Here is a 55539-nt window from a genome sequence, read left to right on the forward strand (position 1 = left end):
GAACACGTCACCTGAGGGATCAGCGATCTGCCCGGAATCACGACGGGTCCGGCATTCGGCCATGGAGCCGATACCGAGCGCGGTGAACCGCGCCTCACGGGCGCTGACCAGGGCCTGCATCTCGGCGACGGTGCGCCGGACGAGGTCAGCGTCGGCGCGTCCGGCGACGGCGCCGACGTGCGGCAGGGCTTGCAGTGCACTCAGCGTTCCGCCACCGAAGTCCAGGCAGTAGATCGTCACGTCGCGGGGATGGTGGGTCGCGGCCAGCGCCACCGCGAGAGTCTTGGCCGCCGTGGATTTTCCGGATTGCGGACCGCCGACGATCGCCACGTTGCCCCGGCCGCCGCCCAGCGACAGCATCAGTCGGTCCCGGCGCTGTTCGAACGGTCGGTCGACCAACCCGATCGCGACGTCGAGCGGATCGGGATCCGACAGCAGGACGTCGCTGAGCGGCACGGCACCCGGCAGCGGAGGCAACCAAACCTGGTGGGCCGGTGCGCCGTACCCGGCCAACCGATCGACGACCTGCTGCAGCACAGTCGTCGTCGCGGTAGCGGAGGCCCCGCGGCCGGCCGACATCCACGATGCGGTGAACCGCCTGGGACCCGGAGCCTCGAGGGGCCGTTGCTCGGGCACCGAACCGGCAGCGGAGACGAATGCGGTTTGAAATCTTACGATCTCGCCGGCCGGTGTCTTCAGGTAAGCCGCTCCGGGCGTGTTCGGCAGCTCGTACGCATCGGCGATGCCGAGCACCGATCGGGACTCGTTGGGCGAGAATGTCTTCAGGCATATCCGGTACGACAGGTGGCTCTCCAGCCCACGCAGCCGGCCCTCGTCGAGACGCTGACTCGCCAACAGCAGATGCATGCCGAGCGAGCGCCCGACTCGGCCGATCGCCACGAACAACTCGGCGAAATCGGGGTGTTGCTGCAGCAGCTCGGAGAACTCGTCGACCACGATCAGCAGCGCCGGTAGGGCAGGCAGTTCGGGGTGGCGCCGGTACTCCGCGATGTTGGCCAGGTTCCCGGCCGCCCGCAGCAGTTCCTGACGCCGGGTCATCTCCCCGGCCAGCGCATCGGCCATCCGGGCCACGAGCTGCGCCTCCTCAGCCAGGTTGGTGATGAACGCGCTGACATGGCGCGCCCGGTGCAGGCCGAGAAATGTTGCTCCGCCCTTGAAATCGATGAGGACGAGGTTGAGTGCCTCGGGGGAATGTGTGGTGATCAACCCCAGCACCAACGTGCGCAGGAACTCCGATTTCCCCGAGCCGGTCGCACCGACACACAGTCCGTGCGGGCCCATGCCGTCGTGCGCGGCCTCCTTGAGGTCGAGGTGAACCGGGGTGCCGTCGGCACGCCGCCCGACGGGAACCCGGAGGAACCGCCGCAGATCCGAATTCGTCCACACGCTCGGCGGATCGATGGCGGCCGGGTCGTCGATCCCGATCAGCTCCGGCCAGCCGGCGGCCACGGGCATCGGAGCGCAACGCCACCGCGCCAGCCACCGGGCACAGGTCACGGCCTGTTCGCGGGTCATCCGGTCCGGGCGCGCCGAGACCGCACCGAATCGCACCAGATCGGCCTCGAGGTCCAGATGCAGGTCCGCCGTGGTGATTCCGGCATGAGCCGCGACAGTGAGCACGGTGGCGCCCGCACGGGGCACCGAAACCACAGGTCCGGCTGCCGTGGAATCGACGATGACGACGGTGTGTGCCGGCGGATCTGTGGCGGGCAGGTCGGTGAGTGTGCGCAGCCGCAGCGCGACCGGCCCACGCTCACCATCGGGGTACCAGTGGTGGCCAAGCCATTTCAACCATTCCCATTCACCTGCCGTCGCCACGTCGACGACCGCGGCGATGCACACATACCGCGGGCTGTGTGCCATGGCCAGTTGGCAGATCACCGCGCGCAGCAGGGCCCGTGCCGCGTCGATCGGCCCCTCCACCGCCACGTGCCCGAAGCCGCGCAGGTTCACCGTCACCGGGACGCCTGCCACCGTCGACCGGCGCCGGATCAGTCGGGCCAGAGCCGACGTCGTCACCGGGTCGGCTTCACGGCCGAGGTCGGCGCCACCGGCGATCAGCCTGGTGGACGACGGCCTCTCCCCCACGCCCACGCGCACCTCACAGAACCCAGGGTCATCGGGGACGCTTCGCCACATCTGCTCGCCACCGGCCAGCGTCCACAAACACCTCGGCGCGGGATGCGCGGTATGCAGGCCCAGCCACTGCGTGCGGGCGGATTCACCGGCCACGGTGTCGATCCCGTCCAGGTAGCGCAGGTACTCACCGCGGTCTCGGTGGAGCTGCGCAGCGCGACCGCCGTTCTTCATGCTGTAGGCGGCCGTACCGATCGCCGACATGGCCATCATGATCGGGAACATCATCGCGGCCGGGCCACGTGCCGCGGCCGCACCAGAGGTGACGTACACCGCGACCATGCCGCCCATCGCGACCACGACAAGCAGCGGCAACAACCTGGTCAGCGGGCTGATCGGGTTGTGTTGCGGCAGCGCGGGCGGTGCCTCGATCACGACCTCCGTCGCCGGCGACTCCGGTACGGGGAGCTCACGGGCGGCGTGCGGTGCGCGGATCGGTTCCATCGACATTTGGACGCACGCGGGGCCCGTCGGGTTCCCAGTGGGCACCGGAGAAATTGGTGTACGAGGGGGCTGGTCGAGTCGGTTAGCGTGGCAGATATCGGCGTCAACCGGGGGGTGATGCGATGCCGGATTCCTTGTGTCACGTATCGATTCACTGTGGCGCGGCTGACGCGGCCGGGCACGACACGACGGTCGACCTGTCCTTGCCGGCCGCGATGACCGTAGGCGAACTGCTGCCGTGGATCGTCGACGCGCTCGGCGCCGGCGACGGTACCCCGCTGTCCTGGCGGTTGGCACACCTGGGCGGAACCAATCTGAATGAGTCGGCAACCCTGTCGCAGAACGATGTTCACGACGGTGATCTGCTGGTGCTTGCCGGTGCCCGCGAAATGCCCACGCCGGATTGGTCGCTGACTGCCGCATTGACCGTCAACTCAACCGAGGACGCCCTGTCCGACGGACTGCGCGTGGCCGCCTGCCTGTGGGCCTGCGCGCTGGGCGTCGCGGCGCTGGCGTGGACCGGCCTCGCCGGCAGAGGGTTGGACCGCATTGCCGTGGCCGCGGCGCTGGCAGCTGCCGTCACCGCCCTGGCGCTGGCAGCGCCACGTTTCGGCCTGAGTTCGGCCAAGGTCGCGACGCTCGACGTCGCAGCGCTCGCGCACGTGGCCGTCCTTGGTTTCCTCGTCGTCCCGGCCGGGCCGGCTCCGGCGAACTTCTTTCTGGCCGCGATCGCCGCGGGTTCACTGGGCGTGGTACTGATGCGCGTATCCGGTTGTGGCACAGAGATTCTTCTCGCGGTCGTCACGGTCTGCGGGGTGGTCGCCGCAGCGACCGGCTTCGCCGCGTTGTGGCCCTCGGCCACACCGGTACTGGGTTCGTTGGTGAGCGCACTCGGGGTGGGCCTGCTGCCGCTGACACCGCGGTTGTCCATTGCGCTGGCCGGCCTGACGCCGTCGGTACCCGGGTATCCCGACGACGAGACGGCAGAGCCGGACGGATTCGACGTCGATGCACGGGCTCTCGTCGGGCACCGGTACCTGGCGGGCCTGGTATCCGGTTGTTCGGCCGCGGCCGCGCTGGGAACCGCAATCCTCGCCTTCGCCGGTCCGCAGCCGGTCACAGCCGTCGAGGTCGCGCTCGCCGCGGCAGTCGGTCTGGCGTTACTGCTGCGCTCACGCAGCTACGGGTCGGGCCGTTGCCGCACTGTTGCAGGAATCTGCGGATTCCTTTCACTCACTGCAGCATTCGTCCTCATAGTGGCCTGGAATCCAGTGCACGGAAGCTGGACCGGAGTTCTCGCCGTCGGCACCGGGATCGCCGTGGTCTGGCCGGTCACGATCCACAGCCCGGCCGTAGCTCGCATCGCAGATGCCCTCGAGTACGCCGCGCTGGCCGCAGTGGTGCCGCTGGCGTGCTGGCTGGCCGGTGCTTTCGACATCGTTGGCGACCTGGCGCTGAGGTGAACAGGTCAGGCCGGTTGGCCGCGGCGCTGATCGTCGGGGTTCCACTGCTGCCCATTGCGCCGGCAGCAGCCGTAGTACCACCGGCAGTCGACGCGACCCTGCTCCCTCGGCCGGCACCAGCGGGACCCGTCGAGCGCACCGAACAACGCCAGCCCTGCTATCAGTCTCCGGCCGACGACACCGCCGCCTCGGCGGGGACCCCGCTCAGCCTGGAGTCGGTGTGGCCGCTCACCCGTGGTGCGGGGCAGAAGATCGCAGTGATCGACACCGGGGTCGCCCGGCACCGTCTGTTGCCGCACCTGGTCGGCGGCGGTGACTATGTGTCACGCGGCGACGGTACCGCCGATTGCGACGGTCACGGCACGATCGTTGCCGGAATCGCCGGTGCGGCACCAAGTCCCGGATTCAGTGGAGTCGCGCCAGACTCCGTCATCCTGGCCATCAGGCAGTCGAGCAACAAGTTTGCCTCGGACGGTGGACCGACCGGAGTCGGCGACGTCAACACCCTCGCCATGGCGGTGCGTACCGCAGCCGACCTCGGCGCCACCGTCATCAACATCTCCTCGCCCGCCTGCGTAGCAGCTTCCGCCGCACCCGACGACCGAGCTCTCGGCGCCGCTCTGAGCTACGCCGTCGACGTACGCAACGTGGTGGTGGTGGTCGCAGCCGGCAACGTCGGCGCGGGTTGCGCGCAGCAGGCAGGTTCCGTCGGTCCCGCCGGCGAGCCCGACTGGAACAGTCTCCGCACGGTATCCAGCCCGGGATGGTACGACGACCTGGTATTGTGCGTGGGTTCGGTCGGATCCGACGGCACAGCATCGGTTTTCAGCCTGGCCGGGCCCTGGGTCGATGTGGCCGCACCCGGTGAGAACGTCGTTTCGCTGCACCCCGACGGCGAGCGTCTGATCGACACGATCGGACGGGAAGCACCGATTTCGGGAACCAACTATGCCGCGCCCGTGGTGGCCGGGGTGGCGGCACTGGTGCGCGCCCGGTTCCCGGAACTCAGCGCGCGAGAGGTGATGCGTCGCATCGAGGACACCGCACGCACTCCGGCCGACGGCTGGAATCCGTCGGTCGGGCACGGCGTGGTCGACGCCCTCGCCGCCGTCAGCGGCGGCACGCCGTCGACTGTGTCCGCGCCGGCCGTTCCGGCCCTGGTAGTGCCGAGCGCACCGGCTTCGATCGACGCCCGGCCCCAACGCATCGCCTTCGGCGGCGCCGCCGGGTGTGTCGGCGCGACCGTTCTGATCGCACTGATGATGGCAGCCAAGCGGTTACGCCGGCACCGCCCGGGCACCGGTCATCGCGTCCCGGGTGACTGAGGCCGCTTCGCGGTTCAGTTCGGGGCCCCGTGGCAGCATCGCGAGCATCGGCCACGGCGCGGGAACTGCGTCGGTCCCCAGACCGAGCGTTTCTGCGGTCGCCCCGTCACGGATCCCGAACAACACACCCAGATCGTTCAACAGGTACAGCGGCCCACCGTCGATGCCGTCGCGGGTCACACCTGCGGCCTGCAGCAGCACGCTGCGGCCACCCGGAATCGCCACTCGATCGATATTCGGGCCGGTGCCGTCGGCCTGTGCCAGTTGCACACTGTGTTCGGGCAGCGAATCTGCTATGGCCACACTGGTATTCGTTGCCGATCCCAGTTGCCTCGGATCCCAGTTGGCGCACACCACCGCACGTGCCCGCGGCAATACCCGCTCCGGGAACCGGGCCACGGAGAGGGTGTTGGCCACGGGCACATCGGCCACCACGTCGGCCGGAACGACCGGCGGCTCGCCATGCGACTGTGCCACGCTGAATCGGATGACGTCGGCCGCCACCCGGCCGACGCGTTGGAGACCGTCGGTCAGCACCACATAGAACTCGGCGGGGCCGGCGCGTACCACGCGCACCACGGTGCCCACCTCGAGTCCGCCCAGCGCGGCCGGTCCAGGGTTGCCCACGCCCACGATCGACGGTGCCCGCAACGCCGGCGCCTCGGGCACCGAGTCCAGCAGGGCTTGCGAAACCAGTTGGGCTGACACACCTTCCAGATGAAGCGCTCGGACCACGGCGATGTCGCGGAGATCGACCCGCGCCCGCCACCCGTCGGCCAGCAGGTACGTCGCCCCTCCCATCGTGCGCGCCGACACCAGTAGCGCCTGACCGCTGCCCAACGCCACCATCCCGCGGTCGGCCCGCCCCGCCAGCAGCACCGTCTCGGCCGGTTCTGTTCCGTCACAGATTGCCCAGTCCGACTCGTCGAGGCTCAGCGGCTGACCGAGCTGGGCCGGGGCACCTGGGATGCCCACCAGCGGCCCGCGCCGGAACTTGGCGATGGCAGCGGCATTGACCACCACCGGATTCGCCGCCGTACCGACGATGAGCCGGGCCGACGCCAGATCAGACACCGGGTGCACGGTGTCGTCGACACGGACGTACAGGGCGCCGGTATCGCGCGCCAGCAGGATCGGCGCATCACCCGGCACCGATCCTGGACGCACCAGCGCCAGCACCGCACACACCGCGATCGCGACAGCCGTCAGGGCGCAGCCCGCGCCGTAGGCGACCGCCTGCGCGCGCAGCGGATCGTCGAGCATCCGCGCATCACCGCGAACCAACGCGTGTGCCGTGCGCCGCAACAGGAATCGATGCCCGCTGAGCTGTAGCCGAGTGGCAGATCGCCGTGCCATATGTCCCCCGGCAATCACCCTAACCCGGCCTGAGGCACGCCCCGCGCAGTGTTTCCGGCGTCAGCTCAACGTGTAGCCACGTCGATCGCCCGAGCCTCCGAATCGAGCAACGGCGCCGTCTACCACCACTTTCGTTCTGCGTGGCTATGTCGATGACGACGACGCCCGGATGCTGCCCCGGCAGGCCGCCGGCGTGTTGGGCTGCGACCGCTGCGGACGTCGAAGCTGTCCTGTTCACGCTGTTGAGCGGCATGCGCTCAGCGGCGGAAGGTACGTGAAGTACGCGTAGAGGGTGGTTCAGTCCTCGCGCTGACGCTGCCGGTAGGCCGCGACGTGCTGGCGGTTACCGCAGTTGCCGGTGTCGCAGAAGATGCGGGAGCGGTTTCGCGACAGGTCCGTCAGCACGGCCTCACAGTCCGGAGCCGCGCAGATCTTGAGCCGACGCAGTTCGCCGCCACGGATCAGGTCGGCCAGTGCCATCGCCATCTCGGCGCCCATCCGCTGCGCGAGCGGATCGTCGACCGACGCCAGGTGCAGGTGCCACTCCGGCATCTCCTTGTGCCGCGTCAGCCACGGCGCTGCGTTGGTGTCACTCAGCAGGGCGTTGACAAGGCGGACCGCCTCTTCCTCGTCGTCGGCCACTGCCCAGACCTCCCCTATGCGCCCGCGCAGTGCGCGCACCGCAGCCAGTTCGGCGTCGTCTCGGTCGCGCCGACCGGTCCAACCGAAGTCATCGAGATAGGCACTCAGATCGGCCTGGTCAGATAGTTTTTCGCCTTCTACCCGATCGGTGTTCACCAACACCATCGCAGCCCGAAGCGTGAGCTCCGTGTCATAGGTAAAAAGCATTTGACTCATGACCCCCTGTCGCCGTACCGTCAACCCTACTGTCATTACCATAATCGATTTTACTCATGACACGTCTCAGGGGAGGTGTACCGATGACTGCCGAAGCCCAGCTCGACCGCACGACCGCCGACAACCACTTTCGGCTCGGCCTACTGTTCGCCGTCAGCTCCGCGCTGGCGTTCGGCTCATCGGGACCGTTCGCCAAAGCCCTGATGGAATCCGGGTGGAGCCCCACCGCCGCCGTCACGGCCCGACTTGCCGGCGGCGCCCTGATGATGGCCGCGTTCGCCGGCGTCGTCCGGCCCGGCTGGACCCGCGAGGTACGCGACCACGCCAAGACAGTCATCGGCTACGGCCTGATCCCGATCGCCGGCGCACAGCTCTGCTACTACAACGCCGTCGCACACCTGTCCGTCGGCGTGGCGCTGCTGCTCGAGTACACCGCCCCGATCCTGGTCGTGGGCTGGGTCTGGGCCACCACCCGGCACCGCCCCAGCGCGCTGACCTTCGGCGGCGTGGCCGTCGCCATCGCCGGCATCGTCCTGGTGCTCGATGTGTTCAGCGGCGCCCAGATCAACCTCGCGGGCGTGAGCTGGGGCCTGGCCGCCGCGGTGTGTGCGGCCTGCTACTTCATGATGTCCAACAAGGCCAGTACCGACGGCGACGGGCTCAGCCCGATCAGCCTCGCTGCCGGTGGTCTGATCATCGGGACCGCGGCCGTCGCGCTCCTCGGCATCACCGGCGTCATGCCACTGACCTTCACCACCAACCCCGTCACCCTTGCCGGGCACACCACTGCGTGGCTGGTGCCGGTGATCGCACTCGGCCTGATCCCCACCGCCCTGGCCTACACCCTCGGCATCGTCGGGATCGCCAGACTCAAGCCGCGCTTCGCCTCCCTGGTCGGGCTCTCGGAGGTACTGTTCGCGGTCCTCATCGCCTGGATCATGCTCGGCGAGGCGATGTCGGTGAGCCAGGCGATCGGCGGCGCCGTCGTCCTGGTCGGTCTCGCAGTGGCCCGTCAGGGTGACCGCGGCGAGCAGGCGGACCCGGAAGCGCCCACCCAGGTCGAGCTGGCGACCTGGCCCGATATGGCCATGCAGGAAAGGTCCGAACGGGCAAACGATTAGCCGTGGCTAACCATTTTGTGTGACTATGTTGCCCGTGAGTCTCCTCCGGAAGTCGGCCCGGGTGGCCGCGATCGTCTCAACCCTGGTCAGCGCAGCTTTTCCGCTGGCGCTCGCCGCACCTGCCACTGCCGAACCGTGCTCCGACATCGAGGTCATCTTCGCCCGCGGCACCAACGACGCGCCCGACCTGGGCAGGCCGGGACAGGCCTTCGCCGACGCGCTGCGCTCCCGGGTCGGCGGCCGGACGGTATCGACCTACGGGGTGAACTACCCGGCGAGTTACGACTTCCTGACCGCAGCCGACGGTGCCAACGACGCCGCCAACCGCATCGCCACGCTGGCGTCCTCGTGCCCCTCCACACGGGTCGTTCTCGGCGGGTATTCGCAGGGCGCCGCCGTCGTCGACATGCTGGCCGGCATCCCGCCGCTCGGCAACCGGGTCGGAGAAGTCGGATCGGCACCGCCACTGGCGGGTGACCTGGTCCCCCAGGTCGCCGCAGCGGTCGTCTTCGGAAACCCGTCGGCCAAATTCGGCATCCCGCTCACCTCGTCGGTCTTCGGCGGCAAGGCGATCGACATCTGCAAGGACGGGGACCCGATCTGTTCGCGGGGCCGGAACCCGTTCGCGCACAGCGACTACGTTGGCATGGCGGATCAGGCCGCCAACTTCGTCGCGGGAATCGTCTAGTCAACCGCAGACGTTAGGATTTGGTGTGGCTATTGATCTTGTTCGTCGCTGCGCCGTGTTCGTGGCGGCAGCGCTCACCGCTGCTGCTGCCGTTATCGCACCGGTAGTGGTGCCAACCTCCACCGCGGGGCTCGGCACGGCACTGCCCGTCGCCAAGGCCGCGGATTGCCCCGATATCGAGGTGGTCTTCGCCCGCGGCACCAATGACACGCCTGGCCTCGGCCGGATCGGCAATGCGTTCGTCAGTTCGCTGCGCAACAAGGTCGGCGGCCGTTCAGTCGGCGCCTACGCGGTGAGCTACCCGGCCAGTTTCGACTTCCTGGCTGCGGCCGGCGGCGCCAACGACGCTTCCGGCCACATCCAGTGGATGGTGGACAACTGCCCCAACACCCGACTGGTGCTGGGTGGCTACTCCCAGGGCGCCGCGGTGATCGACGTGATCGCCGCCGTTCCGTTCCCGGCCGTCGGCTTCAACGCACCGCTGCCGCCCAACGTCCCGGAGCACGTCGCCGCGGTCGCCGTCTTCGGTAACCCGTCGGCCAAACTCGGTCTGCCGCTGACCTCCAGCCCGGTGTACGGGGGCCGCGCCATCGACCTGTGCAACCCCGGCGATCCGATCTGCGGCGACGGCGACAGTGTGCAGGCACACCGGGCCTACGAAGGTCCGGCCAACGATGCCGCGAACTTCGTCGCCGGACTGTTGTAGGCCGCGTCCGCTACCATCGCTGAGGTGGTCGAACTCCCTGTGAACAGCCACGTAGCCCGACGGCTTCGGCGCTGGATCGGTGTCGCTGTCATCTTCGTGGCGGCCGTTGCCGTCCTGCCCGCCACGTCGGCTGTCGTGCCCGGCTCTGTCGCCGTGGCCAATGCCGCCCCATGCCCTCCGGTCGAGGTCGTCTTCGCCCGCGGTCGTACTGAACCCGCCGGGGTCGGCACGCTCGGGAACGCGTTCGTGAGCGCGCTGCGGTCCAAGTCGAACAAGAACATCGGCGTCTACGCCGTCAAGTATCCGGCCGACACCGAAGTCGACATAGGTGCCAACGACATGAGCGGGCACATCCAGTACATGATGAACAACTGCCCGGACACCCGGTTGGTGATCGGCGGGTATTCGCTGGGCGCCGCAGTCGCGGACGTGGTGCTGGCCGTTCCGTTCACCGGCTTCGGCTTCAAGACTCCGCTGCCCGCAGGCGCCGACGGGCATATCGCCGCAGTCGCCCTGTTCGGCAACGGCGCCGCGTGGGTCGGTCCCATCACACGCTTCAGCCCGGTCTATGCCGACCGGACCATCGAGCTGTGCCACGGTGCCGATCCGATCTGCAACCCGGCCGATCCGGACACCTGGAAGAACAACTGGCCCGATCACCTGGCCGGCGCCTACATCGACGGCGGAATGGTCAACCAGGCCGCGGATTTCGTGGCCGGTCGCATCTGAAACGACGTCGACCGTCGCCGGATCGTTGCCTGACCGGCACCTAACCTCGACGTTGTCGTCAATACCATCGAATGCGTGATTGTCCGCCGGATGTTCACCGCGCTCATCACCACACTGACTGCCGTCATGACGCCGATGACGGTAGTTCCCAGCATGATTGGCGTTGCCAATGGTGCCGTGTGTCCACCGGCGGAAGTGGTGTTCGCCCGCGGCCGGATGGAACCCCCGGGTCCCGGTCAGGTCGGCACCGCGTTCATCAAGACACTCCGGGCCCTCCGAGGCCCGAACATCAGCTTCTATCCGGTGAATTACCCGGCGGACACCCAGGTTGACGTGGGCGCCAACGACATGAGCCGGCACGTGCAGTGGATGACCCGCAATTGTCCGAGGACCAAGCTCGTGTTGGGCGGTTACTCGTTGGGCGCCGCCGCCACCGATCTGGTTCTGGCCATGCCGGTTTCGGCATTCACCTTCAACAGTCCGCTGCCGCGCGGCACCGATCGGCACATCGCCGCAGTGGCGTTGTTCGGCAACGGCGCCAACTGGGCCGGCCCGATCACCTTGTTGAACCCGACGTATCAGAGTCGCACCATCGACCTCTGCCACAGTGACGACCCGGTCTGCAATCCGAGCAGCCCGTACAACTGGCGGGCCGGCTGGCAGGACCATCTGGCGCCCGGCTACATCCGCTCGGGAATGGTGGCGCAGGCGGCCAAGTTTGTCGCCGCCCGGCTCTGAGGTTCCCAGCGATGCTCAGAGCGTCCGCATGTCCCGCGTGACCGTGTTCCGGCCGGCCAGTTGATCATCCGGCGGATAGTCGACCTGAACGAGCGTGAGCCCACGCGCAGGTGCGGCGGCGAAATCACTGGAGCGGCTCGATTCACCCAGGAGTCCGGCGGTCCAGTCCGCAGAACGCCTACCCTCCCCCACCGCCAGAATCGCGCCGACCAACGAGCGAACCATGTTCCAGCAGAAGGCATCCGCGGTGACATACGCCGTCACATAGTGCCCGTCGCGCACCCACTCCAGCCGCTGGAGGTCACGAATCGTGGTGGCGCCCGGGCGGGGGCGGCAGAACGCTGCGAAATCGTTGAGTCCCACCAACTCCCGCGATGCGGCGGCCATCGCGTCGAGGTCCAGGGACTTCGACCACGGGGTGACGAAGCGCGCCTCGGACGGCTCCACCCCGTAGGGGGCGAGACTCAGCCGGTAGGTGTAGTGCCGGCGCAGTGCCGAGAACCTGGCATCGAAACCCGCAGGCGCCCGGACGATGTCGCGGATCCGGACATCGGTCGGCAACAGCCGCGCCAATCGTCGCACCAGCGGGGTGAATTCAGCGTCAGCCGGACGGGTCGTGCGGGGATAGGCATGCGCGACGGCATCGACGGGGATGTCGACATGGGCAACCTGGCCGGTGGCATGCACCCCGGTGTCGGTGCGGCCCGCGGTACGCGTCACCACCGGCGTGCGGAACACCGTCGAGAACGCCTCGTCGATCACCCCGGCCACGGTGCGCTGACCAACTTGCGTCGCCCAACCCGCGAAATCGGTTCCGTCGTAGGCGATGTCCAGGCGCAAACGAACATGCCCGCCACCGGAATCGATGGCGGGCATGTCGTTCAATGCCTGGTTAGGACTTGGCTTCATCCTCAGAAGCCGCCTCGTCGGCCGGAGCCTCGTCAGCAGCGGCCTCTTCGGTCGCCTCGACCTTGGCTTCCTCAGCGGGAGCCTCAGCCTCAGTTTCAGCAGCCTTGGCCTGCGCCGCGGCGGCACGACGTGCACGGTCCGCCTCGGAGGTCACGGTCTTCTCCCGCACCAGCTCGATAACAGCCATGGGGGCGTTGTCGCCCTTGCGGTTCTCGACCTTGATGATGCGGGTGTAGCCACCCTCGCGATCGGCGAAGAAGGGGCCGATCTCGGCGAACAGAACGTGCACGACGTCCTTGTCGCGGATCTTCTTCATCACCTCGCGGCGGTTGTGCAGCTCACCCTTGCGGGCATGGGTGATCAGCTTCTCGGCGTACGGACGCAGCGCCCGGGCCTTCGGCTCGGTCGTCTTGATGCGGCCGTGCTCGAACAGCGACGTGGCCAGGTTGGCCAGGAGCGCCTTCTGGTGCGAGGACGACCCGCCGAGGCGAGCACCCTTGGTGGGTTTGGGCATTGCGACTATCTCCTAAATGGGGCCGGTCCCCGTATCAGGTAGGACCGGGACGGTAATTCTTTAGAGCTGCTCGGTCTCGGCGTAGTCCTGGGTGTCGTCCAGGTCGTAACCGCCGGCATCCGCGGTCCAGGTGCCGGTGGCGGCGTCGTAACCGGCGACCTCGGACGGATCGAACGTGGCCGGGCTGTCCTTGAGCGAGAGACCCAGCTGGTGCAGCTTGATCTTCACCTCGTCGATGGACTTCTGGCCGAAGTTACGGATGTCCAGCAGGTCGGACTCCGTGCGGGCAACGAGCTCGCCCACCGTGTGCACACCCTCGCGCTTGAGGCAGTTGTACGACCGGACGGTCAGGTCCAGATCGTCGATCGGCAGCGCGAAGCTGGCGATGTGGTCTGCCTCGGCCGGCGACGGGCCGATCTCGATGCCCTCGGCCTCGACGTTGAGTTCCCGTGCCAGACCGAACAATTCGACCAGGGTCTTGCCGGCCGACGCCAGGGCGTCACGCGGGCTGATCGAGTTCTTGGTCTCGACGTCGAGAATCAGCTTGTCGAAGTCGGTGCGCTGCTCGACACGCGTGGCCTCCACCTTGTAGGTGACCTTGAGGACCGGCGAGTAGATCGAATCGACCGGGATACGGCCGATCTCAGCGCCCGAGGCCTTGTTCTGCACGGCCGGGACGTAGCCGCGACCGCGCTCGACGACGAGCTCGACCTCCAGCTTGCCCTTGTCGTTGAGGGTGGCGATGTGCATGTCCGGGTTGTGCACCGTGACACCGGCCGGGGGCACGATGTCACCGGCGGTGACGGCACCCGGGCCCTGCTTGCGCAGGTACATGGTGACCGGCTCGTCCTCCTCGGAGGACACGACCAGGCCCTTGAGGTTCAGGATGATGTCGGTGACGTCTTCCTTGACCCCGGGGACGGTGGTGAACTCGTGCAGCACACCGTCGATGCGGATGCTCGTGACCGCTGCGCCCGGGATGGACGACAGCAGCGTGCGCCGCAGCGAGTTACCCAGCGTGTAACCGAAACCGGGCTCCAGGGGCTCGATGACGAACTTGGAGCGGTTGTCGGCGAGGGTTTCCTCGGACAGTGTGGGTCGCTGAGAGATCAGCATGGTGTTTCTTCTCCTTCTCGGCACCCGCTATTTGATGCCGTCTGGTACCTACCGGTCGGATGACCGGTAGGTCATTACTTCGAGTAGAACTCGACGATGAGCTGTTCGGCGAGCGGCACCTGGATCTGCGCGCGCTCAGGCAGCTGGTGGACGAGGATGCGCTGACGCTCCCCGACGACCTGCAGCCACGACGGGATCGGACGCTCACCCGCGGTCTGCCGAGAAAGCTCGAACGGCAGGGTGTTGAGCGACTTCTCCTTGATGTCGATGATGTCGTACTGCGACACCCGGTAGCTCGGGATGTTCACCTTGACACCGTTGACGGTGAAGTGGCCGTGGCTGACCAGCTGACGGGCCATCCGGCGGGTGCGCGCCAGGCCGGCGCGGTACACCACGTTGTCCAGGCGGCTCTCCAGGATCTGGAGCAGGTTCTCACCGGTCTTACCCGACTGGCGGTTGGCCTCTTCGTAGTACTTGCGGAACTGCTTCTCCAGCACGCCGTAGGTGAAGCGAGCCTTCTGCTTCTCCTGCAGCTGGGTGCGGTATTCGCTCTCCTTGATCCGCGCGCGGCCGTGCTGGCCGGGCGGGTAGGGGCGCTTCTCGAACGACTGGTCTCCACCGATCAGGTCGACGCCGAGACGGCGCGACTTGCGGGTGGCGGGTCCGGTATAACGAGCCATTTTCTAAATCCTCCCTAGACCCGGCGCCGCTTGGGCGGACGGCAGCCGTTGTGCGGCTGCGGAGTGACGTCGGAAATCGCGCCCACCTCGAGGCCGGCGGCCTGCAGCGAGCGGATGGCGGTCTCACGGCCCGAACCCGGACCCTTGACGAACACGTCGACCTTCTTCACGCCGTGCTCCTGCGCCTTGCGGGCAGCGTTCTCGGCGGCCAGCTGTGCGGCGAACGGGGTCGACTTACGCGAACCCTTGAAGCCGACGTGACCCGACGACGCCCAGGCGATGACGTTGCCCTGGGGATCGGTGATCGAGACGATCGTGTTGTTGAACGTGCTCTTGATGTGAGCGGCGCCGTGCGGGACGTTCTTCTTTTCCCGGCGACGGGTGGTCTTACCGCGCTTGGCGCCGGCAGCCTTCTTCGGTGGTGCCATCGGGGTTACCTAGCCTTCTTCTTGCCGGCGATGGTGCGCTTGGGGCCCTTGCGGGTACGCGCGTTGGTCTTGGTCCGCTGCCCACGCACGGGCAGACCACGGCGGTGCCGCAGGCCCTGGTAGCAGCCGATCTCGATCTTGCGGCGAATGTCGGCCTGCACCTCGCGGCGCAGGTCACCCTCAACCTTGAGGTTGCCTTCGATGTAGTCACGCAGAACGGTCACCTGATCGTCGGTCAGGTCCTTCGTGCGCATGTTCTTGTCAATGCCCGTCGCGGCGAGGATCTCGTTCGAACGGGTACGGCCGATGCCGAAAATGTAAGTCAGCGCGATCTCCATGCGCTTGTCGCGCGGAAGATCGACGCCCACGAGGCGTGCCATGTGGCGGTGTTCCTTCTTTTCTGCGGAGGTCTGGTCCCAGCCCGTTCCCTTCAGCCCCTAAGGGCTCTCCGGGGTCCGGCCTCCGTACCGGACGTGGATGAGTGCTCATCTCGTATGAGCGGCGTATCCGCTCAGTGGTGCTGGGAGTTCATCATTCAGTTGTGTTGTGATCCAACGTGGTCGATCAAGGCTCCCGAAGGGAGTCCTGACTAACCCTGCCGCTGCTTGTGGCGGGGATCGCTGCAGATCACCATGACCCGCCCATGCCGGCGGATCACCCTGCACTTATCGCAGATGGGCTTGACGCTCGGGTTCACCTTCACGGCTGTTTCGATCCTTCTGGCTTGTTGATGTCATGCGCATGCGCACGTCACCGTTCTCGTCGTTACTGGTCGGGCTTCTATCGGGTCACTTGTACCGGTACACGATGCGGCCCCGGGACAGGTCGTAGGGCGAGAGCTCCACCACTACGCGGTCCTCGGGCAGGATGCGGATGTAGTGCTGCCGCATCTTGCCGCTGATGTGGGCCAAGACCTTGTGTCCGTTCTCCAGCTCAATGCGGAACATCGCATTGGGCAGAGGCTCGACCACGCGACCCTCGACCTCGATGGCACCGTCTTTCTTGGCCATACTTTTCGGCGATCCTTGCTTTCGTTTCGTAGCTTCATCAGTCTCAATGCAGCCCGTCGTGGTGCTGCAACCGACCAACTTCAAAACGTGAGCCGGATCGAGGCGAAGTTGCAGAAATTCAGCAGTTCCAAGACGGGGCACGCAAAAAGTCGGCGCGATAGTCGCACCGTTGGTCCACAATACCCGCTCGGCGGCCTGTACCAAAATCACGGCTGAGCAGGACCGGCCACCCACATCTGTGCCGAAGATTGGTGCGCCTCGGAGCCACGAATCAAGCGAGAATGGTACGGACTGATCCGCGCACCCGGCGAATGGAGACACGAGCACGTGATGGCTGTGTACCTGGCCGCGTTCGTCGTCGGCGGCATCGCTGTACTGGCCGCCCTGCTGCTCGCCGATGTCGGGCACGGCGACGGCATGCCCTTCCTGAGCCTGACCGGCCTGTCGGTCGCCCTACTCGGCGCCGGCACCGGCGGCCTGATCGGCACCTGGCTGAGCCTGGGCGCCATCTGGTCCGCAGGCTTGGCCGCGGCCTGCGCGATCGTCCTGGTGTTCGCCCTCAACGGCCTGCTGTTGCCCTACATGCGCCGCCAGCAGTCCAACTCTCACAAGGGCCGGTCCTCCTATGTCGGCCTGCTCGGCACGGTCACCCTCGAAGTCCCGGCGGGCGGCTGGGGCGAGATCTCGTTCGTCGACGCCGACGGCAACCGGGTGTTCTCCCGCGCCAAGAGCGACGAGGCCGATGCGCTGCCCAAGGCGACCCGCGTCTACATCGCCGACATCGATCCGGATTTCGTCCACATCGTCGCGGTTCCAGAAACCTGAGCAGTTCCAGAAACCCGAGCTGTACCCGAGCACTGCCCCACCGAGAAAGGCACCACAGTGTCCCTGCTGCTCATCGTCGTCCTCGTCGCCATCGCCGCGATCCTGATCCTGGTGGTGCTGCCGCTGGTCTACGTGAAGAACTACATCAAGGTGCCGCCCAACGAGGTGGCCGTGTTCACCGGACGCGGCACGCCCAAGGTGGTCCGCGGCGGCGCCCGGTTCCGGATGCCCGGCATCGAGCGGGTGGACATCATGAGCCTGGAACCGTTCAACGTCAGCATCAACCTGCAGAACGCGCTGTCCAACAACGGTGTGCCGGTCAACGTCGAGGCCGTCGGACTGGTGCGCATCGGTTCGGCCGACGAGGCCGTGCAGACCGCGGTGCAGCGCTTCCTGACCTCCGACCTCAACGAGTTGCAGCGTCAGATCAACGAGATCCTGGCCGGCAGCCTGCGCGGCATCACCGCGACCATGACCGTCGAGGACCTCAACTCCAACCGCGACAGCCTGGCCCGCAGCGTGGTCGAGGAGGCCGGCGGTGACCTGGCCCGGATCGGCATGGAGGTCGACGTCCTCAAGATCGCCGGTATCTCCGACGCCAACGACTACCTGAAGTCGCTCGGCCAGCGCCGCATCGCCGAGGTCAAGCGGGACGCCACGGTCGGCACCGCCGAAGCCGAGCGTGACGCCCAGATCCAGTCGGCCAAGGCCCGCCAGGAAGGGTCCATCGCGCAGGCCGAGGCCGATACCGCGATCGCCACCGCCAACCAGAAGCGCGACGTCGAGCTGGCCCGGCTGCGCGCGCAGACCGAGGCCGAGAACGCCCAGGCCGACCAGGCCGGACCGCTCGCCAACGCCCGCGCCCAGAAGGACGTCGGCATCGCCACCGAGCAGGCCGAGGCGGCCCGGGTGCAGGCCCGCATCGAGGTGGAACAGCGTCGTGCCGAGCAGGCCCAGGCCGCGCTGCAGGCCGACGTGATCGCGCCCGCCGAGGCAAAGCGACAGGCCGACATCGCGATCGCCGAAGGCCAGCGCCAGTCCACGATCCTGGCCGCCGAGGCCGCGGCCGAGACCGAGCGACGGAAGGGTCAGGCCGAGGCCGACGCCCGCAAGGCGGCCGCCGACGCCCTTCGAGTGGAGAAGCAGGCCGAGGCGGACAGCCTGCAGGCCAAGCTGGTCGCCGAGGCCGCCGGTAAGAAAGAACTGGCCGATGCCCTGCGGGTCGAGCAGCAGGCCGAAGCCGCAGGTATCGAGGCCAAGCTGCTGGCCGAGGCCAACGGTAAGAAGGAGATCGCCGCGGCGCTCAACGGCTACACGGCCGAGGCCGCGCGCCTGCTGATGCTTCCCGACGTGCTGGCCTCGGTGGTCAAGGCGACCGAGGCGGCGGCCGCACCACTGGCCGAGATCGACCGGCTGTCGATCATCGGCGGATCGAGCGACACCCAGGGCGCGGTCGGGAGCCTGCTCGGCATCAGCCCGCTTGCCGTGGCCAACATCCTGGAGTCACTCAAGGCCTCGGGCATCGACGTGGCGTCCATGCTCCAGGGGTCCAATGCCACCAACGGGGACAGCGCACACACGAGCTGAGAAAACTGCTGGCGGCGGGGCGCATAATTGGCAGCGATGACCGGCCCCGCCTCCCAGCCCCGTAAACCCGTAATCCTGACCGTCGACGACGATCCCGCGGTGTCCCGTGCAGTTGCCCGGGACCTGCGCCGTCACTACGGCGAGCGGTACCGGATCGTGCGCGCCGAATCCGGCCCGGACGCCCTGGAGACCCTCAACGAACTGAAACTGCGCGGCGACACCGTCGCGGTGTTCGTCGCCGACTACCGGATGCCGCAGATGAGCGGCATCGATTTCCTCGAATCCGCGATGGACCTCTACCCGATGGCCCGGCGTGTGCTGTTGACGGCTTACGCCGACACCACGGCCGCGATCGACGCCATCAACGTCGTCGATCTCGACCACTACCTGCTCAAGCCGTGGGATCCGCCCGAGGAGAAGCTGTACCCGGTGATCGACGGCCTGCTGGAGCAGTGGCACACCGTCGGCGACCGGGCCATCCCGCACACCAAGGTGATCGGGCACCAGTGGAGTTCGCGTTCCTGGGAGGTGCGCCAGTTCCTGGCTCGCAACCAGCACACCTTCCGTGCGTTCACCACCGACGAGCCCATGGGCCGCCAACTCCTGGAGGCCGCGGGGCTCGACGGCCTGCAACTTCCCGTGGTGATCACCGAGGGCGGCGAGACGCTGGTCGAACCGAGTGACGGTGAGCTCGCCGACATGCTGGGTCTGTCGACCACCCCATCGCTGACCATGTACGACCTCGCGGTGATCGGCGGCGGCCCGGCAGGTCTGGCCGCCGCGGTGTACGGCGCCTCCGAGGGCCTGCGGACGGTGCTGATCGAGGGCACCACCACCGGTGGGCAGGCCGGCCGCAGCTCGCGGATCGAGAACTACCTGGGCTTCCCGACGGGCGTGTCAGGAGCCGAACTGGCCACCTCGGCCCGCAGACAGGCCGAGCGCTTCGGCGCCGAGGTGATCACCACCCGCGAAGCCGTCGCCCTCGACATCGCGGGCGCGGCCCGCACCGTCACCTTCGCCGACGGCGAGACCATCGGCGCCCGCGCGGTCATCCTGGCCACCGGCGTCGAGTACCGCCAGCTCCCGGTGCCGGGCTGTTGGACCGATCCCGACAACCCGAACACCTACGTCGGCCGAGGCGTCTACTACGGGGCCTCGGTGTCCGACGCCTCGGAGTGCAAGGGAGAGGACGTCTACATCGTCGGCGGCGCCAACTCCGCCGGGCAGGCCGCGATGTTCATGTCGCGCGAGGCCAAGTCGGTCACGCTGCTGGTGCGCGGGCCGTCGCTGGAAGCGTCGATGTCGTTCTATCTGATCCAGCAGATCGAGCAGACGCCGAACATCCACGTCCGCACCTGCACCGAGGTGGTCGGCGCGATCGGCGAGGACGACCATCTCGTGGGACTCGAGTTGATGGACAGGCAGACCGGCGAGCATCAGGAGGTGCCTGCGACGCGCCTGTGCTGCTTCATCGGCGCGACCCCGCGCACCGAGTGGCTCGACGGCGTGGTGGCCCGCGACGACCACGGGTTCATCCTGGCCGGTCCCGACCTGCGTGACGTGTGCGGCTGGGGTCTGGAACGTCCGCCGCACCACCTGGAAACAAGTGTGCCCGGTGTGTTTGTTGCAGGAGACGTGCGTGCCGAGTCCGCCAAGCGGGTGGCTGCCGCCGTCGGCGAAGGGTCGATGGCGGTCATGCTGGTGCACCGCTACCTGGCAGAAGCGTGATGGCCGGCACCGTCGGCGAGGCTGAGAGGAACTGAATGATGGGCGAGACCTGCCTGCCCTCCGAACTGCGGACTCTGTTCCTGTTCGAGGCGTTGACCGACGAGCAACTGCAGACGCTGTGCGACAACGGGCACATCGCGGTGTTCGAGCCCGGCCCCATCATCACCGAGGGCGATCCCGCGACGTGTTTCTATGTGCTGATCGACGGTGAGTTGGTGATGTCCAAGCGCTCGGCCGGCGCGGACATCGAGACCAGCCGGACCTCCCAGCGCGGGGTGTACTGCGGCGCGTGGTCCGCCTACATCCCCGGTGAGGAACAGATCTATCAGGCGTCGGTACGGGTGACCCGGCCGTCGCGGTTCTTCGTGCTCGACGCCGGTGCATTCGCGAAGTTCATGCGCGACGAGTTCCCGATGGCGGTGCACCTGCTCGAAGGTCACATGGTCGGCGGGCGCCGCCAACGGCAGATCATCGGCCAACGCGAGAAGCTGCTGGCGTTGGGCACCATCACCGCGGGCCTGACCCATCAGCTGAACAACCCGGCGGCGGCCACCGCCCGCGCGGTCGCGGACCTGCGCGAGGGCGTCGGCAAGATGCGCCACAAGCTGGCCATGCTGGCCGACGGCAAGTTCACCCCCGAGGCGCTGGGGGTACTGGTGACGATCCAGGACGAGGTCGCCGAGCAGGTGGCCAAGAGCAAGGGGCTGGAGCTCACCGCGCTGGAAACCTCGGACCGCGAGGACGCGATCGGCGACTGGCTCGAAGACCACGGCATCGCCAGCGCGTGGGACTACGCCCCGACATTCGTCGAAGCGGGTCTGGACATCGACTGGTTGGAACGCGTCGAGGGGACGATCAGCGGCGTCGACTGCTCGGCGACGCTGCCGGGAGCGCTCGGCTGGCTGAAGTACACCATCGACACCGAGCTGCGGATGAACGAGGTCGCCGAGGCTAGCAAGCGGATCTCGGCGTTGCTGGCCGGCGCCAAGCAGTACTCACAGATGGACCGCGGCTCCTACCAGAGTGCCGACGTCCACGAAGGTCTGCGCAGCACGATGATGATGTTCGGCGACAAGGTCGGCAAGGACAAGCCGGTCAGCCTGTGCAAGGAACTGGACAAATCGCTGCCCGAATTGCATTGCTACCCAGGCGATCTCAACCAGGTGTGGACCAACATCATCGAGAACGCCATCCAGGCGATGGGCGGCCACGGCACTCTGACGCTGCGCACCAGCCGCGAGACCGACGACGTGATCCGGGTGGAGATCTGCGACGACGGGCCCGGCATCTCCGAGGAAGACATCGAGCGCATCTTCACGCCGTTCTTCACCACCAAACCGTTCGGCGAGGGCACCGGGCTCGGCCTGGACCTGGCCTGGCGGATCGTCGTGGAGAAGCACGGCGGCGACCTGCGGGTGCAGTCGCGGCCGGGTGATACTCGGTTCATCGTGCTACTGCCGTTGATCGCGCCCGCGCCGGAGTCCCTGCTGGTGGCGGAACCGTCTGAATCGTCCTGAGTTTTTCGGAATAGGCATCGAGTGAGGGCGGGTTGAGGCAACCATGACAGACATCCCCGGCGTCAAGCCCGATCTCGGCACGTTCGGCGCGTTCGGCCACTACCTCCAGTTCCAGCAGCTGTCGCCCGAGCAGTTGCGCGACATCGAGGCGCTGGGCTACGGCGCGATCTGGGCCGGCGGATCGCCGCCGGCCGAGCTGGAGTGGATCGACTCGATCCTGGGCGCCACCAATACCTTGCAGCTGGCTACCGGCATCGTGAACATCTGGAGCGCAGCACCGGGTCCAGTTGCCGAATCTTTCCACCGCATCGAGGCGGCCTATCCGGGCCGGTTCCTGCTGGGCATCGGCGTCGGGCATCGTGAAGCGATCGGCGAATACCGCAAACCGCTCGACGCGCTCACCGATTATCTGGACAAGCTCGATGAGTACGGCGTGCCGCGGCACCGCCGGGTGGTCGCCGCGCTCGGACCCAAGGTGCTGCAACTGTCGGCGGCCCGTTCCGCCGGGGCGCACCCGTACCTGACCACGCCGGAACACACCGCGACGGCCCGCGAGTTGATCGGGCCCGCAGCGTTTCTGGCCCCCGAGCACAAGGTCGTGCTCACCACTGATCAGGACAAGGCGCGCGCCGTCGGCCGCAAGGCGCTCGACGTCTACCTGGGTCTGACCAATTACCTCAACAACTTCAAACGGCTTGGGTTCACCGACGAGGATCTGGCCAAGCCGGGCAGTGACCGGTTCATCGACGCGGTCGTCGCGCATGGCACGGTGGAGGACGTGGCCGCCCGGCTGCGACAGCACCGCGACGCGGGCGCCGACCACGTGCCTGTGCAAGTGTTGACCTCACCGGACAAACTGGTACCCGCACTGGCCGAACTCGCCGGGCCGCTCGGCCTGGCCTAGAGGACCAGAGAAAAGGACGCTCAGATGACCGAATTGCTCTCGCTCAAGCCGGATCTGGGCCGCTACGGCGTGTGGACGTTCGGAGCGGTGCCGCCCGAGCAGGCCGTCGAGATCGAGAAGCTCGGGTACGGCGCGCTGTGGGTCGGCGGCTCGCCTGCCGCCGACCTGTCGTTCGCCGAACCCATCCTGGAACGCACGCAGACGCTGCAGTTGGCCACCGGAATCGTGAACATCTGGACGGCCGACGCCGCGGCGGTCGCCGAGTCGTTCCACCGCATCGAGGCTGCGTATCCGGGCCGGTTCCTGCTCGGGGTCGGGGTGGGGCATCCCGAGCACACCGACGAATACCGCAAGCCCTACGACGCGTTGGTGGAGTACCTCGATGCGCTGGATGCGGCCAAGGTGCCGACCAGTCGGCTGGTGATCGCCGCGCTGGGTGACAAGGTGCTGAAGCTCTCGGCACGACGCAGCGCCGGCGCACACCCGTACCTCACGACGCCCGAGCACACCGCGCACGCCCGTGACGTGCTGGGCGAGACGGTGTTCCTGGCTCCTGAGCACAAGGTGGTGCTGAGCACCGACAGCGCGGCGGCCCGCGCGATCGGACGCGAGACCGTCGACTTCTATCTGAACCTGAGCAACTACCTGAACAACTGGCGCCGGTTGGGTTTCACCGAAGACGACATCGCCAAGCCGGGTAGCGACAAGTTGATCGACGCGGTCGTCGCGCACGGAACCGCCGGTGACATCACCGCGCGGCTGCAACAACACGTCGCCAACGGTGCCGATCACGTGGCGATCCAGGTTCTCGGCGGTGCGGACAAACTGATCCCGACCTTGACCGAATTGGCCGGGCCACTCGGCCTGAAGGGGTAGCGCACGGTCAGGCGCGACGATCGTGCGGATATGACGGCACCGCCCGATAGGGTTGGCGCATGCGGCTACTGGTCACCGGCGGCGCCGGGTTCATCGGCGCGAACTTCGTGCGCCTCGCTGTCGGCGAGGCGCTGACCACGTCGGTGACGGTGCTCGATGCCATGACCTATGCGGGCAGCCGGGAGGCCCTGGCGCCGGTCGCCGATCAGGTTCGGTTGGTGCAGGGTGATATCGCCGACGCGGCCCTGGTGAACCAGTTGGTGGCCGAGGCCGACGCCGTCGTGCACTTCGCCGCGGAAACGCACGTCGACAATGCCCTGGCGAATCCGCAACCGTTCCTGCACAGCAACGTCGTCGGCACGTTCACGGTGTTGGAGGCGGTCCGGGCCCACGGCGTCCGGTTACACCACATCTCCACCGACGAGGTGTACGGCGATCTCGAGCTCGACGATCCGGCGCGCTTCACCGAAGCCACGCCGTACAACCCGTCGAGCCCGTACTCGTCGACCAAGGCCGCCGCCGATCTGCTGGTGCGGGCCTGGGTGCGGTCGTATCGCGTGCGGGCGACGATCTCGAACTGCTCCAACAACTACGGGCCCTATCAGCATGTGGAGAAGTTCATCCCACGCCAGATCACCAACGTCCTCACCGGCAGGCGCCCGAAGCTCTACGGCACCGGCGCCAACGTGCGCGACTGGATCCACGTCGACGACCACAACCGCGCGGTCTGGCAGATCCTGACCGACGGCCGCGTCGGGCAGACGTACCTGATCGGGGCGGAGTGCGAGCGCAACAACCTCACGGTGATGCGCACGCTGCTGCGCTTGATGGGCCGTGATCCCGACGACTTCGACCATGTGACCGATCGGGAGGGCCACGACCTGCGCTACGCCATCGACCCGTCGACGCTGCACGACGAGCTGGGCTGGGCGCCCAAGCACACCGATTTCGAAGAGGGACTCGCAGACACCATCGACTGGTATCGCAACAACGAATCCTGGTGGCGCCCTTTAAAAAATGCTGTAGAAAAGGCCTACTCGGAGCGCGGCCAGTGACCGCGCGCGAGCTGACCATCCCCGGCGCCTGGGAAATCACCCCGAAACTGCACGGCGATGCACGCGGGCTGTTCTTCGAGTGGTTCACCGAGGCCGGGTTCGCCGAGATGACCGGGCACCGTTTCGATCTGCGGCAGGCCAACTGCTCGGTGTCGGCGGCCGGGGTGTTGCGCGGGGTGCATTTTTCCGAGCTGCCGCCCAGTCAGGCCAAGTACGTGACGTGTGTGCGGGGCGCGGTGCTCGACGTGGTGGTCGACGTGCGGGCGGGGTCCCCGACGTTCGGGCGCTGGGATTCGGTGCTGCTCGACGAGCACAACCGGCGTTCGGTCTACCTGTCGGAGGGCCTCGGCCACGCGTTCCTGTCGATGGAGGATTCCTCGACGGTGATGTACCTGTGTTCGGCGCCGTACAGCCCGGAACGGGAGCACACCATTCTGGCCACCGACCTGGGGATCGACTGGCCGGTCGACGAGCCGGTGCTGTCGGAACGCGACGCCGCGGCTCCGACGCTTGAGCAGGTGCATGCAGCCGGTCTGCTGCCGACGTGGGACGAGGCCCGCGCCTTCGTGGATGAGCTACGCGTCCGCGTCCAGGGCTGAATTGAGGTAGTCCGCTACTGCATACTCCTCGGCCGGTCGGGGCGACGATGGCGCTGTCAACGCATCAGCGATGACGTGCGCGACGAAACGAGACCACCATGAACCGAGCTTCGCAGTTCGCGACGACGATGCTCGTGTCTGGCGGCCTGGCCCTGACCGGACTGGTGAGCGCGGCCACCGCCCAGGCCGGCGGCCCGTACCAGTGGTGCCCCGGCGACGAGCCGGGCGGTTACGGCGGTGGGTTCAACACGCCTGCGGACGCCAGGCCGAACTGGGATTGGAACGTCTGCCACAGCTACCACTACGTCAACGCCGGTCAGGGCAACGTCTCGTCTACGGTGTGGGAAGGCGACAACCCGCCGCCGCCATACCCGTGGCAGCCTCCGAACATGTGCTGGTCGCTGTTCCTCCCCCGGCCGTGCGGACCCGCAGACCTGGGTCAGTGACCTTCCAGCACCAGCGCGGAGTGCAGCAGGTTGTGGTCGAGGGCATGGGCTGTCAAACCGCCCCGGCCGGTCATGGTCTCGGCGGCCACCAACGCGTTGACGATGGCCTCCTCCGTGGCTTCGATCGCCAGGTCGAACAACCGGGTCATCAGCTGCGGCGCCACCATGCGCACCCCGATTTCGGGCCGGTTGGCGTCAGGGTTCTCGTCCCATCCGTAGGGCGGGATTCCCCGGTTGCCGGTCGAGAACGCCAGCATCATGTCGCCGCTGTACTGCTCACCTGTTCCGCCCACCCGGCCGATCGCCAAGGCGGAGCGTTGGGCGAGCCTGGTGCATTGATGCGGCAGCATCGGCGCATCGGTGGCGACGACGACGATGATCGAGCCGGATCCGGCCGGATACGGTATCGGCAGATCCGGCGTCGGCACCAGTTCGGGCCCCACCATCTCTCCGACCGGCACACCGTTTACCCGAAGCCGTTCCCGCCGACCGTGATTCGCCTGCACCAGTACGCCGACGGTGTACTGCCCGCCCACGGTGTCGGTGACCCGCGATGCGGTGCCGATACCGCCTTTGAAGCCGTGGCAGATCATCCCGGTCCCGCCACCGACATTGCCTTCACCGACCGGCCCGTCCGAGGCATCGGCGAGTGCGGCGAACACGTGCTCGGCCTGGACGTGGTGGCCGTTGCAGTCGTTCAGCAGCCCGTCGTAGGTCTCCCCGACCACCGGCAGGGACCAGTACAGCCCATCGCCGCGGGCTTGCACCTGCGCCGTGACCAGTGCGTCGCGGACGACACCGACGCTGTGGGTGTTGGTCAGCGCGATGGGCGTGGTGAGCTCGCCGGATTCGCGGATCCATTCCAGGCCGGTGAGCTCGCCGTTGCCGTTGAGTCGGTGGGCTCCGGCGAAGACCGGCTCGGTGAAGATCTCCGGGTGCGGGACCACGACGGTGACGCCCGTGTTCACCGGGTTGGGACCCGACCGCTGGACGGTGTGATGCCCGACGGACACTCCGGCCACGTCGGTGATGGCGTTGTTCGGACCCGTCGGGTGTTCACCGATCACGACGCCGATGTCGCGGGCGCGCGGACGCGAGGAGCAGTCAGACATGCGTTCCCCGGAAGCTAGTGACGAAATTGTTTTCAAGATTGGCAAATAATGGCCGTGGGCGCCGCTCGATGCAACCTGATCGGCGAAAACCGGTAAGGATGTGACCTGTGGGACGGCCGAATCGACAAGCGCAACGACGCGAGGAGATCCTCGACGCCGCGATCGCACTGATCGAGCGCAACGATCTGAACACCGTGCGGATCGCCGATGTGGCAGCTGAGCTCAACCTGACCCCCAATGCCGTGCGCTACTACTTCCGCGAGATGGACCAATTGTTGTCGGCGCTCGCGCAGCGCTCCGACCGCAAGTTCTACGACGACCGGCTCGCGGTGGTGGAACGCACCGAGGATGTGCGAGATCAGATCGCGTTCATGATCGCCGCCGGTCTGCCCTCCGGACCGGAGGACGCCGAGTGGCGGGCAATCTGGCGGGCGGTTCTGGCCGCCGGGTTCGTGCTCGACCAACGGCGCGACATCCAGCACATCTACCACCGACAGGTGGACCTGTACGCCCAGATACTCGAAACAGGCTCCGCCGCAGGCATTTTCACACTTGCCTCGCCCACCCGCGACATCGCGATGACCCTCATGTCGATGGAGGACTATCTCGGGTACCGGATCGTGGCGCGGGATCCTGACCTCGACCGCGCGACCGCGCTGCGGCTGATGCGCGGCTATGCCGAACTGGCGACTGGAGCTCGGCTTCCGGTGACGGCGTGACCACGCGTGCCCCGCTCGGGGCTGCGCTGCTGGTGGTGATCGCCGCGGTCAGCCAGGAGGTGGGGGCGGCGTTCGCGGTCGGACTCTTCGCCGCGGTCGGCACCGCTGGAGCGTTGTTCGCCCGCTTCGCGGTGGCCGGTGTGATCCTGTGCGCGGCGGTACGCCCGACCGTGCGGGGTCTGACGCGACAGGCCTGGGGTGCGGCGCTCGCGCTGGCCGCGACGCTCGGCGCGATGAACTTCTGCTTCTATCTGGCCATCGCACGGATCCCACTGGGTGTCGCGGTGACCATCGAAGCCCTTGGCCCACTGATCCTTTCGGTGGTGACCGGCAAGAGCCGGGCCGCCTGGCTGTGGGCGTTGCTGGCCTTCGCCGGCGTCGCAGCGCTGGGCCTGCCGCACGGGGGCGGCGGGCATTTCGAAGCGACCGGATTCGGGTTCGCGGCCGTCGCGGGGGTGGCCTGGGCCGGCTACATCCTGGCGTCGGCTCGTACCGCCGCGGAGTTCCGTCGCGTCGACGGCCTGGCCCTTGCCACCGCCATGGGCGCACTCGTCGTCGCCCCGTTCGCAGTCGCCTCGGTCCACCTGGACGCACTGGACTGGCGCGTGCTCGGGGTTGGCGCCGCGGTCGGCGTGCTGTCATCGGTGATCCCGTACTCGCTCGAGTTGATCTCTCTGCGCCGTCTTCCACCTGCGACGTTCGCGGTGCTGACGTGTCTGTCGCCGGTCACCGCGGCGCTCGCCGGCCTGGTGGTGCTCGGTCAGCAGATCGGGGTGCTCGGCTACCTGGGCGTCGCCCTGGTGACGGTCGCCAGCATCGGCGCGGTGCGGTCGGCACACGCGGGCCCGGTCGAACCGCTCGGTTGAGAGCGGCTCGATTTTCGAGCGCGAGCAGACGTGAAAGCACCCTGCTGCATCACTTTTCGGGTACCTACGCGTCTGCTCGCGCGGGAAGGTGTCAGCGGTTCTCGGCGAGAAATCGCCGGAACAACAACCAGGCAACTGCCCCGTTGTATGCCACGCCGCCCAGCAGATATGGCCACCCGGTGCCGTGTGCACTGGCGACCCAGAACGCCTTGGCCGCCCAGTACGGCGGCAGCACACCGAAGGCCAGGTTCCACGGCGAGTCGATGAACCAGGGCAGGCACGGCAGCCCGGCGATCAGCATGCCCAGTGCACGCAGCATCGCAATGCCCTGAATCTTGTTGCCGGCCATGGTGACAATGAGAAGCAGCGTCACGACGGCCGACAAGCCGGCGACCAACCCGATCGGGACGAGCGCCCCGGTCAACCCCGGCTCCAGGAGGCCGCTGAACGACAGTGTCGCGATCACGTAGACGGTGGTGACCACCATGACCGTGCCCGCGCGGTACCCGAAGAACGTCGCCATCGGCACCGGCGTCACCCGCAGTGCGGCTATCGTGCCGGCGTCGACCTCGTCGAGCATCAGGAAAGCGCCCAGGCCTCCGGCGATGATGATGCTGGTCAACAGAAGAAACGCGGTCAGCACCAACGGGTAGTACGGCACGAGGTCGAAGCCGTAACGCTGCGCCAGCATCTCGGTGACCTTGGGCGTCAGGATCGCCACCAGCGAAGTCCAGATCACGGGCGCGAGCACCACCATCACCAGCAGCGGATCTCGGTAGGTGCCACGAATATCGTTGCGCCCGAATGCGGCCACGGCCCGGCCCGTCGCGGAACTCGATATCGCGGTCACAGCACACCCGACCTTTCGACGACGTAGCGGCCGAACAGTATGTGAGCGGTCCGCCACAGGACCACGAGCGACAGCACGGGATACAGCACCGAATAGAAGATCTGCCAGTTCGTCAACGCCACCTGGTCGAACGCCGCGCCCAGGAGCAGCACCGGCCCCTGGGTGGGCGCGACGTACAGCACGGGGTTGGGCCAGAGCCCCGAGTAGTAGATCAGCGGCGGCACCAGCATGAGCGCCAGCGGGATGGTGGCCGCCAGAAACCAGTCGGTGACCGAGGCGAACGGCAGCGACGTGATGAACCCGACCAGCAGCATCAGCAGCGTGCCGAGGACAACTCCGAGGACCAGCGGCACCGGACGGTAGTCGAATCCGTCGGCGATGGTTGACACCACGATCGCCACGAACAACGAGATCGCGAGCAACACAGATAGTTTGGCTGTCAGATACTCCCAGAAGCGCAATGGGGTGGAGATGATCGCGCCGAGCGTGCGTTCCTGCTTCTCGAAGAACACCGAGCCGCCGATGAAGAAGAATCCGATGATCGCGATGTCACCGGCGAGCACATAGGGCTCCATGACCGGACGCAGGTCGCGCGGCATCGGCAACAGCACCGCCAACCAGATGAGGCCGGAGAACACGCCCGCGTGGAGGAACTTCTGCCGGTTGGCCACCGTCAGTTCCAGCCGGATCGCGGTGAGCAACCGGGTCATGACAGCCGCCGCCCGGTGACCTCGACGAAGACGTCGTTGAGACTGGCTTCGCGGCTGTGGATCGTCTCGACGTGGTGATCACGCAGAATCGCATGGAATTCCGGATCGTCGGCCAGACCGTCCATCCCGTACTCGGCGGTGGCAAGTCCGCCGGAAGTGCGGTACTGCACCCGGACCCGGCGTTGGCTGCGGGCGATCTTCAGTTCGGCCGGGGTGTCGAGCGCGACGATGGCGCCGTCGACGACGAACGCCACCCGGTCGCACAGTTCATCGGCCGTGGACATGTCGTGTGTGGTGAGGAAGATCGTGCGACCCCGTGCTTTGAGGTCGAGGATGATGTCCTTGACCTTGCGCGCGGTGACGGGATCGAGCCCCGAGGTGGGCTCGTCGAGGAACAGCAGCTCGGGGTTGTTGATCAGGGACCGCGCGAACGTCAGCCGCATCTGCATTCCCTTGGAGTACTTGCTGACCCGGGTGTTGGCGGCGTCACCGAGGCCGACCGCCTCCAGTAGTTCCATCGGATCCGCCGTCGGCCCGTCATAGAGGGCACCGAAGAATCGCAGGTTCTCCAGCCCGGTGAGCTTGTGATAGTGGTTGGGCAGTTCGAAGGACACACCCACGCGCTGGTAATAGTCCGGCCCCCAGTCCAGCGGATCCCGGCCCCACACCGTGGCCTGGCCGCCATGCCCGCGCAGCAGCCCGATGAGCAGCTTCTGGGTGGTGGATTTCCCGGCGCCGCTGGGCCCCAGAAACCCGAAGATCTCCCCCGGCGCGACGCTGAAGTCCATGCCGCGTACAGCCGGCTCAGTTGCTTTGGGATAGGTGAAAGTCAAGCCCCGAACGTCGATGACATCGGCCACTGTGTGCATCAGTGCCCTTTCCGCGCAGACGAAAATTACATCTCCGACCAGACTTCCCGGAACACCGGACATGACTGTACTAAACTTTCAGTAATTATTGAAGACTTTTCTTGGCGAGGAGGATTCGCGGTGCCAAAGTCCACGGACCTGCAGCAGTCAGCTGAACAACTCGCCTTGGTGCTCAGCAGTCACGGCATGCAAAAGATGACCGCGCGCGTGCTCGCCACCCTGCTGTTCAGCGAACAACCCAGCGTCACGATGGCCGAATTGGCCGAGACCCTGCAGGCCAGCGCCGGGGCGATCTCGGGTTCGCTCAAGATGCTCACGTCCGTCGGCCTGGCCGAGCGGGTTCCCGCCCCGGCTAGCCGGCGCGAGCACTTCCGCTTACGCGACGACGCGTGGGCGGTTCTGTTCACCAGCCAGAACGAGACGATCGCAGCAATGCAGGCCGCCGCGGACACCGGGATCGCCGCCGCCGACCGCTCCAGCCCGGCCCACCACCGACTGACTCAGATGCGCGATTTCTATACATTCCTGATGGCCGAACTTCCCGCTGTCCTTGACCGCTGGCAGCAGCAGAACGATCAGGGAAGCAAGCCGACCTGACGGTAGACAGCCCGCAGATAGCGGCGCATCTCCTCGGCATCGGGAGGGTCGGGTTGCAGCACGCGGTAGGTGATCGCACCGACCATCATGTCGATCGCCACGTCGAAATCGGTGTCGGCAGCCACAGTTCCGCACTCGCGTGCGCGCTCAAGTAAGCGAGCGGCGACCTTCCGGCGCGGCGCGATGTAGCGGTCCCAGTACCCCGCCATGAGTGCAGGATGACTGACCGCCGACCCGAGGACTCGGGCCACCAGCGCGCGGTAATGCGGCGTGGTCGTCGTGACGGCGGCGCTTTCGATGGCCGCCTCGACGAGTTCGTAGGGCGACTCGACATCGATCTCCCCCGGTGAGGCCCAGCCCACCTCTTCGGCGACCAATGTCTCCATGGCCGCGGCGATCAACTCTTCCTTGGCCGACCACCGCCGGTAGATGGTCGGCTTGCCGACGCCGGCGCGCTTGGCGATCTGCTCGATGCTGGAACCTTCGACACCGCGCTCGATGAAGAGGTCGAGCGCCGCCTGCAGGATCGCGCGATCAGCCCCCGCGTCGCGTGGCCGGCCCCGGCCGATCGGCATGGTCATCGCGCCGACCCTGAGCTCAAAGCTGTTGCCAGCCAACGGTCGAGGCCCGCACCGTCGGCAGGGCTCCCCCGCCAGGCGAGGTGGGCGTCGGGCCTGATCAGCATGGCCTCTGAGCCATCGTGCCGAAGCACCACGACGAACTCGCCGAGCCGCCGTGCCGATTCGATGCCGACGGAAGCGCCGCCGGGGAGCAGCAAGGCCCACTGCCCGCCGAGTTCACTGTGCAACTGGGTGGCGGCGCCGTCCGCGCGCGTGCACCGCCGGTCGGCAATGCGATCCCCTGGTCGCGGTTTGTGGCCACGACCGCCGAGCGGGCCTTTGCGATAGCTCACCCACAGCTGCGACGCGGTGTACGTCGTCCACCGCTGGATGAACGGAAGACCGAAGAGCCGGGTCGCCACGTGGTCGCGCACGAAGCGGCCGAGCGGATTACTGGCGACGTTGACCCGCGTCACCGCGCTGGTGCCGCGGAGCACCTCGGTGGCCAGGGGCCTGCGCTCGGCCTCATACGTGTCGATCAGTTTGTCGGAGGCCAACTTTCGTACCACCAGGGCGAGTTTGAATGCCAGATTCTCGGCGTCGCCGATACCGGTCAGCATGCCCTGCCCGCCGAACGGCGCGTGGGCATGCGCGGCGTCCCCGGCGATGAGTATGCGCCCGTTCCGGTATCGGTCGGCGAGCCTGCGGTGCACGGTGAACACCGACAGCCATTCGGCGTCTCCGACGGTGACGTTGCGCCCGGTCCGCTGCGGCAGAACCTGTTTGACCCGCGCCAGAATCTCGCTGTCGCTCGGCTTTTGACCCGAAGTCGGGTCGTAGACGAACAAGCGCCAGAGATCGTCACGACCGCCCGGGTCCGGCATCGGCATCGCGCCGAGGATTCCGTCGGGATGGATCCAGCCACTCGTGCCGCTGCGGTCCACATCCCAGTCCAGGTGCACATCGGCCAGCAGGAAACGTTCAGAGAGTTTGACGCCGGGAAAGCCGATGCCCGCCTGCTGCCTGGTCACCCCAGCGGTGCCGTCACACCCGACGACCCACTGGGCGCGGATCTCGTCACCGTCACCCAGTTCCGCCACCGCGGTGGCACCGTCCTGACGCACGCCCACGACCGCCCGACCCCACTCCGGTTCCACGCCGAGCTGAGCCAGTCGAGCCCGCAGCGCTGCCTCGATCTTGGCCTGCGACACCACCATGGGCGGGGCGGCCGTCCGCATGCCGGGATCGCCGAACTCCAGGGTCATCACCGGCCGGTCGCCCAGGTAGTTGGTGATGCGCATGGCCCGCAACGACTCGTCCGGCAGGGTGCCCAGGGCACCGATCCGGCCCAACACCTCCGAGCCGCGGGCGTGCAGGAAATTGGCGCGTGACGTCGTCGCCGGACTCGGCGCGCGGTCCACGACGCGCACCGAAAGACCATGCAGGCGCAGCGAACAGGCCAGGGTCAGGCCGGTCGGCCCGGCTCCGACCACGACGACTTCGGGATCGGTGGCGGTCATGGCGAATATATTAACGATACGGTGCCGTAAAGAAACGGATCATTGCAAAACGGCTGCTGTCGAACCTCTTGCCAAAGCCTCTGGCCAATTACTAGGATATGCAAGTATCTCGGGTGAGCCCCGAGTTGCCACCACTGCGCACAATCCTGGACGGAATGTCATGACTACACAGATCCCCCACTTCATCAACGGCCAGCGCTCCACCGCCGGGTCGACCCGTACCGCCGATGTGCTCAACCCCAGCACCGGCGAGGTGCAGGCACAGGTGGTGCTGGCCTCGGCCGCCGATGTCGACGCCGCCGTCGCCGGTGCCGTCGAGGCCCAGAAGGAATGGGCCGCCTACAACCCGCAGCGCCGCGCCCGGGTGCTGATGAAGTTCATCGAACTGGTGCACCAGCACGCGGATGAGTTGGCCGAGATGCTGTCCCTGGAGCACGGCAAGACCGTCGCCGACTCACACGGCGACATCCAGCGCGGGCTTGAGGTCATCGAGTTCTCGGTCGGCATCCCCCACCTGCTCAAGGGCGAGTTCACCGAGGGCGCGGGCACCGGCATCGACGTGTACTCGATCCGCCAGCCCCTCGGCGTCGTCGCGGGCATCACCCCGTTCAACTTCCCCGCGATGATCCCGCTGTGGAAGGCCGGCCCGGCGCTGGCATGCGGAAACGCGTTCGTACTCAAGCCTTCCGAGCGTGATCCCTCGGTCCCGCTGCGGCTGGCCGAGCTGTTCATCGAGGCTGGCCTGCCCGCCGGCGTGTTCCAGGTGGTGCAGGGCGACAAGGAAGCCGTCGACGCGATCCTGGAGCACCCGGACATCAAGGCTGTCGGCTTCGTCGGCAGCTCCGACATCGCGCAGTACATCTACTCGGGCGCGGCCGCGCACGGCAAGCGGGCCCAGTGCTTCGGCGGCGCCAAGAACCACATGATCGTGATGCCCGACGCCGATCTGGACCAGGCCGTCGACGCGTTGATCGGCGCCGGCTACGGCAGTGCGGGCGAGCGTTGCATGGCCATCAGTGTCGCGGTACCGGTCGGTGAAGAGACCGCGAACCGCCTCCGCAACCGGCTCGTCGAGCGGGTCAACCAGCTGCGGGTCGGTCACAGCCTCGACCCCAAGGCCGACTACGGGCCACTGGTCACGGGCGCCGCGTTGGAGCGGGTGCGCGACTACATCGGCCAGGGCGTCGACGCCGGCGCCGAGCTCGTGGTGGACGGCCGCGAACGGGCAAGCAGCGAGCTGACTTTCGGCGACGCCAGCCTGGAGAAGGGCTACTTCATCGGCCCCACCCTGTTCGACAACGTCACCACCGACATGTCGATCTACACCGACGAGATCTTCGGCCCGGTGCTGTGCATCGTCCGGGCGCATGACTACGAAGAGGCGCTGAAACTGCCGTCGGAGCACGAGTACGGCAACGGCGTGGCGATCTTCACCCGCGACGGCGATGCCGCCCGCGACTTCGTCTCCCGCGTGCAGGTCGGCATGGTCGGCGTCAACGTGCCGATCCCGGTGCCGGTGGCCTACCACACCTTCGGCGGCTGGAAGCGGTCCGGTTTCGGCGATCTCAACCAGCACGGGCCGCATTCGATCCTGTTCTACACCAAGACCAAGACCGTCACCGAGCGGTGGCCGTCGGGCATCAAGGATGGCGCCGAGTTCGTCATCCCGACCATGAAGTAGCTAACCCGTGAATCTGAACGACCCGTACAGCCTGAGCGAGGACGACCGTGTCATCACCGACACGGCGGCCGCGTTCGCCGAAAAGCGCATCGCGCCATACGCGTTGGAATGGGATGAGACCCATCACTTCCCGACTGACGTATTGCGCGAGGCGGCCGAACTCGGCATGGGCGCCATCTACTGCGGCGAGGACGCCGGCGGCAGCGGGCTGCGCCGCCTGGATGCGGTACGCATCTTCGAGCAGCTCGCGGTCGCCGACCCCACCCTGGCGGCATTCCTGTCCATCCACAACATGTGTGCGTGGATGGTCGACAGCTTCGGCACCGAGGACCAACGCAAGACCTGGGTGCCCAGGCTGGCGTCGATGGAAGCCATCGCCAGCTACTGCCTGACCGAACCGGGCGCCGGTTCGGACGCGGCGGCATTGCGAACCAGGGCGGTGCGCGACGGCGACGACTGGGTGCTCGACGGGGTCAAGCAGTTCATCTCCGGCGCAGGCAGCTCCGACGTGTACGTGGTGATGGCCCGGACGGGAGCGGACGGACCGAAGGGCATCTCCGCGTTCGTCGTCGAAAAGGACGCGGCGGGGCTGAGTTTCGGCGCGCAGGAGCAGAAGATGGGCTGGAACGCCCAGCCCACCGCCCAGGTGATCTTCGAAGGGGTGCGGGTTCCGGCCGACGCCCTCCTGGGCGGCACCGAGGGCACCGGGTTCGGGATCGCGATGAACGGTCTGAACGGCGGTCGGATCAACATCGCGGCCTGCTCGCTGGGCGGCGCGCAGGCCGCCTACGACAAGACGCTGAGCTACCTGGCCGACCGCCAGGCGTTCGGCGGGGCCCTGCTCGACGAGCCGACCATCCGGTTCACCCTCGCCGACATGGCCACCGGATTGGAGACGTCCCGAAACATGTTGTGGCGGGCGGCATCCGCGCTGGATGCCAACCACCCCGACAAGGTCACGTTGTGTGCGATGGCCAAGCGGTACGTCACCGACACCTGCTATGAGGTGGCCGATCAGGCGCTGCAGCTGCACGGCGGCTACGGCTATCTGCGTGAGTACGGTCTGGAGAAAATCGTCCGGGATCTGCGGGTGCACCGCATCCTTGAGGGCACCAACGAAATCATGCGCGTGGTCATCGGTCGCTCGGAATCGAGCCGCGCCCGCAACTCTGCATAGGAGACGTACGTGAGCACGATCGCGTTCTTGGGGCTGGGCAACATGGGCGGGCCGATGGCCGCCAACCTGGTAACCGCCGGGCACACCGTGCGCGGTTTCGACCCGGTGCCCGCCGCGCAGGAGGCGGCAAAGACCAACGGCGTCAACGTGTTCGCCACCGGCGCCGAGGCAGTCAGCGGTGCTGACGTGGTGATCACCATGCTGCCCAACGGCGCATTGGTGAAGAGCTGCTACGCCGAGGTGCTGCCCGCGGCTGCCGACGGGGCCTTGTTCATCGACAGCTCCACGATCTCCGTCGACGACGCCCGCGAGGTGCACAAGGTGGCCCTCGAGCACGGCTTCGCCCAGCTCGACGCCCCGGTCTCCGGCGGCGTCAAGGGCGCGGTGGCAGGGACGCTGGCGTTCATGGTCGGCGGTACCGATGAAGCAGTCGACGCCGCGCGGCCTGTGCTGGAACCCATGGCGGGCAAGATCATCCACTGCGGCGCCGCCGGCGCCGGCCAGGCCGCCAAGGTGTGCAACAACATGGTGCTGGCGGTGCAGCAGATCGCTGTCGGCGAGGCATTCGTCCTCGCCGAAAAGCTCGGTCTGGACAAACAGGCACTGTTCGACGTGATCACCGGTGCAACCGGCAACTGCTGGGCCGTTCACACGAATTGCCCAGTGCCCGGGCCGGTTCCGACCTCCCCGGCCAACAATGATTTCAAGCCGGGGTTCGCGACCGCGCTGATGAACAAGGATCTGGGGCTGGCGATGGCCGCCGTGCAATCCACGGGCTCATCGGCCCCGCTGGGCACGCATGCGGCTGAGATCTACGCGAAGTTCGCGGAGTCGCACGCCGACAAGGACTTCAGCGCCGTGATCGAGACGCTCCGCAGCTGACGGCGCGGAAACCTATGCAGCAGTCGGGCTGCGCTGAACCCACCACTGGGTGTGCAGGCGCTGGCAGGCCGGTAGCCGCAGTGCATCGGGGCCGGCGAAGTCCGGCCGCACCGCAACCGCGCCGGGTGAAACCGCTCCGGCGTCGGGGTCGATCACCACGCCCGCCATCCCCGCGGCGTTGGCCGACCGCAGGCCCGCGGCCGAGCCGACCATGGCCAATGCGTCGTGGCCTGCCACACCCAGCTCGTCCAGCGCATGCCGGTACAGCTCGGCGCCGGGTTCACTCACGTCATCGGTGGTGACGACGGTTTCCACCAGGCCATCCCCGACGAGCTGGCGCACCAGGGGTTCGGCCCAGCGCCGACGGCCTGCGGCCACCACCCCGACCGGCAGCCCGGCCAGGAACGCGTCGTTCATCAGATCCTCCAGACCCGGCCGCGGCGTCAGGCCGGCGTCGAGGATCATCTCGTCGAACATCATGTCCTTGGTCATGCAGATCTCGTCGGCGAGGACTTCGGTGAGCACGTCGCAGTCCGGGCCAACGCACCGCTTGCGCAGCTCGGCGGTGACCCGCTGGCGCTCGTCGTGCAGCGCGAGAAGCTGCTGGTAACGCGCGACACCCCATTGAATGGGCAGACCGTGCGCGGCGAAGGCGGCGTTGAAGACGACGCGATGTCCGTCGACGTCCAGATCCGACAACGCATCGAGGTCCAGGATCACCGCACGCAGTGGATGGGCACTCGGATCAGGCTGCGAACAGTCCCACCAGAACCGCCCGGCCCGCCATGACTTCTCTTGTGTTGACGACACCCCATGAGAGTGGCCCACGTCACATCGGTCGCGCGTCCCCCCTACGGGGGATTGGGCCGGTCAAGTTGATCTACCGACTGCGGTACCACCCTTAGGGTGATGCCATGGCGCCCTCCAATCCAGTGCGCCTTGTGCTGGTCGACGACCACGAAATGGTCATCGAGGGTCTCAAGGCCATGCTTGCTGCGTTCAACGACCGGGTCGAGGTGGTCGGTCAGGCCGTCGGCGCGGAGCGGGCGCTGAGCGTCATCGAGACGCTGGACCCCGACATCGTGTTGTGCGACGTCCGCATGGAGGGTTCCAGCGGGCTGGATCTGTGCCGGGTGCTGCGCGAGCGCGATCCGGACCGCAAGGTGGTCATGCTGTCGGTCTACGACGATGAGCAATACCTGTTCCAGGCGCTGCGGGTGGGTGCGTCGGGGTATCTGCTCAAGAGCATCAGCAGTGACGAGCTGGTCCGTCAGATCGAATTCGCCCACAGCGGGCAGACGGCGATCGATCCGGGGATGGCGGCACGGGCGGCGGGTACCGCGGCCCGCCTGCAACGCGACGAGTTCTGGCCCGGTGTCCGGCAGGGACTGACCCAGCGCGAGAGCGAGATCCTGTCCTTCGTGGTCGCGGGGCTGTCCAACCGCGGGGTCGCCAACAAGCTGGTGATCGGCGAGGAAACCGTGAAGACCCACCTGCGCTCCATCTACCGCAAGCTCGGGGTCAGCGACCGGGCGGGCGCGGTGGCCACTGCACTGCGAGAGGGCATCTACCAGTGAGTACGGAGAAGCCGGGACGCGACGCGACCTCCGAACCGGGCCCCATCGAGCTGACCGCCGAGGGAGAACTGGCGCTGCTGCGCGAGCTCATCCGGGCCGCATCGAGCGGTCCTGGAGTGGAGCCGCTAGCCGCCGCGGCGGCCCGGATGATCACCGCGTCGACCGCCACCGATGTCTGCTTCGTGCACGTTCTCGACGATTCCGAGCGCGCCCTGACGCTGGCCGGGGCCACGCCACCGTTCGATGCCGAGATCGGCAAGATCCGGCTGCCGCTCGGGCAGGGCATCTCGGGGTGGGTGGCCAGCCACCGGCAGCCCGTGGTGATCAGCCACGACAAGGAGTCCGATCCGCGCTACATGCCCTTCGAATCGCTGCGTGGGCGTGACTTCACCTCGATGGTGTCGGTCCCGATGGAGACCGGTCCGGGTGGGCTGGTCGGAGTGCTGAACGTGCACACCGTCGACCGCCGTGAGTTCACCCCGCGCGACGTGGAATTGCTGTTGGTGATCGGCCGGCTCATCGCCGGCGCGTTGCACCAGGCCCGGCTGCACCGACAGCTGGTGGCGCGCGAGCGCGCACACGAGAATTTCGTCGAGCAGGTGATCGAGGCGCAGGAACTCGAGCGGCGCCGGCTGGCCGGCGATATTCACGACGGCATCTCGCAGCGGTTGGTGACGCTGTCGTACCGGCTCGACGCCGCGGCCCGCGCGGTCGACCCCGAGACGGTGGCCGAACAGCTGGCGGCGGCCCGCGAACTGGTCGCGCTGACACTGCAGGAGGCCAGGGCCGCGATCAGCGGGCTGCGTCCGCCGGTACTCGACGATCTCGGCCTGTCGGGCGGGCTGGCCAGCCTGGCCCGCTCGATCCCGCGAATCCCCATCGACGTCGACCTCGCCGAGACCCGGGTGCCCGACCATATCGAGCTGGCGTTGTACCGCATCGCCCAGGAATGCCTGCAGAACGTGGTCAAACACGCCGAGGCGGACCGGGCCCGGCTCACCTTCTCGGTCGACGACGGGGTGGCCCGGCTCGAAATCGTCGACGACGGAAAAGGATTCGATACCTTCGAGCATCCGCTGGGCAGTGACGAGATGGGCGGCTACGGGTTGTTGTCGATGGCCGAGCGGGCCGAGATCGTCGGCGGCCGGCTGCACATCCGGTCGAGGCCGGGCGCGGGTACGACGGTGACCGCAGCCATCCCGCTGCCTTCGGTGATCGAGTAGCGACCGAATCAGCTCTCCTGAAGGTGCGCCCGCACCGCGGGCACGGCGCGGGCGATCAGCTCCTCGGTCGGTTGCGACGCGATCGGCTCGATGCGCAGGATGTGGCGCAGATAGGCGATGCCCAGCAGCTGGCCCATGGCCAGATCAACCCGTAGTTCCGCGTCGGCACCGCTCAGGGCGGTGGCGATCTGCGGGTAGAGCCGCTGCTCGATGAACTGACGGACCAGGGCTGCCGATTCCTCGTGGGTGGCCGCGCCGCGCAGGATCGCCAACAGGGGCGAGCGGGTGTCGGGGTGCTCCCAGAGTCCGAAGAAGGCCTCGGTCAGACGTTCGGCGAGACGGTCGGGGCCGTCGTCGAGGATGCGTCCGCTGAACTTTTCGGGGTCGAACGGCCAGCCGACGGTGGCCCGGAACAGGTCGGCCTTGCTGCCGAAGTAATGCCGGATCAGGGCCGGATCGACCTGTGCGGCCGCCGCGATGTCGCGTAGTGAGGTCTTGTCGTAGCCGCCCTCGGCGAACATCCGTCGGGCGGTGGCCACCAGCTCGTCACGGGTTCCGGGCTGTCCCGGTCGGCGTCCACGTGGCGGCATAATTCCGAAATTCTACAGTCGTTGACTTCTTGGTCGGGCCAGGATTACGCTCGGATCATTAATTCCACAATTGAGGAGTTATCAGATGCCCGCTCCGCGATGGGTCGCCCATGCCAACAAGATCGGCCTCAACAAGCTCACCCAGTTCATCGCGCCATGGGCGCCGGGGTGGGCCGTTGTCATCCACCGGGGGCGCAAGTCCGGCCGCACCTTCCGGACGCCGCTGTGGGCGTTCCGCCGACAGCACGGCTATGTCATCGCGCTGACCTACGGCTCCCAGGCGGACTGGGTACGCAATGTGCTGGCCGCCGGCGGGTGCGAGTTGGAGGCGCGACGTCATATCTACCGGCTGACCGCGCCCGAGGTGTACCACGACGACAAAGCCACGGACATGCCCGCGTTCATCCGCTTCATGCTGCGCCGGGTGATCAAGGCCCCGGAGTTCCTCAGCCTCCGGTTCGCGGACCAGCTGTGATGTCAACTAGCCGCCGAGTTTCCCGGCAAGTTCGGGGCACTCGTATTTGAGCGCCACGTTCACGATCGTCATGAGCGCGTCCGGCGGCAGCTTGCTACCCATCTGGGTCAGCACGTTGACGACATCCTGCTTGGTCTTGTTGAAGCTGCCGCCGGCCATGATGCAGGCCATCATCAGCTGATCACCGATGGCGTTGTCAGAACCCCGGATGCCGGCGGCGCGGACCTCGGCGAACGCTTCCGGCGGCAACCCCGCCGAACCGCGCGGCGAACCGGCGGTCGGTCTGGGGACCTGAGTGAGAGTTCGCTTGGGCGCCTTCGATGTCGCCGTGAACGGCGTGACGTCATCGGGGGCGGTGGCCGTCCCGGAGGTCGTGGTACTACAGGCCGCCATCAGTACGACAGCGACGGCGCCGAGCGCCGCACCCACCCGCTTGGCGTCCATCGGCACTCCCCTCCACTGCGTTCAACGCTAGTGGGGGTAGCCACAAAGCCGACTCAGAAATCACCGGAGTGTCGGCGCAGGGTCTCGATCGATGTGACCAGCGCACGTGACTGCTCGTCCGACATCCCGACATCGGCGAACACCTGCTCGTTCAAGGTCACCGTGGCGTCCTCGACCGTCGACCGCCCGAGTTCGGTGAGGCGCACCAGCGTGGTGCGCCCATCGGTCGGGTGCGGGACCCGTTCCACCAGACCGTTGGCTTCCAGGCGCCGGATCGCGTGCGTGACGCTGGTGACGTGCACCTGAAGGCGATCGGAGGCCTTCGTGATCGGTAGCGCGCCGGACCGGCTGAAAGCCAGGAGACGCAGCAGTTCGAACCGGGAGAAGCTCAGATCGTATGGCCGCAGCGCGGTCTCCACCCGGGCCAGCAGGATCTGGTGGGCCCGCATCACCGAGGTCACCGCGACCATCCCGCCGGCCACCTCGCCCCAACCGGCCGCCTCCCAGTTGGCGCGGGCCTGCGCGATCGGGTCACGCTTGTCTGGTGGCGAGGTCACGCCTCTTCTTACCGCATCGCCCGGCGGGTACCGCGCATTCTGCAGGCATCGGGTCCGGCCGGCCGGTCCTCAACTCGCGGCGGTCACCGCGCTCAGCACCGCCCGGGTGGACTGCCGGGATCCCACGGTGATCCGCACCCCGCCGTCGGCGTAGTGACGCAATTGCAGTCCGCTGCCGTCGAACACCTCCGGCCACGACGTCGGCCGGCCCGGCAGGAACAGGAAGTTGGCCTGCCCGTCGGTGCTGTAGACGCCGAGCGCCCGCAACCGCATCTGCAGATAACGCCGTTCCGCGGCGATCATCCGGATACGTTGACGCAGTTGATTTTCCGCAGAATAGGACGCCGCGACCGCCACCTGGGCACTGATCCCGATCCCGAACGGCAACTGCATCCGCCACAGGTCGCGGGCGAGATCCGGTGCGCAGAACCCATAGCCGATCCGAAGCCCGGCCAAACCGTAGGCCTTCGAAAAGGTGCGCACCACCACGACATTGCCGAACCGGGCAACCAGGCTCGGTCCGTCGATGCGGTGCTCGGCGGCCAGGAACTCCACATACGCCTCGTCCAACAGGACGACGGTGTCCAAGGGCAGCCGGGTCAGGAAGCGCTCGATCTCGTCGGCCGGTTCGATCGTGCCGGTCGGGTTGTGCGGCCGGCACACCGCCACCACCCTGGCCCGCCCGGCGGCCTCGGCCAGCGCGTCGAGGTCGTGCCGTCCGTGTTCGTCGAGTGGAACGGTCACCGTCCGCAGCCGTGCCATCTGCGCGAAGATCGGATAGCCGTCGAAGGTGGGAGTCGCCATCACCATGGTGTCGCCGGGGCTGGTCACCGCATGCAGCACCTGCATGATGACCCCGGTCGCGCCGGCTCCGACGATCACCTGCTCCTCGGCTATCCCGTCATGGCGGGCGATCAGCGAGCGCAACCGCTGCGGCAGGAACTCCGGATACCGGTTGGCGGCCTCATCGCACGCCCGCAATGCCGAACGCACTGCGGGCAACGGCGGAAAAGGGCATTCGTTGAGCGACAGTGCCAGCGGGTTGACCGCCTGCGGCAGCGCCCCGACAGCGTCGAGCAGTGCCGAGCGGGGAGCCACCATCACGCGTTCCCAGAGTCGCCGCGACCGCCCCAGCGCACGGCCGCGGCGCCGGCGAAGTCACCGGCGTGAGCGAAGGCGGCCATCAGCACGGTGTCGCCGGCCTTCACCCGACCGCCGGTGACGGCCCGGTCGAAGTTGACCGGAATGCCTGCGGCGAACAGGTTTCCGCAATCATCAAAAGTATCGACGTGTCTCGATTCGGGCAGCTCCAGCGCGTCGCGCCAGTTCCGCAGGAACACGCGATTGGGCTGGTTGGTCACGAGCAGGTCGATATCCTTGGGCTGCACCCCGATTCGGTCGCAGACCGTATAGGACACCTCGGGCACCTGTCGGTTGCCCCGTGCCAGCACCTTGGTGATCTTGCTCTCGGTAAACCCGATGCAAGCCTCCCCCGGGCCGGCCTGCCACCATTTGCGCGGCGGGTCCATGACGACGGTCATGTCGCCCGCGTACTCCCCGTAGGTGCGGCATTCGACGTCGAGGATGGGTGACCGGTCGGACAGCGTCACCAACCCGACCGCGGCCCCATCGCCGGGAACCGCCGCCTGCGCCTTGCTCCGGATGGTCTCCTGGTCGAACACCTGGCCCGCCGAGTTCTGGGCGATCGCGATCACCGCGGTCCGGCCCTCACCCGAACGCAGCAGGGTGCGCGCCACTTTGAGCGCCAGCACGAACGCGGCACAGCCGCCGTTGTGCAGGTCGATCACCCAGTTGGGCTTCATGCCCAGCCGATGGGCCATGCCGCCGCCGCCACCATAGAATGGCATGTCGGGCAGTTGGGTGTGAGTGATCAAGACGTCGGCCCCGGTGATGGCATCTGCACCGTGCCGCTCGATCAATCCGGCGGCAGCCCGCTCGACCATGTCGATCGCGGTTTCGTCGGGCCCGACGTGATGACGGAACCGCGGGGCTCGGAACATCACGTTCTCGGCCAACTCGTCGGTTTCGGCGAACCCGGCGTAGTAGTCGGCACTGACCGGGTCACCGGGCAGGTAGGTAGATACATCGATGAGGCTGACGGGTGTCTGCGCAGTCATGGCTGGACCTCACTTCATCCAGGCCGGGGTGACCGACAGGCCGTTGCGGTGCCGGTATTCGGCGATTGCCTTGAGGTTTCGCAGTTCCAGTAGGTGTCCGGGGCCGAACATGTCCCAGAAATCCCCCACCCACACCGGGCGGGCCGGGGGTGCGGTCTCCGGGTAGGGGTTCTCGTCGTAGAACGGATGATGGCAATTCGTCCACAGCACAACCGAACCCGGCTTGTCGAAGACCACCTGCGCGTCGACGATGCGCATCAGGTAGATCATCCACAGGTGCTTTCCCTGATCCCAGGCGCAGTGGTAGTCGACGGTCAGCGCGTCGCGGTGGGCCACCGTGCGGGTGTAGATCTCACTGCCTGGCCCCGACGGCCCGGCGCCGAGCCGGTCGTGGGCCAGCCACAGCCCGGGCTCCTCGGTCGGGGTGAAACCACGCAGGCTGTAGGTCCACTCCTCCAGGCAGCGGGTGTCGGACAGGTAGTCGAACAACTCGTCGGGTGGGCACTCGATGAAGTCGTTGACCGTGCAGTATTGACCGAACACCTGGTCGTGCGGGTAGACCGACCGCATCATGTCCATGATGATCGGGGTGGCCTGCTCCTTGGGCGAGGTCTCGATCCGGATGAGGCCGTCCAGCGGGGTGGGGGTACCCCGATGGACCGTGATGTCTTCAAGCGCGGGCAGTGACATGGGTCCTGTTCTCCTCTGGATTGGAAGGGTCGTCTGGATTGGAATGGGCACTGTCGGCGGCGAGAAATGCTGCGAACGGCGGGATTTCGTCGGCTGAACATTCGATGCTGAGTACCGACGGACCGTCGGTGTCCAGTGCCATACCCAACGCCCGGGGCAGTTGGCCGACGTCGGCGACGTCGTAGGCGGGCAGGCCGGGGAACATCGCGGCCAGCCCGGCACCGAGCCGGCTCGGGCCGAACCTGTTGTACGAGTAGCGGTCCTCATAGAACAGCTGCTCACGGGTGACGCACATGGCGTGCGCGTGGTTGTCGAACAGCACGAAGGTGATCGGCAGCCGGTACTGCATCGCGGTGTGAATCTCCATGCCGTGCATGAAGAATGAGCCGTCACCGGCGATCACGACGGTGCGCCTTGCGGTGCCGGTGGTGGCTGCATCAGCGGCGCGGTGAAACGTCATCCCGATCCCGGCTCCGAAGCTGTAGCCCATGCCGCCCATGCCCAGCGCCACCATGAAGCGGCCGTCACGGCGGGCGGGCAAGTAGTGGATGGCCGAGGCCCCCACGTTGCCGGCGTCGACGACGATATCGGTGCCGTCGGCCAGGTCTGCGTCGAGCACGGCCATCGCGTCGCGGTACCGGATACCGGGACCGTGGTGGTCCGGTGGGCGCAGTTCGGTGCGCGGCAGGTGGTCGGGCACCCGGACCTGGGTCGGACGGCCCGCCCCGGACAACGCGCGGGCCAGCTGTGTCAACGATTCCCGCAGGTCGCCCGAGTGGACATGGGTGCACGACGGATAGGGCACCTGGGCGCCGATCGAGTAGGTCGGTACCGAACCCAGCACGCTGTCGAGACCGGCCCGCGCCGTCACCGTCATGCGGGTTCCCACCAGCAGGCACAATGCACTCTGACCTGCGGCGGCAGGTACCCCGGGGTGCCCCATCACACCGGCTACCCCCAGCGCGGAGGACGAGCCGAGTCCCGGGGTGCCGGCCACGTCTTTGGCATCGGGCACCGTGGCCACCCGGGCACGCAGTGTGGCCCGAAGTCGTTCGAGTTCGGCGCGGGCGTCGTCGCGGGCCACCTGCTCGCCGGCGATGATCGTGATCGGCCCGTCGGCCCGGCGCAACGCCTCTTCGAGCACCTGCGGATCGCCGAAGTGGATGCCCGCCCCGGCCGGGTGGACGCTCCCGTTGGCTCGCCCGTTGACGCGGCTTCCGTCCACCCCTGCCACCTCGGCCTGCTGAACGTCCTTGGGCAGCAACAGGACCGCGGGTCCGCCGGTTCGGGCGGCTGCCAGCGCCTCGGGCAGCGCCGTGAGAATGTCGCCGGGTGTCAGCACCCTGCGGCAGTACACCGAGACCGCCGAGAACAGGGCGTACGCGTCCAGGCTCCCGTTGTCGCCACTGGTGTCCTGGAAGGCCCCGCGGCCGTCGAGCGTTGTCGGTGCCTGCCCGATCAGGGCCAGCACCGGAACCCGGCTGGCCAGGGACTCACCGAGGCCGGGCACGGTGTTGAGGCAACCGCCACCGGACGTCGCCGCCACCACGCCGATCCCGGCGCCGCTGCGGCTGTAGCCGTCCGCCATTGTGGCAGCGGAGAATTCGTGTTTGGCCAGCACCGCGGTGATGTCGTCCCGAAAGTACGCCGCATCGTAGAGGTCCTCGATGTTGGCGCCGTCCACACCGAAGAGGTGCGAGATCCCATTTGCCGCCAGGGACCCGACGATGTGGTCCACCACCCTGTGCGCCTTGACCATGTGTCACCTACTTCCGTGCTCTGCCAGTGACACGACCCGTGGGCGGCGGCGGTTCACCGTGGGGGCGGATTCGTCCGAACTCCCGGCGACACCGCAGGAAATGTTCAGGACACCATCAAGATCAGCCGGAACCGAGGGGGATAGTGGAGGGCAGGGGTCGTTGGGATCGGAGGCATCGGATGGCACAGCCGGGTATCGATTGGGAAGACGCCTATCGTCAGGAAACCCCGCCGCCGTGGAGCATCGGTGCCCCACAGCCCGAGCTCGCGCGATTGATCGAGCAGGGCAAGGTTCGCGGCGAGGTGCTCGACTCCGGATGCGGCCATGCCGCACTCTCGCTGGCCCTGGCCGAACGGGGTTTCACCGTGGTCGGACTGGATGCCAGCCCGACGGCGATCGCAGCGGCAGTCGCCGCCGCAGCCGAACGTGGCCTGACCACAGCCAGTTTCGCGCAGGCCGACATGACCACCTTCACCGGTTATGACGGCAGGTTCGACACCGTGATCGACAGTGGCCTTCTGCACGCGCTACCGATCGACGGGCGCCGCCCCTACATCCAGGCCATCCACCGGGCCTCGGCACCGGACGCGAAGCTGTACATCCTGGCCTTCGCGACAAGGCCCTTCGGCGGTGACGCTCCCGGACCCAACGGCTTCACCGCCGACGAACTGCGCGACACCGTCGCCACCTGTTGGACCGTCGACGAGGTGCGCCCGGCCAAGCTGTACGGCAACGACAACCCAGCCGGCGGACCGGCGTCAGCGCCCGGGGTGGAGCGTGACGGCGCCGGTCACATCGTGATGTCCGGCTTTCTGCTGAGCGCGCACAAAGAACCCGAGCTGCCCCGAGCGCCGTAGCCAAACGGACGCTCGGCGCTCAGAGCTGCTTTTCGAGCAGTACCTTGCCCTCGGGCGACGTAACCAGTTGCACCGCAGCGATATCCGACATCGGCATCTGAGTGTTGCCGCTGGGCAGCGCAGTGGCGCCGGACAACCCGATCCACGTCGCGACCTCGTTGCGGCTGCCGTCCCTGCCGATCACCATCATGCCGAGGTTCTGCGGGGGCGCGTCCTGCTTACCCCAGCTGCCATAACTGCAGGCCATGTCGATGCGAGTGCCCCAGGAGTAACTGGTCATCGCGATGCTGGCGTTGATGGGCGTATCGGAGACCTTGCTCATCGCCAGCATCTGGGCGCTCTGCTGCTCGGAGCCGCTGTGCAGGCCGAACACCTCGGGCCGGATGCCGACCACCACACCGAGCGCCAGCAGTGCAGCGGCCACGCCCACGGCTGCCGTGGTCACCCAGCGGGACCGACGCCGGCCCCAGCTGACCTTGGCCAGGACGGACTGCAGCACCTCGGGCCGCAGCGGCGGATCGGGCTCTTCGGATTCGAGGGCGAGCACGTCGTCGAGATCGAGCATGGCCAGTAGCGCGGGCATGCCGGTCAACTCGGCCACCGCGGAACGGCACTGCGCACAGCCGTCCAGATGAGCCTCGTACTCGCGTCGCTCGCTGCTTTCCAACGAACCCAGCACGTAGGCCGCATCCCAGGTCCGGTACTTGTCGAACTCGACCGGATCAGGGATGTGGGGCACACCGAACTGTGTCATCGTGTCACCCCCATCTCCTGCAAGTTCAGTCTCAGCGCGCGTACCGCATAGTGCAGCCGCGATTTCACGGTGCCCTCGGGTATCTGCAGATCGTCCGCGATCTGCCCGGTGGTCCAGCCCTGGTAGTACGCCCGGCGGACCACTGCCCGGTGTTCGTCGGAAAGTTGGCTCAATGCCGTGGTCAGGAGGATTCGGTCCAACGCGTTGTCCACTTTGTCAGGGGTGGCGGCAGCCTTCGAATGCTCTGCCACCTGTTCGGGGTCGGACACCCCGGTTTCGTTCCGAAAGCGGGCGCTCCGGCGTTCATCAATGATCATGTTTCGCGCCACCGTAAACAACCACGCCCGTGCCGAACGGTCGGTGTCGGCGGTGACATCTGGGTGACGCCACGCACGCAGCAACGTTTCCTGCACCACATCCTCGGCCCGGGCCCGATCACCCGTGAGCCGCAGGGCGTAGCGCCATAGCGCAGCAGCATGCTCGTCGTAGAGCACCCGCATCATGGCGGCCTCCGGATCATCCACTTCCCTACCTCCGTCTGTGACACGACGTTGGTGGCGATCCGGTTCAATTAGAACCTTTGCGCGCCGGCTGACACCAGCGATGGCGCGCGTTTCGAGTATTGATTGCTGGCGTTAATTACCGGGTGAGGATTCGGGGCCCGTCTTCGGTGACGGCGACGGTGTGCTCCCAGTGCGCCGCGCGGGTCCCGTCTGCGGTGACGACGGTCCACTCGTCATCGAGAATCACGGTCTCGGTGGTGCCCAGGGTCAGCATGGGCTCGATGGCCAGTACCGAACCGGGCTCCAGGTAGGGACCGCGCCCGGGTGAACCCTCGTTGGGCAGGAATGGGTCCATGTGCATCTGGCGGCCGATGCCGTGACCACCGTAGCCGTCGACGATCCCGTACTTGCGGTCGTGACGGGCCTCGGCGGCGTGGGTCTCGACCTCGATCGCGTGCGAGACGTCGGTGAGCCGGTTTCCGGGCAGCATCGCGGCGATCCCGGCCTCCATGGCGGATTTCGTTGCTGCAGAAAGAGCTTCGTCGGCGGCGATGAGTGCGCCGACGCCGAAGGTGACGGCCGAGTCACCGTGCCATCCGTCGACGATCGCGCCGCAGTCGATGGACACCAGATCACCGGCAGCCAACTTCTCGCCCGCTGACGGAATGCCGTGCACCACACGGTCATTGACCGAGGCACAGATGCTGGCCGGAAATCCGTGGTAGCCGAGGAACGACGGGGTACCGCCACCGTCACGGATGACGGACTCGGCGATCTGGTCCAGCTCGAGTGTGGATACGCCGGGGGCGGCGGCCGCCCGGACTGCCCGCAGTGCCGAGGCGACGAGCGCCCCGGCCACGGCCATCGCGTCCAACTCTCCGGCGCTGCGCTGCGCAACGACCTTGCGCTTGCGCAACCCCGGCAATCTGATCACTTACCCAGTGCGTGCAATGCGCGGGCGAAAACCTCGTCGAGGGCGCCCACCGCATCCACGGTCTTCAGGTCGTCGCGGTAGTACTCCAGCAGCGGCTCGGTCTCGTCGCGGTAGACCTTCATGCGGTTACGGATGACCTCGTCGGTGTCGTCAGCGCGGCCACGGCCCTTGAGCCGGGTCAGCAGCTCGTCCTCGGACACCTGGAACTCCACCACTGCATCGAGCTTGTGGTTGCGTGCGGCGAGCATGTCCTTGAGCGCGCCCGCCTGCTCGACCGAGCGGGGGTAGCCGTCCAGGATGAAACCGTCGGCGGCGTCGGCCTGATCGATGCGATCCTCCACGAGGCGGTTCGTCAGCTCGGCCGGCACCAGATCGCCGGCGTCCAGGTAGCGCTTGGCCTCGAGCCCGAGCGGAGTGCCGTCGCCGATGTTCTTGCGGAACAGGTCCCCGGTGGAGATTTGCGGGATGCCGAGCTTCTCGGACAGCTTCTCCGCCTGCGTGCCTTTGCCCGCACCGGGCGGTCCGAGTAGAACGACTCTCACTTCAGGAACCCTTCGTAGTTACGTTGCATGAGCTGGCTCTCGATCTGTTTCACGGTATCCAGACCCACACCGATCATGATGAGGACCGCGGTACCGCCGAACGGCAGATTCTGTACCGAGCCGGTGTTGCCGATCTGTAGGAACACGTTGGGCAGGACGGCGATCACACCGAGGTAGATCGAGCCGGGCAGCGTGATCCGGCTGAGCACGTACCGCAGGTAATCCGCGGTGGGCTTGCCGGGCCTGATGCCCGGGATGAATCCGCCGAACTTCTTCATCTCGTCGGCGCGCTCGTCCGGGTTGAACGTGATCGACACGTAGAAGTACGTGAAGAAGATGATCAGACCGAAGTAGATCGCGATGTAGACGGGATCGGCGGGATTCGTCAGATAGTCGGCGACGAACTTGTCCCACCATCCGGTGCCCGGATTGGAGCTGCCGCTCTGGATCAGCTGGGTGATCAGATGCGGGATGTAGATCAGCGATGACGCGAAGATCACCGGGATGACGCCGGCCTGGTTCACCTTGAGCGGCAGGTAGGTGGACGTGCCGCCGTACATCTTGCGGCCCACCATGCGCTTGGCGTACTGCACCGGGATACGGCGCTGGCCCTGCTCGACGAACACCACGCCGACGATGATCAGCAGCGTCGCGGCAACGACGGCGGTGAATACCAGGCCGCCGCGGCTCTCCAGGATGGTCTGGCCCTCGGACGGGATCCGGGCGGCGATACCGGCGAAGATCAGCAGCGACATGCCGTTGCCGATGCCCCGCTCGGTGACGAGCTCGCCCATCCACATCACCAGCGCTGCGCCTGCGGTCATCACCAGCACGATGACGATCAGTCCGAAGACCGAGGTGTCCTGGATGATGTCGAGGCTGCAGCCCTGCAGCAGTCCGCCGTTGGCGGCCAGCGCCACGATGCTGGTGGCCTGCAGGACGGCCAGCGCGATCGAGAGATAACGCGTGTACTGCGTCATCTTGGCCTGACCGGCCTGGCCTTCCTTCTGCAGCTGCTCGAAACGCGGGATCACCACGACCAACAGCTGCACGATGATGCTGGCGGTGATGTAGGGCATGACGCCCACCGCGAACACCGTCAGCTGCAGCAGCGCGCCGCCGGAGAACAGGTTGATCAACGAGTAGATCTGGGCGGAGTCGCCGCCGCTGACCTGCTCGATGCACTTCTGGACGTTCGGGTAGTTAACCCCCGGAGACGGGATCGACGCGCCGGCCCGGTAGAGAATCACCAGACCCAACGTGAACAGGATCTTGCGTCTGAGGTCGGCCGTCCGCAGCGATGAGATGAAAGCCGAAAGCACTCTTCCTCCTGCGCAGCCGACCTCTCAGCGCGGCGTGCCAAACGGGGCTGGTGGAGCCAGCGTCAATGGTCAAGTCGTTTACGACCGCCCGGCAGGCGCGCAGCCTGCGAACTCAGTCGTCAAATCAGTCTACGAGAGTAACAGTTGCCCCCGAGTACCCCCGTCATGCACCCGCGCCCGCCCGCCTCGATCCGGCCGGGATCTGGCCGAGCTGCGGAGCAGAGCTTCTCTTCAGAATCGGAGCGTACAGTCGGCGACAGCTCATTACACCACCTAACTAACACGTTGATTTCGACTGAACAAAGGGGAATTCATGGCCCGGACTGCCGACGACTCGTGGGATCTGGCCTCCAGCGTGGGTGCCACGGCGACGATGGTCGCGGCAGCGCGCGCAATGGCCACCAATGCCGATGATCCGGTGATCGACGACCCCTTCGCCGCTCCCCTGGTCCGCGCTGTCGGGATGGACTTCTTCACCAAGCTCGCCGACGAGAACTTCACCACCGAGGGCCTCGACGAGGAGGCCGCAACAGGGCTGATCCGATTCGCCAACGGCATGGCCGCCCGCACCCGCTTCTTCGACGACTTCTTCCTGAGCGCGTGCCGCGCCGGCATCCGGCAGGCGGTCATCCTCGCGACCGGACTGGACTCACGGGCATACCGGCTGCCGTGGCCTGCCGGCACCGTCGTCTACGAGGTCGACCAGCCCGAGGTGATCGAGTTCAAGAGCACCACCCTGGCGGACCTCGGCGCGGTACCGACCACCGACCGCCGCACCGTGGCCATCGACCTGCGCTTCGACTGGCCCTCGGCGTTGGCCGAGGCCGGATTCGACCCGTCGGTGCCGACGGCATGGATCGCCGAGGGGTTGCTGGGCTACCTGCCGGGGGACGCCCAGGACCGTTTGCTCGACCAGGTCACCGCGCTGAGTGCGCCCGGCAGCCGATTCGGTGTCGAGGGCGTGCCAGCCACCGAGTCCAACGACGAAGAGACGATCCGGGCCAAGATGCAGGAGTTCACCGACCGCTGGCGGGCGCACGGCCTGGACATGGACCTCAACGAGCTGATCTTCCTCGGTGACCGTGCCGACGTGACGACGTATCTGGAAGGACATGCCTGGAAGACCACGGGCATCTCGTCCAACGATCTGCTGGTCCGGACGGGTCTGCCTCCTGTCGAGGATGAGGCCCACGCGGCATCGGTCCTCTACATCAGCGCCGAGAAGTGAGGCGGGCGAGCGATGGCACGGTCTGACACCGACAGCTGGGATCTGGCCTCCAGCGTGGGCGCGACGGCGACGATGGTCGCCGCGGCACGCGCGATGGCGACTGCCGAGCCCGATCCGCTGATCAACGATCCCTACGCGGCGGACCTGGTCCGCGCCGTCGGGGTGGAGTTCTTCACCAAACTCGTCGACGGCGAGATCGGCCTCGACGGTGAGCTGGCCTCCGGCGCGGCGCTGATGACGGGGATCATGGCGGTGCGGACCAAGTTCTTCGACGACTTCTTCATCGCCGCCGTAGGCGGCAATTCCACCGGAGCCGCCGGCGACGCCGGCATCCGGCAGGCGGTCATCCTCGCCTCCGGTCTGGATTCGCGCGCCTACCGGTTGCCCTGGCCGGACGGCACCGTGGTCTACGAGATCGACCAGCCCGAGGTGATCGGGGCCAAGACGGCCGCCATGACGCAGATCGGGGCCGCCCCGACGGCCGAACGCCGCACCGTGGCCGTCGACCTGCGCGACGACTGGCCTGCGGCACTGCAGGCGGCCGGCTTCGATCCCGCAGCGCCGAGCGCGTGGAGCGCCGAGGGACTGCTGGCCTACCTGCCGCCCGAGGCCCAGGACCGGTTGTTCGACAACATCACCGCGCTCAGCGCCCCGGGCAGCCGGCTGGCGACCGAGTACCACCTGCCGGGCATGGCGGTGGACCTGCGCGAGCGCGGACAGGTGCTGAGCGAGCAGTGGCGTCGACACGGGCTCGAACTCGACCTGGCCAACCTCTGGTACGACGGCGAGCGCAATTCGGTCGTCGACTACCTGACCGACGGCGGCTGGTCGGTGACCGCTCGGCGACGGCCCGAGCTGTTCGCCGAATACGGCCGCGAGTTCCCCGCCGGAGAAGCCGCTGCGCCACAACGCAGTTCGCAGGCCGTCATCGCGATACGAGACTAGGAGCACCATGACCCGCACCGAAGGAGACACCTGGGATCTGGCCACCAGCGTCGGGGCCACCGCGACCGGTGTCGCAGCCTCCCGCGCCCTGGCCACCAAACAGCCCGACCCACTCATCAACGACCCGTTCGCCGACGCGCTGGTGCGTGCGGTGGGACTGGAGCACAGCATCCGGCTCGCCGACGGCGAGGTGTGCGTCGAGGGCGATCTGATGCTGGACCGGCAGCGGATGTGTGAGCAGATCGCCGTCCGTACCCGATTTTTCGACGACTTCTTTGTCGCCGCCGGGGATGCCGGTATCCGGCAGGCGGTGATCCTGGCGTCCGGTCTGGACACCCGTGCCTACCGGCTGGCCTGGCCGGCCGGCAGCGTCGTGTTCGAGGTGGATCAGCCGGCCGTGCTGGAGTTCAAGACCCGCACCCTGGCCGAGCTCGAGGCCGAGCCGGCCGCCGAACTTCACACCGTGTCCGTCGACCTTCGCGATGACTGGCCGAAAGCCCTGCGTGACAATGGCTTCGATCCGTCGGCCCCGACCGCTTGGATCGCCGAGGGCCTGCTGATCTACCTGCCGCCGGAAGCCCAGGACCGGTTGTTCGACAACATCACCGCGCTCAGCGCCCCGGGCAGCCGACTGGCCACCGAGCACATGGATGCCGCCTCGCTCAACGACAAGTGGACCGAGCGGGTCAGCCAGTGGTCCAAGAAGGTCGGCTCCGATGTGGATCTGAAGGATCTGTTCTACTCCGGCGAGCGAACAGCCGCCCGCGACTACCTCAACGCGCACGGGTGGGACGCGACAGTGCAGCCCACCCGGGCCGCCTACGCGTCGCACGGCTTCCCCTACCCCGAGGAGCTTGCCGACCTCGCCGGTGATTCTGGTTATCTGTCAGCAACGCTCAAGACATCTAAGTAGACGGCCGGGAGGCGCACGATGGCACGAACCGATGACGACAGTTGGGATCTGGCCTCCAGCGTCGGCACCACTGCCACGCTGGTGGCGACGGGGCGGGCGATCGCGAGCCAGGATTCCCACGGCCTGATCGACGACCCGTTCGCGGCGCCGTTGGTGCGCGCGGTGGGCATCGAGGTGTTCACCAAGATGGTCGACGGTGAGCTGAGTATGGATACCCTCGCCCAGCTCGCACCGGATGCGGCCGAGCGTGCCCGCTCCAATATCGACGAGATGGCTGTGCGGACCCGGTTCTTCGACGACTTCTTCATCACGTCGGGCAAGGCCGGTATCCGGCAGGCGGTGATCCTGGCCTCCGGTCTGGACTCGCGCGCATACCGCCTGCCCTGGCCGGCGGGCACCGTGGTCTACGAGATCGACCAGCCCGAGGTGATCGAGTTCAAGACGCGCACCCTCGCCGACCTTGGCGCGGAGCCGAAGGCGGAACGACGCACCGTACCGATCGACCTGCGGAACGACTGGCCGGCCGCCCTGCGGGCGGCGGGATTCGACCCGGCAAAACCGACCGCGTGGTGCGCCGAGGGTCTGCTGATCTACCTGCCGCCCGAGGCGCAGGACCGGTTGTTCGACAACATCGCCGCGCTCAGTGCGCCCGGCAGCGCGGTGGCCACCGAATTCGTGCCCGCGCTCAAGGATTTCGACCCGGAAAAGGCACGCGCCGCCACCGCGACGTTCAGCCAGCTCGGTCTGAACCTGGACATGCCGTCGC

At 67.3% G+C, this 55539-nt stretch carries 60 protein-coding genes (2 of these 60 cut by a window edge); 30 read left to right on the plus strand and 30 right to left on the minus strand.

The annotated features are described in order from the left end of the window. Window positions 1-2601, minus strand: partial view of a type VII secretion protein EccCb gene (eccCb, locus tag AB0876_RS18065; protein ID WP_526042769.1) — the 5' portion only. It extends 1161 nt beyond the left edge of the window; the window shows 2601 of its 3762 coding nt (coding positions 1-2601); the start codon lies at window positions 2599-2601; its stop codon lies off the left edge, out of view. 122 nt (window positions 2602-2723) lie between these two features. Here eccCb and eccD point away from each other — a divergent pair, with 122 nt between their 5' ends. Beyond that, the gene (gene eccD, locus AB0876_RS18070; protein WP_526042553.1) at window positions 2724-4064 is read left to right on the plus strand and encodes a type VII secretion integral membrane protein EccD; all 1341 of its coding nucleotides are present in this window, start codon (window positions 2724-2726) and stop codon (window positions 4062-4064) included. Beyond that, window positions 4061-5389, plus strand: a complete 1329-nt coding sequence (mycP, locus tag AB0876_RS18075) for a type VII secretion-associated serine protease mycosin (RefSeq protein WP_526042554.1) — start codon at window positions 4061-4063, stop codon at window positions 5387-5389. Before eccD ends, mycP begins: the two co-directional genes overlap by 4 nt. Here mycP and eccB read toward each other — a convergent pair. After that, window positions 5342-6745, minus strand: coding sequence for a type VII secretion protein EccB (eccB, locus tag AB0876_RS18080; RefSeq protein ID WP_526042555.1), 1404 nt, complete (start codon window positions 6743-6745; stop codon window positions 5342-5344). The genes mycP and eccB overlap by 48 nt on opposite strands. Window positions 6746-7042: 297 nt before the next feature. Beyond that, a complete protein-coding gene (locus AB0876_RS18085) occupies window positions 7043-7594 on the minus strand; it encodes a CGNR zinc finger domain-containing protein (protein WP_491839275.1) in 552 nt (183 codons plus the stop codon). 92 nt (window positions 7595-7686) lie between these two features. On the opposite strand from AB0876_RS18085, the gene AB0876_RS18090 reads away from it, so the two are divergent. From AB0876_RS18090 to AB0876_RS18110, 5 genes are all read left to right on the plus strand, one after another. Then, the gene (locus AB0876_RS18090) at window positions 7687-8724 is read left to right on the plus strand and encodes an EamA family transporter (protein ID WP_491837910.1); all 1038 of its coding nucleotides are present in this window, start codon (window positions 7687-7689) and stop codon (window positions 8722-8724) included. A gap of 25 nt (window positions 8725-8749) precedes the next feature. Continuing rightward, window positions 8750-9412 carry a cutinase family protein gene (locus AB0876_RS18095; protein ID WP_491839274.1) on the plus strand — a complete coding sequence of 221 codons (663 nt, stop codon included), beginning with the start codon at window positions 8750-8752 and terminating at the stop codon, window positions 9410-9412. Window positions 9413-9437: 25 nt separating this feature from the next. Continuing rightward, the gene (locus AB0876_RS18100; protein ID WP_491837909.1) at window positions 9438-10118 is read left to right on the plus strand and encodes a cutinase family protein; all 681 of its coding nucleotides are present in this window, start codon (window positions 9438-9440) and stop codon (window positions 10116-10118) included. Between the two features lie 96 nt (window positions 10119-10214). After that, window positions 10215-10847, plus strand: a complete 633-nt coding sequence (locus tag AB0876_RS18105) for a cutinase family protein (RefSeq protein ID WP_491839273.1) — start codon at window positions 10215-10217, stop codon at window positions 10845-10847. Between the two features lie 66 nt (window positions 10848-10913). Then, entirely contained in the window at window positions 10914-11585 is a 672-nt protein-coding gene (locus AB0876_RS18110; RefSeq protein WP_491839272.1) for a cutinase family protein, read from the plus strand. A gap of 15 nt (window positions 11586-11600) precedes the next feature. Here the strand turns inward: AB0876_RS18110 and truA are convergent, their stop codons facing one another. The 8 genes from truA to infA all read right to left on the minus strand — a co-directional run bounded on the left by truA (window position 11601) and on the right by infA (window position 16242). Further along, window positions 11601-12461, minus strand: coding sequence for a tRNA pseudouridine(38-40) synthase TruA (gene truA / locus AB0876_RS18115; protein WP_491837908.1), 861 nt, complete (start codon window positions 12459-12461; stop codon window positions 11601-11603). A 16-nt stretch (window positions 12462-12477) separates the two neighbouring features. After that, window positions 12478-13008 (minus strand): 50S ribosomal protein L17, encoded by a 531-nt coding sequence (rplQ, locus tag AB0876_RS18120; protein WP_491837907.1) that lies wholly within the window; start codon window positions 13006-13008, stop codon window positions 12478-12480. A 60-nt stretch (window positions 13009-13068) separates the two neighbouring features. Continuing rightward, on the minus strand, window positions 13069-14124 hold the full coding sequence (locus AB0876_RS18125) for a DNA-directed RNA polymerase subunit alpha (protein WP_019347690.1): 1056 nt from the start codon (window positions 14122-14124) through the stop codon (window positions 13069-13071). Between the two features lie 74 nt (window positions 14125-14198). Then, window positions 14199-14804 (minus strand): 30S ribosomal protein S4, encoded by a 606-nt coding sequence (gene rpsD, locus AB0876_RS18130; protein ID WP_055109864.1) that lies wholly within the window; start codon window positions 14802-14804, stop codon window positions 14199-14201. Between the two features lie 14 nt (window positions 14805-14818). Then, window positions 14819-15232 (minus strand): 30S ribosomal protein S11, encoded by a 414-nt coding sequence (gene rpsK, locus AB0876_RS18135; protein WP_004571524.1) that lies wholly within the window; start codon window positions 15230-15232, stop codon window positions 14819-14821. A gap of 5 nt (window positions 15233-15237) precedes the next feature. After that, window positions 15238-15612, minus strand: a complete 375-nt coding sequence (gene rpsM, locus AB0876_RS18140; RefSeq protein WP_044519236.1) for a 30S ribosomal protein S13 — start codon at window positions 15610-15612, stop codon at window positions 15238-15240. Window positions 15613-15821: 209 nt separating this feature from the next. Beyond that, window positions 15822-15935 (minus strand): 50S ribosomal protein L36, encoded by a 114-nt coding sequence (rpmJ, locus tag AB0876_RS18145; RefSeq protein ID WP_003879483.1) that lies wholly within the window; start codon window positions 15933-15935, stop codon window positions 15822-15824. An 85-nt stretch (window positions 15936-16020) separates the two neighbouring features. Continuing rightward, window positions 16021-16242 carry a translation initiation factor IF-1 gene (gene infA, locus AB0876_RS18150; protein WP_003418601.1) on the minus strand — a complete coding sequence of 74 codons (222 nt, stop codon included), beginning with the start codon at window positions 16240-16242 and terminating at the stop codon, window positions 16021-16023. Between the two features lie 330 nt (window positions 16243-16572). Here infA and AB0876_RS18155 point away from each other — a divergent pair, with 330 nt between their 5' ends. From AB0876_RS18155 to AB0876_RS18195, 9 genes are all read left to right on the plus strand, one after another. Then, a complete protein-coding gene (locus AB0876_RS18155; RefSeq protein ID WP_491837906.1) occupies window positions 16573-17067 on the plus strand; it encodes an NfeD family protein in 495 nt (164 codons plus the stop codon). 57 nt (window positions 17068-17124) lie between these two features. Continuing rightward, the gene (locus AB0876_RS18160) at window positions 17125-18654 is read left to right on the plus strand and encodes a flotillin family protein (protein WP_491837905.1); all 1530 of its coding nucleotides are present in this window, start codon (window positions 17125-17127) and stop codon (window positions 18652-18654) included. A 36-nt stretch (window positions 18655-18690) separates the two neighbouring features. Continuing rightward, window positions 18691-20382, plus strand: a complete 1692-nt coding sequence (locus AB0876_RS18165; protein ID WP_526042556.1) for an NAD(P)/FAD-dependent oxidoreductase — start codon at window positions 18691-18693, stop codon at window positions 20380-20382. A 38-nt stretch (window positions 20383-20420) separates the two neighbouring features. Further along, window positions 20421-21899 carry an ATP-binding protein gene (locus AB0876_RS18170; protein WP_491837903.1) on the plus strand — a complete coding sequence of 493 codons (1479 nt, stop codon included), beginning with the start codon at window positions 20421-20423 and terminating at the stop codon, window positions 21897-21899. 43 nt (window positions 21900-21942) lie between these two features. After that, window positions 21943-22803, plus strand: coding sequence for an LLM class F420-dependent oxidoreductase (locus AB0876_RS18175; protein ID WP_491837902.1), 861 nt, complete (start codon window positions 21943-21945; stop codon window positions 22801-22803). Window positions 22804-22827: 24 nt separating this feature from the next. Further along, window positions 22828-23679 (plus strand): LLM class F420-dependent oxidoreductase, encoded by an 852-nt coding sequence (locus tag AB0876_RS18180; RefSeq protein ID WP_526042557.1) that lies wholly within the window; start codon window positions 22828-22830, stop codon window positions 23677-23679. Between the two features lie 59 nt (window positions 23680-23738). Then, a complete protein-coding gene (rfbB, locus tag AB0876_RS18185; protein ID WP_491837900.1) occupies window positions 23739-24734 on the plus strand; it encodes a dTDP-glucose 4,6-dehydratase in 996 nt (331 codons plus the stop codon). Then, a complete protein-coding gene (locus AB0876_RS18190) occupies window positions 24731-25333 on the plus strand; it encodes a dTDP-4-dehydrorhamnose 3,5-epimerase family protein (RefSeq protein ID WP_491837899.1) in 603 nt (200 codons plus the stop codon). The genes rfbB and AB0876_RS18190 overlap by 4 nt, the downstream gene beginning before the upstream one ends. Before the next feature lie 98 nt (window positions 25334-25431). Then, window positions 25432-25779: a hypothetical protein gene (locus AB0876_RS18195; RefSeq protein ID WP_491837898.1), complete on the plus strand. Its 348-nt coding sequence runs from the start codon at window positions 25432-25434 to the stop codon at window positions 25777-25779. Here the strand turns inward: AB0876_RS18195 and AB0876_RS18200 are convergent. Beyond that, a complete protein-coding gene (locus tag AB0876_RS18200; protein WP_491837897.1) occupies window positions 25773-26891 on the minus strand; it encodes a DmpA family aminopeptidase in 1119 nt (372 codons plus the stop codon). The two genes, AB0876_RS18195 and AB0876_RS18200, sit on opposite strands and share 7 nt — an antisense overlap. Window positions 26892-26998: 107 nt before the next feature. Between AB0876_RS18200 and AB0876_RS18205 the strand changes: the two genes are divergently transcribed. Beyond that, window positions 26999-27610, plus strand: a complete 612-nt coding sequence (locus tag AB0876_RS18205) for a TetR/AcrR family transcriptional regulator (RefSeq protein WP_491837896.1) — start codon at window positions 26999-27001, stop codon at window positions 27608-27610. Next, window positions 27607-28476, plus strand: a complete 870-nt coding sequence (locus AB0876_RS18210) for an EamA family transporter (protein ID WP_526042558.1) — start codon at window positions 27607-27609, stop codon at window positions 28474-28476. The genes AB0876_RS18205 and AB0876_RS18210 overlap by 4 nt, the downstream gene beginning before the upstream one ends. 91 nt (window positions 28477-28567) lie before the next feature. On the opposite strand, the gene AB0876_RS18215 is transcribed toward AB0876_RS18210, so the two are convergent. Genes AB0876_RS18215 through AB0876_RS18225 form a run of 3 tightly spaced genes read right to left on the minus strand, consistent with a single transcriptional unit; the run spans window position 28568 to window position 30905 of the window. Then, window positions 28568-29326, minus strand: a complete 759-nt coding sequence (locus AB0876_RS18215; RefSeq protein WP_526042559.1) for an Rv2686c family ABC transporter permease subunit — start codon at window positions 29324-29326, stop codon at window positions 28568-28570. Further along, window positions 29323-30036: a fluoroquinolone export ABC transporter permease subunit gene (locus AB0876_RS18220; protein WP_491837893.1), complete on the minus strand. Its 714-nt coding sequence runs from the start codon at window positions 30034-30036 to the stop codon at window positions 29323-29325. The genes AB0876_RS18215 and AB0876_RS18220 overlap by 4 nt, the downstream gene beginning before the upstream one ends. Continuing rightward, entirely contained in the window at window positions 30033-30905 is an 873-nt protein-coding gene (locus tag AB0876_RS18225; protein WP_526042560.1) for an ATP-binding cassette domain-containing protein, read from the minus strand. The genes AB0876_RS18220 and AB0876_RS18225 overlap by 4 nt, the downstream gene beginning before the upstream one ends. A 138-nt stretch (window positions 30906-31043) precedes the next feature. On the opposite strand from AB0876_RS18225, the gene AB0876_RS18230 reads away from it, so the two are divergent. Continuing rightward, the gene (locus AB0876_RS18230; protein ID WP_491839271.1) at window positions 31044-31502 is read left to right on the plus strand and encodes a GbsR/MarR family transcriptional regulator; all 459 of its coding nucleotides are present in this window, start codon (window positions 31044-31046) and stop codon (window positions 31500-31502) included. Here the strand turns inward: AB0876_RS18230 and AB0876_RS18235 are convergent. Together AB0876_RS18235 and AB0876_RS18240 are read right to left on the minus strand one after the other, a co-directional pair. Beyond that, the gene (locus tag AB0876_RS18235; RefSeq protein ID WP_491837891.1) at window positions 31481-32083 is read right to left on the minus strand and encodes a TetR/AcrR family transcriptional regulator; all 603 of its coding nucleotides are present in this window, start codon (window positions 32081-32083) and stop codon (window positions 31481-31483) included. The two genes, AB0876_RS18230 and AB0876_RS18235, sit on opposite strands and share 22 nt — an antisense overlap. Further along, a complete protein-coding gene (locus AB0876_RS18240) occupies window positions 32080-33582 on the minus strand; it encodes an FAD-dependent oxidoreductase (protein ID WP_526042561.1) in 1503 nt (500 codons plus the stop codon). Before AB0876_RS18240 ends, AB0876_RS18235 begins: the two co-directional genes overlap by 4 nt. 160 nt (window positions 33583-33742) lie before the next feature. Between AB0876_RS18240 and AB0876_RS18245 the strand changes: the two genes are divergently transcribed. Genes AB0876_RS18245 through mmsB form a run of 3 tightly spaced genes read left to right on the plus strand, consistent with a single transcriptional unit; the run spans window position 33743 to window position 37322 of the window. Next, entirely contained in the window at window positions 33743-35263 is a 1521-nt protein-coding gene (locus tag AB0876_RS18245; RefSeq protein ID WP_491837889.1) for a CoA-acylating methylmalonate-semialdehyde dehydrogenase, read from the plus strand. A gap of 31 nt (window positions 35264-35294) precedes the next feature. Then, entirely contained in the window at window positions 35295-36440 is a 1146-nt protein-coding gene (locus AB0876_RS18250; RefSeq protein WP_526042770.1) for an acyl-CoA dehydrogenase family protein, read from the plus strand. Window positions 36441-36449: 9 nt separating this feature from the next. Further along, the gene (gene mmsB, locus AB0876_RS18255) at window positions 36450-37322 is read left to right on the plus strand and encodes a 3-hydroxyisobutyrate dehydrogenase (protein WP_526042562.1); all 873 of its coding nucleotides are present in this window, start codon (window positions 36450-36452) and stop codon (window positions 37320-37322) included. Between the two features lie 12 nt (window positions 37323-37334). Here mmsB and AB0876_RS18260 read toward each other — a convergent pair whose 3' ends face one another. Next, entirely contained in the window at window positions 37335-38132 is a 798-nt protein-coding gene (locus AB0876_RS18260) for an HAD family hydrolase (protein ID WP_526042563.1), read from the minus strand. 104 nt (window positions 38133-38236) lie between these two features. Between AB0876_RS18260 and AB0876_RS18265 the strand changes: the two genes are divergently transcribed. Both AB0876_RS18265 and AB0876_RS18270 read left to right on the plus strand, forming a co-directional pair. Further along, a complete protein-coding gene (locus AB0876_RS18265; protein ID WP_491837886.1) occupies window positions 38237-38899 on the plus strand; it encodes a response regulator in 663 nt (220 codons plus the stop codon). 44 nt (window positions 38900-38943) lie between these two features. Next, a complete protein-coding gene (locus AB0876_RS18270; protein ID WP_491839269.1) occupies window positions 38944-40122 on the plus strand; it encodes a GAF domain-containing sensor histidine kinase in 1179 nt (392 codons plus the stop codon). Between the two features lie 8 nt (window positions 40123-40130). Here the strand turns inward: AB0876_RS18270 and AB0876_RS18275 are convergent, their stop codons facing one another. After that, window positions 40131-40712: a TetR/AcrR family transcriptional regulator gene (locus AB0876_RS18275; RefSeq protein ID WP_491837885.1), complete on the minus strand. Its 582-nt coding sequence runs from the start codon at window positions 40710-40712 to the stop codon at window positions 40131-40133. 85 nt (window positions 40713-40797) lie between these two features. Between AB0876_RS18275 and AB0876_RS18280 the strand changes: the two genes are divergently transcribed. Further along, window positions 40798-41187, plus strand: a complete 390-nt coding sequence (locus AB0876_RS18280; RefSeq protein ID WP_491837884.1) for a nitroreductase family deazaflavin-dependent oxidoreductase — start codon at window positions 40798-40800, stop codon at window positions 41185-41187. 6 nt (window positions 41188-41193) lie between these two features. Here AB0876_RS18280 and AB0876_RS18285 read toward each other — a convergent pair whose 3' ends face one another. From AB0876_RS18285 to AB0876_RS18310, 6 genes are all read right to left on the minus strand, one after another. Beyond that, window positions 41194-41631 carry a hypothetical protein gene (locus AB0876_RS18285; protein ID WP_491837883.1) on the minus strand — a complete coding sequence of 146 codons (438 nt, stop codon included), beginning with the start codon at window positions 41629-41631 and terminating at the stop codon, window positions 41194-41196. Between the two features lie 53 nt (window positions 41632-41684). Beyond that, entirely contained in the window at window positions 41685-42188 is a 504-nt protein-coding gene (locus tag AB0876_RS18290) for a MarR family winged helix-turn-helix transcriptional regulator (protein ID WP_491837882.1), read from the minus strand. A 69-nt stretch (window positions 42189-42257) separates the two neighbouring features. Continuing rightward, a complete protein-coding gene (locus AB0876_RS18295) occupies window positions 42258-43289 on the minus strand; it encodes a pyridoxal phosphate-dependent aminotransferase (protein WP_526042564.1) in 1032 nt (343 codons plus the stop codon). Continuing rightward, window positions 43289-44326 carry a 3-oxoacyl-ACP synthase III family protein gene (locus tag AB0876_RS18300; protein WP_491837880.1) on the minus strand — a complete coding sequence of 346 codons (1038 nt, stop codon included), beginning with the start codon at window positions 44324-44326 and terminating at the stop codon, window positions 43289-43291. Before AB0876_RS18300 ends, AB0876_RS18295 begins: the two co-directional genes overlap by 1 nt. Before the next feature lie 9 nt (window positions 44327-44335). After that, window positions 44336-45016 carry an SRPBCC family protein gene (locus AB0876_RS18305; RefSeq protein WP_491837879.1) on the minus strand — a complete coding sequence of 227 codons (681 nt, stop codon included), beginning with the start codon at window positions 45014-45016 and terminating at the stop codon, window positions 44336-44338. After that, window positions 44997-46775: a thiamine pyrophosphate-binding protein gene (locus tag AB0876_RS18310; protein WP_491837878.1), complete on the minus strand. Its 1779-nt coding sequence runs from the start codon at window positions 46773-46775 to the stop codon at window positions 44997-44999. The genes AB0876_RS18305 and AB0876_RS18310 overlap by 20 nt, the downstream gene beginning before the upstream one ends. Window positions 46776-46954: 179 nt before the next feature. On the opposite strand from AB0876_RS18310, the gene AB0876_RS18315 reads away from it, so the two are divergent. Further along, window positions 46955-47632, plus strand: coding sequence for a class I SAM-dependent methyltransferase (locus AB0876_RS18315; RefSeq protein WP_491837877.1), 678 nt, complete (start codon window positions 46955-46957; stop codon window positions 47630-47632). A gap of 19 nt (window positions 47633-47651) precedes the next feature. Here the strand turns inward: AB0876_RS18315 and AB0876_RS18320 are convergent, their stop codons facing one another. The 5 genes from AB0876_RS18320 to secY form a co-directional block, all read right to left on the minus strand. Then, complete coding sequence (locus AB0876_RS18320) at window positions 47652-48386, minus strand: anti-sigma factor family protein (RefSeq protein ID WP_491837876.1); 735 nt, start codon at window positions 48384-48386, stop codon at window positions 47652-47654. Then, a complete protein-coding gene (locus AB0876_RS18325) occupies window positions 48383-48889 on the minus strand; it encodes a sigma-70 family RNA polymerase sigma factor (protein WP_236735340.1) in 507 nt (168 codons plus the stop codon). Before AB0876_RS18325 ends, AB0876_RS18320 begins: the two co-directional genes overlap by 4 nt. Before the next feature lie 136 nt (window positions 48890-49025). Further along, window positions 49026-49823, minus strand: coding sequence for a type I methionyl aminopeptidase (map, locus tag AB0876_RS18330; RefSeq protein ID WP_491837875.1), 798 nt, complete (start codon window positions 49821-49823; stop codon window positions 49026-49028). Then, window positions 49820-50365: an adenylate kinase gene (locus AB0876_RS18335; protein WP_358020960.1), complete on the minus strand. Its 546-nt coding sequence runs from the start codon at window positions 50363-50365 to the stop codon at window positions 49820-49822. The genes map and AB0876_RS18335 overlap by 4 nt, the downstream gene beginning before the upstream one ends. Then, window positions 50362-51687, minus strand: a complete 1326-nt coding sequence (gene secY, locus AB0876_RS18340) for a preprotein translocase subunit SecY (RefSeq protein ID WP_491837874.1) — start codon at window positions 51685-51687, stop codon at window positions 50362-50364. Before secY ends, AB0876_RS18335 begins: the two co-directional genes overlap by 4 nt. A 313-nt stretch (window positions 51688-52000) precedes the next feature. Here secY and AB0876_RS18345 point away from each other — a divergent pair, with 313 nt between their 5' ends. The 4 genes in view from AB0876_RS18345 to AB0876_RS18360 are tightly spaced (at most 18 nt apart) and all read left to right on the plus strand, a layout consistent with a single transcriptional unit that may run on beyond the window. After that, the gene (locus tag AB0876_RS18345; protein WP_491837873.1) at window positions 52001-52915 is read left to right on the plus strand and encodes a class I SAM-dependent methyltransferase; all 915 of its coding nucleotides are present in this window, start codon (window positions 52001-52003) and stop codon (window positions 52913-52915) included. Between the two features lie 12 nt (window positions 52916-52927). Next, window positions 52928-53860 (plus strand): SAM-dependent methyltransferase, encoded by a 933-nt coding sequence (locus tag AB0876_RS18350; protein WP_526042565.1) that lies wholly within the window; start codon window positions 52928-52930, stop codon window positions 53858-53860. Between the two features lie 7 nt (window positions 53861-53867). Then, window positions 53868-54773: a class I SAM-dependent methyltransferase gene (locus tag AB0876_RS18355; RefSeq protein WP_526042566.1), complete on the plus strand. Its 906-nt coding sequence runs from the start codon at window positions 53868-53870 to the stop codon at window positions 54771-54773. A gap of 18 nt (window positions 54774-54791) precedes the next feature. Next, window positions 54792-55539, plus strand: the 5' portion of a protein-coding gene (locus tag AB0876_RS18360; RefSeq protein WP_526042567.1) for a class I SAM-dependent methyltransferase. Its footprint extends 173 nt past the window's final position; the window shows 748 of its 921 coding nt (coding positions 1-748); its start codon is at window positions 54792-54794; its stop codon lies beyond the right edge, outside the window.

The sequence above is a fragment of the Mycobacterium sp. NPDC049093 genome, from assembly GCF_040704635.1.
Lineage (GTDB): Bacteria > Actinomycetota > Actinomycetes > Mycobacteriales > Mycobacteriaceae > Mycobacterium.

What these genes read in the sequence shown, in the direction of transcription:
- eccD (WP_526042553.1), top strand. Translation starts at nt 2,724, where the DNA reads ATGCCGGATTCCTTGTGTCACGTATCGATTCACTGTGGCGCGGCTGAC.
- eccB (WP_526042555.1), bottom strand. Translation starts at nt 6,745, where the DNA reads ATGGCACGGCGATCTGCCACTCGGCTACAGCTCAGCGGGCATCGATTC.
- AB0876_RS18085 (WP_491839275.1), bottom strand. Translation starts at nt 7,594, where the DNA reads ATGCTTTTTACCTATGACACGGAGCTCACGCTTCGGGCTGCGATGGTG.
- AB0876_RS18090 (WP_491837910.1), top strand. Translation starts at nt 7,687, where the DNA reads ATGACTGCCGAAGCCCAGCTCGACCGCACGACCGCCGACAACCACTTT.
- AB0876_RS18095 (WP_491839274.1), top strand. Translation starts at nt 8,750, where the DNA reads ATGTTGCCCGTGAGTCTCCTCCGGAAGTCGGCCCGGGTGGCCGCGATC.
- truA (WP_491837908.1), bottom strand. Translation starts at nt 12,461, where the DNA reads ATGCCCGCCATCGATTCCGGTGGCGGGCATGTTCGTTTGCGCCTGGAC.
- rplQ (WP_491837907.1), bottom strand. Translation starts at nt 13,008, where the DNA reads ATGCCCAAACCCACCAAGGGTGCTCGCCTCGGCGGGTCGTCCTCGCAC.
- AB0876_RS18125 (WP_019347690.1), bottom strand. Translation starts at nt 14,124, where the DNA reads ATGCTGATCTCTCAGCGACCCACACTGTCCGAGGAAACCCTCGCCGAC.
- rpsD (WP_055109864.1), bottom strand. Translation starts at nt 14,804, where the DNA reads ATGGCTCGTTATACCGGACCCGCCACCCGCAAGTCGCGCCGTCTCGGC.
- rpsK (WP_004571524.1), bottom strand. Translation starts at nt 15,232, where the DNA reads ATGGCACCACCGAAGAAGGCTGCCGGCGCCAAGCGCGGTAAGACCACC.
- rpsM (WP_044519236.1), bottom strand. Translation starts at nt 15,612, where the DNA reads ATGGCACGCCTCGTGGGCGTCGATCTTCCGCGCGACAAGCGCATGGAG.
- infA (WP_003418601.1), bottom strand. Translation starts at nt 16,242, where the DNA reads ATGGCCAAGAAAGACGGTGCCATCGAGGTCGAGGGTCGCGTGGTCGAG.
- AB0876_RS18155 (WP_491837906.1), top strand. Translation starts at nt 16,573, where the DNA reads ATGGCTGTGTACCTGGCCGCGTTCGTCGTCGGCGGCATCGCTGTACTG.
- AB0876_RS18165 (WP_526042556.1), top strand. Translation starts at nt 18,691, where the DNA reads ATGACCGGCCCCGCCTCCCAGCCCCGTAAACCCGTAATCCTGACCGTC.
- AB0876_RS18170 (WP_491837903.1), top strand. Translation starts at nt 20,421, where the DNA reads ATGGGCGAGACCTGCCTGCCCTCCGAACTGCGGACTCTGTTCCTGTTC.
- AB0876_RS18175 (WP_491837902.1), top strand. Translation starts at nt 21,943, where the DNA reads ATGACAGACATCCCCGGCGTCAAGCCCGATCTCGGCACGTTCGGCGCG.
- AB0876_RS18180 (WP_526042557.1), top strand. Translation starts at nt 22,828, where the DNA reads ATGACCGAATTGCTCTCGCTCAAGCCGGATCTGGGCCGCTACGGCGTG.
- rfbB (WP_491837900.1), top strand. Translation starts at nt 23,739, where the DNA reads ATGCGGCTACTGGTCACCGGCGGCGCCGGGTTCATCGGCGCGAACTTC.
- AB0876_RS18195 (WP_491837898.1), top strand. Translation starts at nt 25,432, where the DNA reads ATGAACCGAGCTTCGCAGTTCGCGACGACGATGCTCGTGTCTGGCGGC.
- AB0876_RS18200 (WP_491837897.1), bottom strand. Translation starts at nt 26,891, where the DNA reads ATGTCTGACTGCTCCTCGCGTCCGCGCGCCCGCGACATCGGCGTCGTG.
- AB0876_RS18220 (WP_491837893.1), bottom strand. Translation starts at nt 30,036, where the DNA reads ATGACCCGGTTGCTCACCGCGATCCGGCTGGAACTGACGGTGGCCAAC.
- AB0876_RS18225 (WP_526042560.1), bottom strand. Translation starts at nt 30,905, where the DNA reads ATGCACACAGTGGCCGATGTCATCGACGTTCGGGGCTTGACTTTCACC.
- AB0876_RS18235 (WP_491837891.1), bottom strand. Translation starts at nt 32,083, where the DNA reads ATGACCATGCCGATCGGCCGGGGCCGGCCACGCGACGCGGGGGCTGAT.
- AB0876_RS18240 (WP_526042561.1), bottom strand. Translation starts at nt 33,582, where the DNA reads ATGACCGCCACCGATCCCGAAGTCGTCGTGGTCGGAGCCGGGCCGACC.
- AB0876_RS18245 (WP_491837889.1), top strand. Translation starts at nt 33,743, where the DNA reads ATGACTACACAGATCCCCCACTTCATCAACGGCCAGCGCTCCACCGCC.
- AB0876_RS18265 (WP_491837886.1), top strand. Translation starts at nt 38,237, where the DNA reads ATGGCGCCCTCCAATCCAGTGCGCCTTGTGCTGGTCGACGACCACGAA.
- AB0876_RS18275 (WP_491837885.1), bottom strand. Translation starts at nt 40,712, where the DNA reads ATGCCGCCACGTGGACGCCGACCGGGACAGCCCGGAACCCGTGACGAG.
- AB0876_RS18280 (WP_491837884.1), top strand. Translation starts at nt 40,798, where the DNA reads ATGCCCGCTCCGCGATGGGTCGCCCATGCCAACAAGATCGGCCTCAAC.
- AB0876_RS18285 (WP_491837883.1), bottom strand. Translation starts at nt 41,631, where the DNA reads ATGGACGCCAAGCGGGTGGGTGCGGCGCTCGGCGCCGTCGCTGTCGTA.
- AB0876_RS18295 (WP_526042564.1), bottom strand. Translation starts at nt 43,289, where the DNA reads ATGGTGGCTCCCCGCTCGGCACTGCTCGACGCTGTCGGGGCGCTGCCG.
- AB0876_RS18300 (WP_491837880.1), bottom strand. Translation starts at nt 44,326, where the DNA reads ATGACTGCGCAGACACCCGTCAGCCTCATCGATGTATCTACCTACCTG.
- AB0876_RS18305 (WP_491837879.1), bottom strand. Translation starts at nt 45,016, where the DNA reads ATGTCACTGCCCGCGCTTGAAGACATCACGGTCCATCGGGGTACCCCC.
- AB0876_RS18310 (WP_491837878.1), bottom strand. Translation starts at nt 46,775, where the DNA reads ATGGTCAAGGCGCACAGGGTGGTGGACCACATCGTCGGGTCCCTGGCG.
- AB0876_RS18315 (WP_491837877.1), top strand. Translation starts at nt 46,955, where the DNA reads ATGGCACAGCCGGGTATCGATTGGGAAGACGCCTATCGTCAGGAAACC.
- AB0876_RS18320 (WP_491837876.1), bottom strand. Translation starts at nt 48,386, where the DNA reads ATGACACAGTTCGGTGTGCCCCACATCCCTGATCCGGTCGAGTTCGAC.
- AB0876_RS18325 (WP_236735340.1), bottom strand. Translation starts at nt 48,889, where the DNA reads ATGATGCGGGTGCTCTACGACGAGCATGCTGCTGCGCTATGGCGCTAC.
- AB0876_RS18345 (WP_491837873.1), top strand. Translation starts at nt 52,001, where the DNA reads ATGGCCCGGACTGCCGACGACTCGTGGGATCTGGCCTCCAGCGTGGGT.
- AB0876_RS18350 (WP_526042565.1), top strand. Translation starts at nt 52,928, where the DNA reads ATGGCACGGTCTGACACCGACAGCTGGGATCTGGCCTCCAGCGTGGGC.
- AB0876_RS18355 (WP_526042566.1), top strand. Translation starts at nt 53,868, where the DNA reads ATGACCCGCACCGAAGGAGACACCTGGGATCTGGCCACCAGCGTCGGG.